This is a genomic window from Marinomonas profundimaris, assembly GCF_000508165.1.
Classification (GTDB): Bacteria; Pseudomonadota; Gammaproteobacteria; order Pseudomonadales; family Marinomonadaceae; genus Marinomonas; species Marinomonas profundimaris.
This window is the reverse complement of record NZ_AYOZ01000001.1, coordinates 1-57,671: the sequence shown is the minus strand read 5'-3', so window position 1 is coordinate 57,671 and position 57,671 is coordinate 1. Positions and strand designations below refer to the sequence as shown.

General features: G+C 44.2%; 50 protein-coding genes and 2 riboswitches (1 of these 52 running past the window's edge). Of the genes, 12 read left to right on the top strand and 38 right to left on the bottom strand.

Annotated features, from left to right (window positions below; all coding sequences use genetic code 11):
- Positions 1 to 560 carry the 3' portion of a LysR family transcriptional regulator gene (locus D104_RS19415; protein WP_024022274.1) on the top strand. The gene continues 322 nt to the left of window position 1, outside the view, so 560 of the gene's 882 nt are visible here — the last part of the coding sequence; its start codon lies beyond the left edge, outside the window; it ends in the stop codon at positions 558 to 560.
- 119 nt (positions 561 to 679) lie between these two features.
- Here D104_RS19415 and D104_RS19410 read toward each other — a convergent pair whose 3' ends face one another.
- Both D104_RS19410 and D104_RS19405 read right to left on the bottom strand, forming a co-directional pair.
- Positions 680 to 1,351 carry an energy-coupling factor ABC transporter permease gene (locus D104_RS19410; RefSeq protein WP_024022273.1) on the bottom strand — a complete coding sequence of 224 codons (672 nt, stop codon included), beginning with the start codon at positions 1,349 to 1,351 and terminating at the stop codon, positions 680 to 682.
- Between the two features lie 88 nt (positions 1,352 to 1,439).
- A riboswitch (cobalamin riboswitch) is annotated at positions 1,440 to 1,656 on the bottom strand.
- Between the two features lie 117 nt (positions 1,657 to 1,773).
- Positions 1,774 to 2,841 carry an FUSC family protein gene (locus D104_RS19405; RefSeq protein WP_024022272.1) on the bottom strand — a complete coding sequence of 356 codons (1,068 nt, stop codon included), beginning with the start codon at positions 2,839 to 2,841 and terminating at the stop codon, positions 1,774 to 1,776.
- 294 nt (positions 2,842 to 3,135) lie between these two features.
- Between D104_RS19405 and D104_RS19400 the strand changes: the two genes are divergently transcribed.
- Entirely contained in the window at positions 3,136 to 4,854 is a 1,719-nt protein-coding gene (locus D104_RS19400) for an OFA family MFS transporter (protein ID WP_024022271.1), read from the top strand.
- A gap of 252 nt (positions 4,855 to 5,106) precedes the next feature.
- Entirely contained in the window at positions 5,107 to 7,158 is a 2,052-nt protein-coding gene (locus D104_RS19395) for a methyl-accepting chemotaxis protein (RefSeq protein ID WP_024022270.1), read from the top strand.
- Positions 7,159 to 7,281: 123 nt separating this feature from the next.
- Here the strand turns inward: D104_RS19395 and yegD are convergent, their stop codons facing one another.
- Positions 7,282 to 8,646, bottom strand: coding sequence for a molecular chaperone (yegD, locus tag D104_RS19390; protein ID WP_024022269.1), 1,365 nt, complete (start codon positions 8,644 to 8,646; stop codon positions 7,282 to 7,284).
- A 192-nt stretch (positions 8,647 to 8,838) separates the two neighbouring features.
- Between yegD and D104_RS19385 the strand changes: the two genes are divergently transcribed.
- Positions 8,839 to 10,749 (top strand): methyl-accepting chemotaxis protein, encoded by a 1,911-nt coding sequence (locus D104_RS19385; RefSeq protein WP_024022268.1) that lies wholly within the window; start codon positions 8,839 to 8,841, stop codon positions 10,747 to 10,749.
- Positions 10,750 to 10,822: 73 nt separating this feature from the next.
- Here D104_RS19385 and D104_RS19380 read toward each other — a convergent pair whose 3' ends face one another.
- Complete coding sequence (locus D104_RS19380; RefSeq protein WP_024022267.1) at positions 10,823 to 11,410, bottom strand: NnrU family protein; 588 nt, start codon at positions 11,408 to 11,410, stop codon at positions 10,823 to 10,825.
- Positions 11,411 to 11,730: 320 nt separating this feature from the next.
- On the opposite strand from D104_RS19380, the gene nspC reads away from it, so the two are divergent.
- Positions 11,731 to 12,828 (top strand): carboxynorspermidine decarboxylase, encoded by a 1,098-nt coding sequence (gene nspC, locus D104_RS19375; protein ID WP_024022266.1) that lies wholly within the window; start codon positions 11,731 to 11,733, stop codon positions 12,826 to 12,828.
- Positions 12,829 to 12,868: 40 nt separating this feature from the next.
- Positions 12,869 to 14,107 carry a saccharopine dehydrogenase family protein gene (locus D104_RS19370; RefSeq protein WP_024022265.1) on the top strand — a complete coding sequence of 413 codons (1,239 nt, stop codon included), beginning with the start codon at positions 12,869 to 12,871 and terminating at the stop codon, positions 14,105 to 14,107.
- Positions 14,108 to 14,209: 102 nt separating this feature from the next.
- Here the strand turns inward: D104_RS19370 and D104_RS19365 are convergent, their stop codons facing one another.
- From D104_RS19365 to D104_RS36915, 7 genes are all read right to left on the bottom strand, one after another.
- Positions 14,210 to 16,252, bottom strand: coding sequence for an EAL domain-containing protein (locus tag D104_RS19365; protein ID WP_160168771.1), 2,043 nt, complete (start codon positions 16,250 to 16,252; stop codon positions 14,210 to 14,212).
- Positions 16,253 to 16,485: 233 nt separating this feature from the next.
- A complete protein-coding gene (locus tag D104_RS19360; protein WP_024022263.1) occupies positions 16,486 to 17,703 on the bottom strand; it encodes a sirohydrochlorin chelatase in 1,218 nt (405 codons plus the stop codon).
- Positions 17,704 to 17,803: 100 nt separating this feature from the next.
- Positions 17,804 to 21,727: a cobaltochelatase subunit CobN gene (gene cobN, locus D104_RS19355; protein WP_024022262.1), complete on the bottom strand. Its 3,924-nt coding sequence runs from the start codon at positions 21,725 to 21,727 to the stop codon at positions 17,804 to 17,806.
- 30 nt (positions 21,728 to 21,757) lie between these two features.
- Positions 21,758 to 22,837, bottom strand: coding sequence for a cobalamin biosynthesis protein CobW (cobW, locus tag D104_RS19350; RefSeq protein ID WP_024022261.1), 1,080 nt, complete (start codon positions 22,835 to 22,837; stop codon positions 21,758 to 21,760).
- Between the two features lie 2 nt (positions 22,838 to 22,839).
- Entirely contained in the window at positions 22,840 to 23,616 is a 777-nt protein-coding gene (gene cobM / locus D104_RS19345) for a precorrin-4 C(11)-methyltransferase (RefSeq protein WP_024022260.1), read from the bottom strand.
- 43 nt (positions 23,617 to 23,659) lie between these two features.
- Positions 23,660 to 24,436 (bottom strand): precorrin-3B C(17)-methyltransferase, encoded by a 777-nt coding sequence (gene cobJ, locus D104_RS19340; protein WP_024022259.1) that lies wholly within the window; start codon positions 24,434 to 24,436, stop codon positions 23,660 to 23,662.
- 120 nt (positions 24,437 to 24,556) lie between these two features.
- On the bottom strand, positions 24,557 to 24,922 hold the full coding sequence (locus tag D104_RS36915; RefSeq protein WP_024022258.1) for an MliC family protein: 366 nt from the start codon (positions 24,920 to 24,922) through the stop codon (positions 24,557 to 24,559).
- A gap of 283 nt (positions 24,923 to 25,205) precedes the next feature.
- A riboswitch (FMN riboswitch) is annotated at positions 25,206 to 25,357 on the top strand.
- A gap of 119 nt (positions 25,358 to 25,476) precedes the next feature.
- On the opposite strand from D104_RS36915, the gene D104_RS19335 reads away from it, so the two are divergent.
- Complete coding sequence (locus D104_RS19335; protein WP_024022257.1) at positions 25,477 to 25,968, top strand: 6,7-dimethyl-8-ribityllumazine synthase; 492 nt, start codon at positions 25,477 to 25,479, stop codon at positions 25,966 to 25,968.
- A gap of 89 nt (positions 25,969 to 26,057) precedes the next feature.
- Here D104_RS19335 and D104_RS19330 read toward each other — a convergent pair whose 3' ends face one another.
- From D104_RS19330 to D104_RS37090, 4 genes are all read right to left on the bottom strand, one after another.
- Positions 26,058 to 27,299: a leucine-rich repeat-containing protein kinase family protein gene (locus D104_RS19330; protein WP_024022256.1), complete on the bottom strand. Its 1,242-nt coding sequence runs from the start codon at positions 27,297 to 27,299 to the stop codon at positions 26,058 to 26,060.
- A gap of 34 nt (positions 27,300 to 27,333) precedes the next feature.
- Positions 27,334 to 27,876 carry a DinB family protein gene (locus D104_RS19325; protein WP_024022255.1) on the bottom strand — a complete coding sequence of 181 codons (543 nt, stop codon included), beginning with the start codon at positions 27,874 to 27,876 and terminating at the stop codon, positions 27,334 to 27,336.
- 25 nt (positions 27,877 to 27,901) lie between these two features.
- Complete coding sequence (locus D104_RS19320; RefSeq protein ID WP_024022254.1) at positions 27,902 to 28,261, bottom strand: DUF1304 domain-containing protein; 360 nt, start codon at positions 28,259 to 28,261, stop codon at positions 27,902 to 27,904.
- Between the two features lie 77 nt (positions 28,262 to 28,338).
- Positions 28,339 to 28,512, bottom strand: coding sequence for a YbaM family protein (locus tag D104_RS37090; protein WP_024022253.1), 174 nt, complete (start codon positions 28,510 to 28,512; stop codon positions 28,339 to 28,341).
- 168 nt (positions 28,513 to 28,680) lie between these two features.
- On the opposite strand from D104_RS37090, the gene D104_RS19315 reads away from it, so the two are divergent.
- Together D104_RS19315 and D104_RS19310 are read left to right on the top strand one after the other, a co-directional pair.
- Positions 28,681 to 29,319, top strand: coding sequence for a class I SAM-dependent methyltransferase (locus tag D104_RS19315; protein ID WP_024022252.1), 639 nt, complete (start codon positions 28,681 to 28,683; stop codon positions 29,317 to 29,319).
- Between the two features lie 147 nt (positions 29,320 to 29,466).
- Complete coding sequence (locus D104_RS19310; protein ID WP_024022251.1) at positions 29,467 to 31,728, top strand: YgiQ family radical SAM protein; 2,262 nt, start codon at positions 29,467 to 29,469, stop codon at positions 31,726 to 31,728.
- 83 nt (positions 31,729 to 31,811) lie between these two features.
- Here D104_RS19310 and D104_RS19305 read toward each other — a convergent pair whose 3' ends face one another.
- The 21 genes from D104_RS19305 to iscR all read right to left on the bottom strand — a co-directional run bounded on the left by D104_RS19305 (position 31,812) and on the right by iscR (position 51,945).
- Complete coding sequence (locus D104_RS19305; protein WP_024022250.1) at positions 31,812 to 32,423, bottom strand: hypothetical protein; 612 nt, start codon at positions 32,421 to 32,423, stop codon at positions 31,812 to 31,814.
- Between the two features lie 147 nt (positions 32,424 to 32,570).
- Positions 32,571 to 33,608, bottom strand: coding sequence for a succinylglutamate desuccinylase/aspartoacylase family protein (locus tag D104_RS19300; protein ID WP_024022249.1), 1,038 nt, complete (start codon positions 33,606 to 33,608; stop codon positions 32,571 to 32,573).
- Positions 33,608 to 34,519, bottom strand: a complete 912-nt coding sequence (gene rimK / locus D104_RS19295; protein WP_024022248.1) for a 30S ribosomal protein S6--L-glutamate ligase — start codon at positions 34,517 to 34,519, stop codon at positions 33,608 to 33,610. Before rimK ends, D104_RS19300 begins: the two co-directional genes overlap by 1 nt.
- A 240-nt stretch (positions 34,520 to 34,759) precedes the next feature.
- Complete coding sequence (der, locus tag D104_RS19290; RefSeq protein WP_024022247.1) at positions 34,760 to 36,097, bottom strand: ribosome biogenesis GTPase Der; 1,338 nt, start codon at positions 36,095 to 36,097, stop codon at positions 34,760 to 34,762.
- Between the two features lie 92 nt (positions 36,098 to 36,189).
- Entirely contained in the window at positions 36,190 to 37,323 is a 1,134-nt protein-coding gene (gene bamB / locus D104_RS19285; RefSeq protein ID WP_024022246.1) for an outer membrane protein assembly factor BamB, read from the bottom strand.
- A gap of 2 nt (positions 37,324 to 37,325) precedes the next feature.
- Positions 37,326 to 37,967: a YfgM family protein gene (locus D104_RS19280; RefSeq protein WP_024022245.1), complete on the bottom strand. Its 642-nt coding sequence runs from the start codon at positions 37,965 to 37,967 to the stop codon at positions 37,326 to 37,328.
- Between the two features lie 63 nt (positions 37,968 to 38,030).
- A complete protein-coding gene (gene hisS / locus D104_RS19275) occupies positions 38,031 to 39,305 on the bottom strand; it encodes a histidine--tRNA ligase (protein WP_024022244.1) in 1,275 nt (424 codons plus the stop codon).
- Between the two features lie 9 nt (positions 39,306 to 39,314).
- Complete coding sequence (gene ispG / locus D104_RS19270; protein ID WP_024022243.1) at positions 39,315 to 40,427, bottom strand: flavodoxin-dependent (E)-4-hydroxy-3-methylbut-2-enyl-diphosphate synthase; 1,113 nt, start codon at positions 40,425 to 40,427, stop codon at positions 39,315 to 39,317.
- Positions 40,428 to 40,435: 8 nt separating this feature from the next.
- Entirely contained in the window at positions 40,436 to 41,440 is a 1,005-nt protein-coding gene (locus D104_RS19265) for a RodZ domain-containing protein (RefSeq protein WP_024022242.1), read from the bottom strand.
- A 1-nt stretch (position 41,441) separates the two neighbouring features.
- Positions 41,442 to 42,167, bottom strand: coding sequence for a hypothetical protein (locus D104_RS19260; RefSeq protein ID WP_024022241.1), 726 nt, complete (start codon positions 42,165 to 42,167; stop codon positions 41,442 to 41,444).
- A 42-nt stretch (positions 42,168 to 42,209) separates the two neighbouring features.
- Positions 42,210 to 43,325 (bottom strand): 23S rRNA (adenine(2503)-C(2))-methyltransferase RlmN, encoded by a 1,116-nt coding sequence (rlmN, locus tag D104_RS19255; RefSeq protein ID WP_024022240.1) that lies wholly within the window; start codon positions 43,323 to 43,325, stop codon positions 42,210 to 42,212.
- 146 nt (positions 43,326 to 43,471) lie between these two features.
- Positions 43,472 to 43,879, bottom strand: coding sequence for a nucleoside-diphosphate kinase (gene ndk / locus D104_RS19250; RefSeq protein ID WP_024022239.1), 408 nt, complete (start codon positions 43,877 to 43,879; stop codon positions 43,472 to 43,474).
- Between the two features lie 154 nt (positions 43,880 to 44,033).
- Complete coding sequence (locus D104_RS19245) at positions 44,034 to 45,188, bottom strand: IscS subfamily cysteine desulfurase (RefSeq protein WP_024022238.1); 1,155 nt, start codon at positions 45,186 to 45,188, stop codon at positions 44,034 to 44,036.
- A 44-nt stretch (positions 45,189 to 45,232) separates the two neighbouring features.
- Positions 45,233 to 45,658 carry a SufE family protein gene (locus tag D104_RS19240; protein WP_024022237.1) on the bottom strand — a complete coding sequence of 142 codons (426 nt, stop codon included), beginning with the start codon at positions 45,656 to 45,658 and terminating at the stop codon, positions 45,233 to 45,235.
- Between the two features lie 102 nt (positions 45,659 to 45,760).
- The gene (gene sufT / locus D104_RS19235; RefSeq protein WP_024022236.1) at positions 45,761 to 46,291 is read right to left on the bottom strand and encodes a putative Fe-S cluster assembly protein SufT; all 531 of its coding nucleotides are present in this window, start codon (positions 46,289 to 46,291) and stop codon (positions 45,761 to 45,763) included.
- Between the two features lie 4 nt (positions 46,292 to 46,295).
- A complete protein-coding gene (locus tag D104_RS19230) occupies positions 46,296 to 46,646 on the bottom strand; it encodes a HesB/IscA family protein (protein WP_024022235.1) in 351 nt (116 codons plus the stop codon).
- Between the two features lie 9 nt (positions 46,647 to 46,655).
- Entirely contained in the window at positions 46,656 to 47,873 is a 1,218-nt protein-coding gene (locus D104_RS19225) for an aminotransferase class V-fold PLP-dependent enzyme (protein WP_024022234.1), read from the bottom strand.
- 11 nt (positions 47,874 to 47,884) lie between these two features.
- Positions 47,885 to 49,144, bottom strand: coding sequence for a Fe-S cluster assembly protein SufD (gene sufD / locus D104_RS19220; RefSeq protein ID WP_024022233.1), 1,260 nt, complete (start codon positions 49,142 to 49,144; stop codon positions 47,885 to 47,887).
- Between the two features lie 3 nt (positions 49,145 to 49,147).
- Complete coding sequence (sufC, locus tag D104_RS19215; protein WP_024022232.1) at positions 49,148 to 49,933, bottom strand: Fe-S cluster assembly ATPase SufC; 786 nt, start codon at positions 49,931 to 49,933, stop codon at positions 49,148 to 49,150.
- 13 nt (positions 49,934 to 49,946) lie between these two features.
- On the bottom strand, positions 49,947 to 51,383 hold the full coding sequence (gene sufB / locus D104_RS19210) for a Fe-S cluster assembly protein SufB (protein ID WP_024022231.1): 1,437 nt from the start codon (positions 51,381 to 51,383) through the stop codon (positions 49,947 to 49,949).
- A gap of 73 nt (positions 51,384 to 51,456) precedes the next feature.
- Positions 51,457 to 51,945 carry a Fe-S cluster assembly transcriptional regulator IscR gene (gene iscR / locus D104_RS19205; RefSeq protein ID WP_024022230.1) on the bottom strand — a complete coding sequence of 163 codons (489 nt, stop codon included), beginning with the start codon at positions 51,943 to 51,945 and terminating at the stop codon, positions 51,457 to 51,459.
- Between the two features lie 306 nt (positions 51,946 to 52,251).
- Between iscR and D104_RS19200 the strand changes: the two genes are divergently transcribed.
- A complete protein-coding gene (locus tag D104_RS19200) occupies positions 52,252 to 52,773 on the top strand; it encodes a hypothetical protein (protein ID WP_024022229.1) in 522 nt (173 codons plus the stop codon).
- Between the two features lie 44 nt (positions 52,774 to 52,817).
- Here D104_RS19200 and D104_RS19195 read toward each other — a convergent pair whose 3' ends face one another.
- Positions 52,818 to 54,839, bottom strand: coding sequence for an oxidoreductase (locus D104_RS19195; RefSeq protein WP_024022228.1), 2,022 nt, complete (start codon positions 54,837 to 54,839; stop codon positions 52,818 to 52,820).
- A 115-nt stretch (positions 54,840 to 54,954) separates the two neighbouring features.
- Between D104_RS19195 and D104_RS19190 the strand changes: the two genes are divergently transcribed.
- Positions 54,955 to 55,566 carry a TetR/AcrR family transcriptional regulator gene (locus tag D104_RS19190; protein ID WP_031214355.1) on the top strand — a complete coding sequence of 204 codons (612 nt, stop codon included), beginning with the start codon at positions 54,955 to 54,957 and terminating at the stop codon, positions 55,564 to 55,566.
- Here the strand turns inward: D104_RS19190 and D104_RS19185 are convergent.
- Entirely contained in the window at positions 55,552 to 56,460 is a 909-nt protein-coding gene (locus D104_RS19185; RefSeq protein ID WP_024022226.1) for a DMT family transporter, read from the bottom strand. The two genes, D104_RS19190 and D104_RS19185, sit on opposite strands and share 15 nt — an antisense overlap.
- 107 nt (positions 56,461 to 56,567) lie before the next feature.
- On the opposite strand from D104_RS19185, the gene D104_RS19180 reads away from it, so the two are divergent.
- On the top strand, positions 56,568 to 57,500 hold the full coding sequence (locus tag D104_RS19180) for a LysR substrate-binding domain-containing protein (RefSeq protein WP_024022225.1): 933 nt from the start codon (positions 56,568 to 56,570) through the stop codon (positions 57,498 to 57,500).
- Positions 57,501 to 57,671 lie beyond the last annotated feature (171 nt).

The following is a 57,671-nucleotide window of genomic DNA, read 5'->3' as shown; positions in this document are numbered from 1 at the left end:
CGATTCTCATGGCGTTCCGACATCGTTACCCCACCATTATGTTAAAAGTCATTGAAGGTGGCACTTGGCAGCTGCAAAAAATGCTGGAAAACGGCGAACTGGATTTAAGCGTTATCGTCGCGGAAACCTTACCAGACAGCTTGCAGACTCAAGCTCTAATTCGAGAAGAAATGCTGGTCACGGTGGCGGAAGATCATCCGTTTAGTCAACTAGAACGAGTCTCACCAGACGCGTTTTTTGATGAAGAACTGGCGATGTTTAAAGAAGGGTATTTCCATCGACGCATTGTCGATAAATTAGCAAAAGCCTGCAACAGAACGCCCAACATCGGCTTTGAGACCAACCTCATTCCCTTAATAAAATCCATTACTCAGCAGGGATTTGGTATTTCCACCCTACTCGCCATGGTGATAGAAGAAGACGACAAACTGATTACTCGTTCTTTTGATCCGCCGATCTGGCTAGACCTTGGCATTGCTTGGCGCAAAGACAGCTACCTATCCAAAGCCAACCGCGCTTTTCTCGACTTTGTTAGTGAACATGGGCGTGATAATGGATAACCAGCAAACGGTTCATAAGAGCCAATGGCTAAAAGACAAAAAAATGCCCACGCTTTTTCTCTATTTCTAGTAAAAAACGTGGGCATTGTCTTTAGTCGTTCTCGATCAACCCATTTTGCTTAACGGAATAAGCGCGCTTCAAGCAAGGTAGAATTTTTGAACCGATTAAGGCTTTTCGCTCCAGCCAGCACGGCAAGATCCAAAACAGGTTCAAGCAAGACAACGCTCATATAAGCCATGCCAAACGTCGCAACCGATGCTACATTCTCAGCACCAAACCCTTGACCGTAAAATGCCCAAAACGCCACCCAAGCAACAATGCCACCTTGGTAAGTGAGGGATAATTTCAATGCTTGTTTGTAAGTAATGTCTACATACGCTGTGTTGTCGGAAATAATGCGACGAGCCACAACCGACATAGCAAACAAAGGCAACAATAACGTGGTGACATTCATGCCATATTGGGGAAGGTCAATCGGGGCAAAAAACACACCCTGTACTAACAACCCTGACAATAAACCAATTGATGCCGCCGCAGGACCAAACATTAGAAACAGTGTTGACCCAAGAATAAAGTGGACTTCCGACACGCCAACCGCATGATGCGGCATTACTTGAAAGAAAATAAACACCAACATGGTGGTGAAAGCACTGCGCCCCATTAGAGACATTACGCCATTTTTTTTAATCATTTCGATGGACGTTTTGGCAGAAAATCCAAAAGCCGCCAATGCCGTTGCGTAACTTAAAACAATTTTTGCGCCATCAACGACGCCAGGTTCAATATGCACAATGTGCCTCCAAAATTAGCTTCATACTCACCCGTATGATTCAAATAAGCGGATGTTACATGAGCAATGCGTCAAGCACGCCTGTAAAACATCCTAATGAATGAAGGCCGGTCTCCGGACTCATAAGTGTTTGGCCAATCAATATTTCCCCAAAAACCTCGTCCCTTCCCATCCAAAATGAACAGTGGAAGCAAGTAGAAAAACACATCACTTATTTACCGTTGCGGGGGCAGTACAGGGTTTGCTAAAACGCACCTGTTTCCCGTTTCACTAGCTACACTAGCACCTTCACAAGAACTGGCTATAGGGTATTAATCCCCTATGGTCAGAAACCCGAAGCGTACGATTTAACGTCAATTTAAGCAACCAATGCGAAGAAAAAAGCACATGGAAAACAACGCGTGTTGACGCACAAAAAAAACCTAAAATGGCTTGCGTCCAGACAGTGAACTGCGCGCGTTCATTATGGATTCTATGCGTTTAAGCAATGAGGTTCTATGGAACACCGTTCCGCCCAAAATACCAATCGTACTGCCAATAAAGATGTCCACCAACCGATGCAGTAACAAGACATCCGTACTCATATTTGCGCTGGTAAATTCCGCCATAATAACGGTGAGCGGCGTAATAAAGATCACGGCGGCGCCGTAGTTTTTAACGATCAATAATTCGACTAAAAACTGGAAGAGAATCATGAATAACGCCAGATGCCAGTAATTTGGCTCTAATGAAAAAATCCACCATGCCACCCCCATACCAATCGTTGTGCCCACAATGCGATGAATATTGCGATGCCAAATCATTCGATACGTCGCGCCTTGCAATATAGCGGCGCAAGATATGGGAACCCAAAGTGCGTTGGGTAACGCCAGGAAAAGCGCTACCAAATAAGAGAATGAAATAAAGAACGCCATCAGTGCGCCTTCTAAAATAATCGCATTCACCTGAGTATCTGTTTCAATATTGGTGGCGGGTAAGTGATTAGCCCCGGTTATCAAACTGTAAAAAAAGGCCAATCCACACGCTAAAATGCCGCCAAGAGTGACCATGCCCACATTACTAACGAAAGTACTTAAATTAAAAGGCAAATAAATCGCCAATGCCGTCACCAAAATAAAGAAAAAACTGCCCGGTGGTGGCAAGCGATAATAACGAGTAATGACAATAGCCCCAAACGACAATAAGCCCAGCGCCAGCGCCGCAACATAAGGGTTGAAACTGGCGAGGGAGCCAATACTAAAACACACCATGAAACCAAACGAACACATGACCAAAGTCACCATTCGATGCGCCGTACGTGTTTTGGGTAAATACAAAATAACCATGGCCCCCAAACTGGACAAGGTCGCTACGGCAAATTGGTCTAGCGCCGCACCAATCAAAACCGGAATCCCCACACACACCGCCGCCAACACAGCAAGGTGCCAAGGACGTTTTACCTCACTCCAAGAAAAAAGACCTTTTAGCTGAATAAAGAGTGTTTGAATCAAGTGGATACTCCAAGAGTAATTGTTTAGTCGATAAACAGTTTACCATCAATTCGTAGAACCGATCACGGGGGAAATTAAATGGTTCAACGACTTGTTGTTGACATAGATACAACCTGCTGCTTTTCAACAACATCATTAAACGGAAGCGGTAACCACTTTAAGGACAATGAATTACGCACTGATTGTGAAAAAAATGTATAAAACACATAAAAAAACATTATAGTAACAATTGTAATTTTTTGTATTAATAATGTTACTAACGATAATTAATAATTCTCTGCAAGGACTCAGATTATGAACTTTATTCGCTCTCTCCTATCCTTCTTAATGAAGGATAAAATAGTTGCCTCCGCCGGCTTTAATCGCTGGCTAGTGCCTCCCGCTTCAATCGCTATTCATTTATGCATCGGATCCGTTTATGCATGGAGTATTTTTAACCCGGCATTAACCAAAGAATTTGGTGTCGTGACCAGCTCTGCACAAGACTGGAGCCTAAGTAGCGTGGTGTGGATTTTCTCCGTCGCCATCGTCTTTCTTGGCCTGTCTGCGGCCATTGCCGGTAAATGGCTTGAAGAAGTCGGTCCACGTTGCGTGGGGGTGACTGCCGCATTTCTTTGGGGTGGTGGCTTCATCATCGGTAGCATTGGTATTTCGACTCACCAATTATGGTTAGTGTATTTAGGTTACGGCGTGTTTGGCGGCTGCGGCTTAGGACTGGGTTATGTTTCACCTGTGTCTACACTGCTTCGCTGGTTCCCTGACAAGCGCGGCATGGCGACTGGTATGGCAATCATGGGATTTGGCGGTGGTGCTATGATCGGCGCACCACTTAAAACATTTTTATTGGAAAAATTCGCCGTTGCTCCAACCTATCTTGGCCCAGAATCCGCTGTACAACTCATCACGGAAGGTGGAAAGCGTTTTGCTGAATTAGCAACGGGAAAACTGGAAGTGGTTATAGCGACGGCGTCTGAAGCCGCTAAATTGCCTACTCCTGGTGATGCCGGTGTGTATGTTGTTGGAACGGGTAATACAGGCGCCTCCAGTGTGTTTCTAACGTTGGGTATTGTTTACTTTATTATCATGATCATAGCCTCGTTCGCATATCGCGTACCGGCGAAAGACTGGAAACCAGAAGGCTGGACGCCACCCGTAAAAGACGCTGAAAAAAGCATGATTACCAACAACAGCGTACACATTGATCAAGCGCTAAAAACACCGCAGTTTTGGCTGTTGTGGGTGGTTTTATGCTTTAACGTGACCGCTGGTATTGGTGTAATTGGCATTGCCAAAACCATGATGACGGAAATTTTCGGCACCACTTTACCTCTGATCGCCACCGCGAGTTTCGCGGGCACGTATGTATTAATGATTTCTGTCTTTAATATGTGTGGTCGATTCTTTTGGGCCTCTACGTCTGACTTTATTGGGCGCAAAAATACGTACCATTGTTTCTTCATCCTTGGCACGCTTTTGTACCTATCCATTCCTTTTGCGGCGTCAGCGGTAAGCGCCGATGCTTCAGTCACCTGGTTGATCATGTTCTACGCAGCTACCATGATTATTTTCACCATGTATGGTGGTGGTTTTGCAACTATCCCTGCGTATTTGGCGGATATTTTCGGTACATTACACGTTGGTGGTATTCATGGTCGTTTATTAACCGCGTGGGCAACCGCTGGCGTGCTTGGGCCGTTTGTTATCACCTACCTACGAAACCTATCGGTAGAAAATGCGATTAGTGACTTGGTCAGTAAAATTGACCCAGCGGTATTTGAAGCGAAATTCAATGCGTCTGTGTCACACCTAAGTGAACTCATTGCGGCCAAAACCGTTACGGTAGCAAAGCTGATGGAAATCGCACCTGTTGGCACAATCGATCCAACCTCAAGCCTTTACAATACAACAATGTATGTCATGGCAAGCTTATTGGTCGTTGGTTTCTTTGCCAATCTCATGGTACGCCCAGTGAACGAAAAACATCACGTTGAAAAAACGCACCCTGAGCTATAAAACGTAACGCTCAAAGTAGACAATAACGTAAGATCAGGTAACAGGACCGATAACGCCTTGTTACCTTTTCTATTCTATACGTTTGATAAAAACAATTAAGAGCCCTGCTCTTTTTCATGCCTTCACCGAAGGTGAATTTACCCATTTCAGTACATATTTAGCACGAAAAATAAGGACAACTATAAAAATAAAAGCTTTATCAACTGCTTAATTAGCCTGATTAAAAGCAACATCAATAGAAGGAATTTCTTGATGATTCAACGTTTAAAAGCCATACCCATTACCCAACAATTAGCATTTTCGGTCTTTATCGTTTCCATAATCTGTTTCAGTGCCCTTAGCTGGCTAGCCTCGAACAAATCCCATGATGGTTTTATGAAAAGCATCGAACATGAACTTCAAACCAGTGCGGGACAAGGCGATATGTTGCTTGATTTTTATAATGAAAATCTTGAAAGCAGCACCGACAGATTGGCCGATATTTTCTTCACGCTATTCCCTAATGGCATCACAGTCAGCGATTCAGACAGCGTAAAAATTGGCGAATACAACAGTCCACTGGCCAGTAACTCAGGCGAAACCATTAACTTGAACTTTAGTAAACCCGATCAGTTCACCAGCATGACAGGCGGTACTGCAACGGTTTTTATTCGTTACGGTGATGACTTCCTTCGCATTAGTACTTCGTTGAAAAAAGCCAATGGCGACCGCGCTTACGGCACCCTTTTAGGCAAAAGCCATCCGGGTTACCAGAAGCTCATTAAAGGCGAAATTTACGCAGGGCCAGCGTCTTTGTTTGGGCGTAATTACATGACCAAATACGTTCCTTTCAAAGACTCAAAAGGCAAAGTCATTGGTATTCTGTATGTCGGTTTTAACTACACCGAAGGTTTGAAAAACCTAGAAAAACAGATCAATGACCTCTCCTTTGGAAAAACGGGGAAGGCCATGGTCGTCAACCTTAATGAAGGGAAAGACTTCGGCAAAATCGTTATCGACTCAAACAACAAAGGCAAGCTATTTACAGAGCTTGGTTTTGATGACGCTGAGAAAAACTTACAATTAATGAAGAGCCAAAACAGCGGTACCTTTATTACTGAACAGACGATTAATGGCACATCTCAGAAAAAAATCATGGCATTTAGCCGTGCCGATCGCTGGAACTGGGCCATGGTCACTGGCGGGCCGATTGATGAATTCACCGTGGTGGCGGACTCTGTTCGCAATAGCTTAATCATCATTTCTATTATCTGCGCTATTATTCTTGTCTCCCTTATTGCCTTTATTACCAAAGGTATTTTGGCGCCTTTAAAACGTGCAGGACAAGACTTACAAGAGTTAGGAAACGGCAACCTTTCTACTAGCCTGTTTGAACACCCACAAAACAACCAAACGCAAAGCAGAAATGAAATCGACATTCTGTTTAGACATGGTCGCAACACCATTACACAATTAAGATCGATGCAAATGGAAGTTCGAACGTGCATGGAATCACTCACAAACTCCAGCCTGCAAGTACAAAAAAATGCGTCATTAGCTTCGGACGGCATGGCCAAACAACAGCTTGAAACAGATTTGGTGGCCACTGCAATGGGACAAATGGTCATTGCCGTCGAAAACGTTTCCCAAAATGTTACCGAAACCACCAGCGAAACGAAAAAAGCCGACGAAGAAACCAGAACCGGTACTCAAGTCGTTAATAACGTGGCGACTGACATGCAAAGTTTAGCCAGTGTCATTGGTAAAGCGTCTATTGTGATGCAGGAAGTGGAAACCGAAAGCGTCAATATTGGTTCGGTTCTGGATGTGATTCGAAGCATTGCCGAGCAAACTAATCTACTGGCGTTGAACGCGGCCATTGAAGCGGCGCGAGCAGGCGAACAAGGTCGAGGATTCGCGGTTGTTGCCGATGAAGTACGAACCTTAGCCACTCGTACACAAGACGCAACGGCAGAAATCGAAGGCATGATTGGCCAACTGCAAAAATTGTCTAAGAGCGCATCGATCGAAGTCATCAATGGACGTGATCAAGCCGCAGGCAACGCAGAAAAAGCCATGGAAGCGAGTAAAGGATTAATGAAAGTGACGGAGTCCGTGAGCTTAATCAATTCCATGTCGATCAATATTGCCAGCTCGATTACGGAGCAATCCGCTGTCGCGTCTAGCGTTAATGAAAACATCAGCAACATTCGTAACGTATCGAATGAAACCGCGAATGGTGTCAAAGAGATGATGGCGACAACCCAAACACTTTCGGAAGTTTTGATTAAACTCAAATCGTCGATTGATCGCTTTTCAATGTAATTACCTTTATATGAAAGGGGCTTTCGAGCACAAAAAAAGCGAGTTGACCTAGGTCGACTCGCTTTTTTATATTGCGGGCCTTCTTATGAAACGTGCTCAAATAGGCTTATCTAAAATACAGAATCATCTAAAAATACGTTCAGACCACACGGTCAACCCTGCCGCGACGCTGCCAAAGTGATCGCCATCCAACACAGGGACATCGCCGATGCGTCGTTGAATTGCATCGCGAATCACTGGCGATTTCGCTGAACCACCTGTCATATAGATTAAGTCTGGTTTTTCGCCTGCTTGCTTGATCGCGCTTTCCATTAGGTTCAACATTTTTTCTAATGGCGAAGCAATGGATTTAGTCAACTCATCACGCGTGATAGTGGCTCCTAACCCTGCTTCGATGTATTCCAATGACGCTGAATATTGCAAAGCATCAGACAAACCAATTTTGGCCTCTTCTGCGCTGCGCACTATATGATAATTGTGCTTTTCTTCTCGCATCCGCAAAAAACGCTCAATCAATTTCGGTTCGGCCGCATCCAAGCGCATTTGGTGGATGTGATTCTTAGTTTCTAAACTATTGAACGTGGCAATAGCCGACACATCGTTTGTGGTAATGGCATTCCAATACATTTGTGTTGGCATTGGCAGGCCTGTTTTCAACAGCGAGTCCATACCAAATAGTGGCATTAAATGTTTACCTGCGATTTGAATGTCTAAGTCGTTACCACCAATTCGTTCACCGGTATGCGCTAAAAAATCGTTACGACGATCGTCCTTTTTCACATAATCTGGCCCCATGCGAACCATGGCACAGTCTGTTGTACCACCACCAATATCGACAACCAACACCGTTTTATTTTCGGTCATTGCCACTTCAAAATCCAAACCCGCCGCGATCGGTTCATAAAGGAATTCGATTTCTTTAAAGCCCGCACGTTTACCGGCGGTGGTTAGAATATCTAAAGCTTGGCGGTTACTGACTTCTGCATCGATGCCTTGAAAGTTCACCGGGCGACCAATTACAGTGTGAGTAATCTCTGCGCCTAAGGTTTTTTCCGCTCGCTGCTTGATGTTTTGCATCATGACAGTAACGACGTCTTCAAAAAAATGGATATGCTCTGCGCGTAACCCTGCGCCGCCTAGAAAAGATTTAGGCGATTTTACGAAGTAGCCTTCTTCAGGCCATTGAAAATATTCCTCAAATGCCGCTCGACCAAAAAACAAGGTTTGGTCATCGTCTGCGATGTCTTCTTCATAACGCGCGCGTTTGGCGCGTGCTAATGCATTTTGACGAAGTTCAGCAAAGGCTTGGCGAGACTGAATGCTTTGAATGTTTCTGCCAACGGCTTCCGTAATCAAATCGCGATCTAAGGCGTATAAAGTGGAAGGTAAAAACGTATGGTTTCCTTCTAACGCGACCAAATTCACAGCCGAATCTTGCACGATGCCTAATGCACAATTGGATGTTCCGTAATCAAATCCACAAATCATCTATTTCTTACCTGTCATCGCTCGTAAAAGGGTCGCGGACGATAACAGAAAGCCTAAAAAGTATCAAAACTATCCGATGTCGAAAAACTAATAGAAAGTGAACGCTAAATAGTACAAAATCGCCGCGAAAATACAGACCAGTCAAACACACTCAGTAGAATTGCACTTTTCAGAATACGAAGGAGAAAACGGATGCACTTTTCGTTACAGACAAAGATCACCCTCCAATCCATTATCGTGGCCATTATTATTGCCATTGGGGTTGGTGGTGTGTCTTTTTATGCGTTTAAAACCGACAGCGATGCTCGCATAAAGTCAGAAGCACGCTCTCAAGCCAGCGCTATATCCACGTACATCAGCAGTTGGTCCGATGATCGCATTAGTACCATGCACGCCGTACGAGATAAAATTGAAGCGTCTTTAAAAGCCAATCCAGAAGCCAGTGAAAAAGACATCTTAAATATCCTGCAACAAGCGCAAGCCAGCTTGCAGTTTGGTATGACATTCTTAGGCCTAGAAAATGGCGCGATGTATCGTCACGATCCATCACTCAACAGCGCAGGTTATGACCCAAGAAAACGTGGTTGGTATATCGACGCCAAAGCCAAAAACAAAGCGTATGTCACTGCACCTTATATTTCGTCGTCCACCAAAAAGCTCTCTATGACCTTTGTTGAGCCTATTACCATCAATGGTCGATTCATTGGTGCAATTGGTGGCTTGGTGTTCTTAGACAGCATGATCGATACCATCATTGCCATGAATGTCGCAGGTGACGGTTACAGCACCTTGTTTGATGGCAACGGAAAAATCATTGCGCACCCAGATACCAAACGTATTTTGAAAGACGCGTCGGAGTTGTCCCCTGTCCTAAATGGACGTTTTTTCGCCGATATCCGCAACCAAGCACAATTTACCGAGCTTAAATTGCACGACAAAGACATCCTGATGTACGCCAGTAACATAAAAGGCAGCCCATGGGTTCTCGGTCTAATGATGGACAAGCAGGTATTAAACGCGCCGCTCGTTAACCTCAGTACCAACATTGTCATCGCCGTATTTGTACTGCTTTCCATTGCGATCTTAATCGTGGTTCAAGTCACGCGCTTCTTATTGAAAGATTTACGCCGCGTATCCGATAGCATGGCGCAAATAGCAAAAGGCGATGGCGATCTGACCCAACGCTTAACCGCGACGTCTAACGATGAAATCGCGCTTCTAGTTGGTAACTTCAACCAGTTTGTGGCCTTGCTACACGGTACCATTTCGCACCTTAAAGAGATCGGCCATGATTTATCAGGCCAAGCCAACGCCGCTCATGATTCATCACAAAACAGTGCGCTTAAATTAGAAGAGCAGCAGCACAATATCGCAATGGTGGCGACCGCGATCCATCAGATGGCGCAGGCAACACAAGAAATTGCTACCAACGCCACCAACACAGCGATCAATGCAGACGAAACCGTGGCCGCCAGCAACCTTGGTCAGTCTCAAGTCATTAAAAGCCAAGAAAGCATTCGCACCTTGGCCGCTGATATCCAAGGCGTTGCCGACGTAATAAACGATTTAAGTAAAAATGCCGATGGCATCAATACGATCTTGACGACCATTTCAGCCATCGCCGAGCAAACCAACTTACTTGCGTTGAACGCGGCGATAGAAGCAGCCCGCGCTGGTGAACAAGGTCGAGGCTTTGCCGTCGTCGCCGATGAAGTGCGAGTGCTGTCTCAGCGCACGTATAGCTCAATTGAAGAAATTCAAAAAATGATTGAGTCATTGCAGAAGATCACCAAAGACGCCGTTGTCAAAATCCAGCTTAGCCATACCAGAGCGAATGACAGCGTAGAAGACGTGAATCAGGCGAAGATCAGCTTAGATACGATTCAGCAATCTGTCACGACGATCAATGATCGTGCGGCGCAAATTGCGACCGCAACGGAAGAACAAACCAGCGTAACCGCCGAAGTGAATCAGAATACAGCAGACATTCAGCAAGGTTCTACTGAACTGGTTACACTTGCGGCTGAAAGTGCCTCTCGTGCGGAAGAACTTAAGTCATTAGCGGATGATTTAACGAAAAACATCAACAACTTTAGAACCTAATCACTCGGTTCATCCAAAAAAAACGCCCTGTCAGATTTCTAACAGGGCGTTTTTTTTATGTGCTTAACATCCATTAGACCAGTGGAGAAACACCGATAATCGCTTGATGCAAATAGAAAACAATCGTGAACCAAGACATCATGGCAAACACGAAAGCGATTAAATTAGCCGGCACGCTAGAATCTTCAGATTGCTCATACACCACACCTGCCAATCGATCACGACGACGGTACACAGCAAAGCTCACAATAGACCACACTAAAAAGCTGCCAAATATCATCACATCGGCCACGGTGCCATTACTGATTAAGTGAGCAAATGCCCAAATTTTCACCCCAATTAACATTGGGTAACCCATTTTATTTTTCATGGTGGAATTTTTGACTAACGCCGAACCAACAAAGAACAGCGCTACCAGCACAAGTAAACCCGCTAAATGACGCGTCCAAACCGGTGGAAACCACAACCAAATAGGTTCAACGCGCATTTGCATATAGCCCATAACAATGAATGCCGTCGACATCAACGTAAGCAAGCCAAAACGCATTTTCCAACGCATTTCTCCGTGCTCTTTCATACTGGATTCACGCCATTGCGGCGCAACCAAACGTACGGAATGCAAACAAAAGAAAATCACCAAACCTATTACTAAAATCAACATACTAAGATGTTCCTTATACTCTTCAAAAATCTATTAATGGCGAAAGTATGCACCTTAAAACGCCGAATAAAATCAATCGTAGCGGATTATAGAGCAGAATTAGCCAAGAGGTTACCCTATTCTCTCTTACGCAAATGTGAAATCACCAATGAATCCCCCATGAGGAGGACAAACCAAGCCGCTAAAAATCCTACGTTAATAAAAGGAAGCGTAAAAATTGTCGAAATGGTCAAGAAGGATATTTAAATACCTATTTTAAGCTAGAAAACACACCCGCCTTTGCACTAGAATACTCCGTTTTGACTAACGGGCAGGTTGCCATGATCAAGACTCCATATTACCTCATTGATAAAGCCGCTCTTCTGAAGAATTTAGAGAAGATCGCTTACGTGCGCCAACAGTCCGGAGCCAAGTCTTTATTGGCGCTTAAATGCTTTGCAACCTGGTCTGTATTCGACCTCATGCAAGAGTACATGGATGGCACCACGTCTTCTTCTTTATACGAAGTTAAACTGGGCAAAACCAAGTTTCAAGGCGAAACGCATGCCTACAGCGTGGCGTATTCAGACGATGAAATTGACGAAGTCTTGGCCCATTCCGACAAAATTATTTTTAATTCCATCGGTCAATTTAATCGCTTTAAAACGGCCAGTGAAAACAAAACTCGCGGTTTGCGGGTGAACCCTCAAGTCAGCACGTCTGAATTTTTGATTGCCGATCCAGCAAGGCCTTTTAGCCGTCTTGGCGAATGGGATCCTGAAAAAATCGAAACGGTCATTGGCGACATCTCAGGGTTCATGTTCCACAACAACTGCGAGAACGACGACTTCGAACGCTTTGATGAAATGTTAACGCTTATCGAAGCACGCTTCGGACATTTGATTCAGCAAGTAAGCTGGGTCAGCCTTGGTGGCGGGATTCATTTTACAGGTGACAACTACCCTATCGATCAATTTTGCCAACGCCTAAAAGCCTTTGCTGAAAAATACGACATTCAAGTCTATTTAGAACCTGGCGAAGCGTCGATTACCAAAAGCACCACACTTGAAGTCACCGTATTAGACACTTTGTTTAACGGCAAGAATTTAGCCGTGGTCGACAGTTCCATTGAAGCGCACATGCTAGACCTGCTGATCTATCGTGAAAATGCTAAAATGGCCCCTTGCGATGGAGAACACGAATACATGATTTGCGGAAAATCCTGCTTAGCGGGCGATATTTTCGGCGAATTTAAATTTGAAAAAACACTGCAAGTGGGTGATCGGTTGTCTTTCCAAGACGCCGCTGGTTACACCATGGTGAAAAAGAACTGGTTCAACGGTGTGAAAATGCCGTCCATTGCCATACGTCAATTAGATGGAAGCATCGAACTTGTCAGAGAATTTGATTACAACGATTTTGAGCAGAATCTTTCCTAACTGCCTAGACTTAGACTAAAACTTTGGAGACAGCGTTACTATGAAACAAAATGTGCTTATTATTGGCGGCGGAGGCGTGGCTCGTGTTGTAGCCCACAAATGTGCCCAACACAATGACACACTGGGCAATATCGCAATTGCTTCGCGCAGCGTTACGAAATGCGACGATATTGTATCCAGTGTACTCGACAAAGGTAGCATGAAGGTAGAGGGCCGCATTCAAGCATTCGCCCTTGACGCACTTGATGTTGCTGCAACGGTCAAATTGATTAACGATACTGAATCTCAGATCGTCATCAACGTAGGTTCTGCCTTCATCAACATGTCTGTATTAGAAGCCTGCATAGAAACTGGCGCGGCTTATCTCGACACGGCAATCCACGAAGACCCAGCAAAAATTTGTGAAACACCACCTTGGTATGCAAACTACGAATGGAAACGCCGCGAATTATGTAAAGACAAAGGCGTGACCGCTATTCTTGGCGTAGGTTTTGATCCAGGTGTCGTAAACGCGTACGCCGCACTTGCTTACAATGATTATTTCGACACTGTCAGCGACATCGACATTATCGACATCAATGCCGGTAGTCACGGTAAATACTTCGCAACCAACTTTGACCCAGAGATCAATTTCCGTGAATTTACCGGTCGCGTTTACTCTTGGCAAAATCGTGCGTGGCAAGAAAATAAAATGTTCGAAGTGAGCCGAACAGATGACTTACCAGTCGTTGGTAAACAAACCGCTTATATGACTGGCCACGATGAAGTTCATTCTATTTCTCAAAATCTAGACGTGCCAAACGTGCGTTTCTGGATGGGCTTTGGCGAACATTACATCAATGTTTTCACTGTGCTAAAAAGCCTAGGTTTGCTTTCTGAGCAGCCAGTAAAAACCGCGGAAGGCTTAGAAGTTATTCCTTTGAAAGTCGTTAAAGCGGTACTGCCTGACCCATCTTCCCTTGCACCAGATTACACTGGCAAGACGTGTATTGGCGATGTGGTGAAAGGCATCAAAGATGGCAAAGAGAAAGAAGTCTTTATCTACAACGTAGCGGATCACAAAGACGCGTACAACGAAGTGGGAAGCCAAGGTATTTCTTATACCGCTGGTGTGCCGCCTGTTGCTGCCGCGATTCTGGTTGCCAATGGCACTTGGGACGCAAAAGAAATGCGCAATGTTGAGCAGCTTGATCCAAAACCTTTCTTAGGTTTGCTAAACGACATGGGTCTGCCAACTCGTATTAAAGACGAAGACGGCGACCGCCCTTTCACGCTTTAACACGTTAAAGTCGATATAAAAACCACATCGAATGATCGATCGTGGTTTTTTTTTGTTTAACACAATGGGCCGCGACTCTCTCGATCAGATCGACAGTCTTCACTATAAAAGGTGAATGTCACCATCCGCTTTCGATTGATCTGTTATACTTTTTTCCGTCATTAAGTAGATATCAGACAACTTAATGGGTTTTGAAAAATAATACCCCTGAAAAAAGTCACACCCTTTGCTTACTAATAATTCATAGGTTTCAATGTCTTCAACACCTTCTGCAACCACTTTGTAGTTATAAGCATCAGCAATGGATATTAACGAATTCACGATGGCATCATAACCTTTATTGTTTTTCATCCCACCAATAAAGTCTCTGTCTATTTTTATTTCATCGACTGGAAAATTAACCAATTGCTGGAACGAGGTATAACCCGTTCCGAAATCATCGAGCGATACCTTACAACCCATTGCCCTAAAGTCATCGATGGTTTTAACGCAGACCGTGTCGATGTCTAATAGGAAGGTTTCGGTAATTTCTAAACACAGACGATTAAAGTCAAACTCCGCACGATTAACCATTCGTTTAAAGTGTGAAACAAACGACGTATCCAGCAATTCCTTTGAAGACAAATTGATCGATAACGTAAAGTCGCTAGGGAAGTTGAATTGAGAAAAGTCTCGGAGAGCCATATCAATCACCATAAGATCAATGTCTCGAACCAAGCCCGTTTCTTCTGCAATGGATATATAAACTTCAGGAGAGATGTCTTTTAGACCTTGTAAGCGGCATCGTAGTAACGCCTCAACCCCTATCATTTTATTCGCCGATGCACTGTAAATCGGCATATACAAAAGATAAAAATCTCTTCTTTTTAACGCCAGTTTAATTTGCTTCTCTAAAAATGTCTTTTGCTCAGCCTGCTGGCTTACTTCCCGACTGTAAAATTGCAATCGAGTTTTATTACGAAGAATGGACTGAATCGAGATGTCTGTACGGTCTAAAACAAACTGACTGTCTTTAGGCGACTTCTCTTCCAAACTCACGCCTACCTTTACATCCAGTCGCAGTTCGCCCAAGCCGGAAACATTGATTGGAGACAACATGGCGCCAATAAAAATTTCTTCTTGCTCAATGGATAAAGGGCCACCATAACGAACAAAGATCAGTTCATTGTTATTTAAACGAGCGGTTATGGAAAAATAATTTTTATTTAGTCCCGCGTTTTTTACGACAACTTGCTTTAGTAAATAATTGGCCATTAACAGGCCAAAATGGCGCACTAAGCTGTTCCAGTTTATGACTCGTACTCGATAAAAGGTCGCTTTTTTGTTGGCTACTTTTTTATATTTTTCTTCAAAACCAATCATATTTAATAGATTAGAATCAGGATCGTAGTAAGCCTGACCTCGCATTTTATTAAACGTTTCAAGCTTTAATAGAAAATAAAAAGCCATCGAAAAGACAGAAAATAACAACCAGGAATACAGCAGGACTTTGTACAAGACCGCATCTGAAACAACACGACCGACAAGCTCTAATTTAGACAAGGTGATCGTGTAACGGCCTTCATCTAAAATTGGCATGTCGTTGATGAAAAACTCTATGCTCGCGACCGAACTCATATCCACATAGGAAAGATTAAACGGTATGTTGTTCATATCTTCCCACCAGGTTTCTACTTTGAATCGGGACAATGGAACGACCATATCGCCGTTGCTTTTAATGCGTACGGCATGGAATTTGAAGGCTTTTATTTCTTCTAATTCATCGGTTTCTGTCCCTAAAATATTTTTGACAAAAACTCGAATCCGATGATTGTAAGCGTCATTGCTTGAGTGGCTTTCGATATTGAAGTTCAAAGAATCATAGCGATCGAGGGGAAAACCTTTACCTTGCTTTTGAGGTAAAACAAACACCAAACCACAAATGTCATTCTTGTAGTTTGTCACAATATTGCACTCAACCGATGCAAGATGTTCTTCATCAGAAAAGAATATATCTCTTCCTGACGCATGAAAGCCTTCCACCAACTCTCTTTTAACGTCCAGTAGATCTACTTTATCGACATTGTATTCCGATTTTAAAAATACAATCGCTAACGCACTGAAAAAAAACAACACTAGAAAAAGTGATTTGAATATCCTATTCAATGTAAGGATTTCCCTAAAAAAAGACATAAGAGTAAGACTACCAATTTAAAAAAATAAAGCGCTATACCGTATAGCAAATTCGTAACGGATACAAAAAAGCCAGCAAATTGGGCTGGCTATGTTGTATCGGTCAATATTCGCGTTCAGAGTTAGCCCTTGCATTAGAAGCTAAATAATCACCAGAATCCAGCCCGTCGAGCCAAGAGTTACGCATTCAACAAAAAACGCATTGTTTATTTTCGATGAGCAAAGGCGGTTTTTGTGCAATCCCCTTCGATCTTCGATTTTTCTTCTTCTAAAATCTCATCGGTAAACTGCCCCATGAAACAACAACAAATGCCTTCGCCAATCATGGTTCTTGGCCCCATTGGGTGACCAATATGCTTGTAAACACCATGACTATGCCCATGGGAATGGTCATGCGAGTGCCCATGTGCATGATTGTGGCTGTGAGAATGCCCATGATCATGTGCATGCGGTTTCAAAACGGAAGAGTGAGAAGCATCGCCTGTCGACACGACCGCGTGTTTGAGGTCAAAGTCAGACAATCCTTGCGTATCGTCTTGTGGATCAACAAATTCCGCATGATGATGATGTACATCCACTTCGCCCGCCGCCAGACGACGCTTGAACGAACTCATCAGGGTTTCTTCGCCCGTTTGCAATTCGCCCTGCATGATCTCTTCTACACGGTGCTGAAAGGCATCGATCACACGTGGGTGATCGCTCAAATACGGCGTTTGAATAAACTCAATCGTAGGATTCGCTTGTGCGACTTTATCGACATAACCTTGAATACGCTTAATCAATCGGCCCGTGAATAAGAAATACGGCGCAACAACAATGCGCTTGTACCCCAACTTCATGAGGTTTTCTAATCCCACGCCCACCGACGGATAAGTCACGCCAGAATACACGGTATCCGACCACCCAAAACCCATGTTTTCACTAACGATACGCGTCAATTTTGCGGCTTCGGCATTGGCCGATGTGTCCGACGTACCACGACCGACGACAACCAACAGCGTGTCATAGAGGTTTTCTGGTGGGTTAGCAGGATCAAGTCCAAGCGATTCGTAGATGCGCGCTTGAAAAGCATCGATCATGTCGTCCTGCAAACCTAACTCTCGGCCATACGTAATGTGTAAGCCTGAGTTTTTTTCTTCGTACGTGGTCAGCACAGAAGGAATGTCATTTTTAGCGTGGGTTGCCGCGAACAGCATACCAGGAACCGCGTAGATTTCTTCCACACCTTGGCTCAATAAACTGTTTAAGCCCATGTGTATATTAGGGGCCGAAAATTCTAGAAAACCATATTCAACAGGCAGTTCAGGAAAACGCTCTTTTAACCCTTTCGCCACTAAACCAAACTCACGCTCTGCGTCTTTGTCACGGCTTCCGTGACCACAAATCATAATGCCCTGTTTTTTGGCTGCTTTTGTATTGCTCATTGTTTCTCTCTTTTTGTCGACTCTGACTGTCGTCCGTCATTCACTAAATGATCAAAAAACTTCTGCCCAAGTTTTCTGTGTCTCAATCACTGATGGTAGATTACTGACCTTGTTCTTGTTGCTGATCTAAATCAAGCAACAAGGATTGAATTTGCGCTCGGTGCGTCTCGGCATTTTGCCACATTCCTCGTTGAATCGCCTCTAACAGGCGCTCGCCCATTTCTTCCAACGCGTGAGGGTTATTATCGCGCATAAAGGCCTGATTGTCTGGGTCAAGTAACAAACGATCTGTCACCTGTTCGTACTGATAATCGGCGACCAAGTCCGTCGTCGCATCATAAGCAAACAAATAATCAATCGTGGCGGTCATTTCAAACGCCCCTTTGTAACCATGCTCTTGCATAGCGTCGATCCATTTTGGATTCAAAACCCGTGAGCGAATTACGCGATTCAACTCTTCTTTCAGCGTGCGAATTTTCGGTGAACTCGGGTTCGAATGATCGCTATGATACACACTCGGCGCTTGCCCACTAAACTCAGTAACAGCATTGGTCATGCCGCCTTGGAACTGATAATAATCGTCCGAGTCTAAAATATCGTGCTCGCGATTGTCTTGGTTTTGCACCACTGCATCCAGTTTTGACAAACGCTCTATAAAAGCTGTTTTCGCTTCAACACCATCTTGCTCGCCGTTATACGTATTGCCATCGTAGGCGTAACCACCCCAATTAACATATGCTTCGGCCAAATCAGCCTTGGTGTCCCAACAACGTTCATCGATTAAACCTTGTAAGCCTGCTCCGTACGCACCGGGTTTGCTGCCAAACACGCGATAGGACGCTTGACGACTGGCCTGCTCTTCGTCCATTCCTTGCTCAAGCAAGGTGTGTTTTCTCGCTTGGACATTTGCACGAATCGTATTGCCATTTCCCGGTTCAGCGTAGTCCGCAATGGCTTGTACCGCCGCGTCATAAAGCCGCATTACATTGGCAAACGCATCCCGGAAAAACCCCGATACACGCAACGTCACATCAACCCGAGGACGACCCAACTGCATGCAAGACAGTATTTCAAAGTCCGTCACTCGGTTCGAGCCCGGTGCCCAAATAGGTCGAACGCCCATCAAGGCAAACGCTTGCGCAATGTCATCGCCACCGGTTCGCATGGTCGCGGTGCCCCACACAGACAGGCCCAAATCTTTTGGATAATCGCCGTGTTCTTGCAAGTGGCGCTGGATCAACGCGTCAGCAGATTGTTGTCCAATCGCCCACGCAGCAGGCGATGGAATCGCCCGATTATCCACCGAGAAGAAATTGCGACCAGTGGGCAAGGTATCCAAACGTCCACGAGTTGGCGCACCACTCGGTCCCGGTGGAATAAAGCCGCCCGCCAAACCGATTAGCAATGCTTGAATCTCATCTTCTGCACTTTTTTCCAACGCCAGCATCAAGGTCTTTTTAGCGTGAGACAAAAGCACCGCCGTTTGCGGAAACGCCTTAGCCAATTCAGCCGTAGAATGACTTTGAATCAAATACGTCTGCGCCATGCTTTTGGCGAATAATTCGAGCCGTTCTTTGGTGTCCGCATGGGTTCGCCAGTCCACCTCGCTCACCAAGGCTAACGGCTCAGGTTTGATTCCAAGCCAAGCTGTTCGAACACTTTGCATCGGGTCAAAGTCATCTTGCTTCAATCCAAAGTCTTTCACCAAGGCATGCAAAATACCTTGGCTTGATGTCTCGCTACCACGAGGTAAACGCAGCAAGGCCACCAGCGTATCGGCCAGTTTGTCGTCTTCTGGTAATTCCCCAAGACGATGTAAGCCGTGGCGAATTTGCGCTTCTTTGATTTCGCACAAATAGGTGTCTAATCCTTCTAGCACAGAATCATCATTACTGACTTCAACACCAGTGAGCTCTTCTAACAAATGGGATTCTTGGACTTTTTTGAGAATTTGCTCACGCAACCACGTTTCGCGACGCACATCCATGCCCATGGCTTGATAATATTCGTCGACTAGGTTTTCCAAATCGGCCATATCACCGTAAGTTTCGGCTCGCGTCATTGGCGGCATAAGATGATCAATAATGGTCGCCTGCGTTCGGCGCTTGGCTTGTGCGCCTTCACCCGGATCATTAACAATAAAAGGGTAAAAATTCGGCATTGGCCCAAGCGCAATGTCGGGCCAGCAAGACTCCGACAACGCCGTGCCTTTGCCCGGTAACCATTCAAGGTTGCCATGTTTGCCAACGTGTACAAAAGCATCAACTTGATAAACATGGCGCAGCCAAAAGTAGAACGCCAAATAACTGTGTGGCGGAATCAAATCAGGATCGTGATAGTTCGCCGCAAGGTCGAGATTAAACCCGCGTGCCGGCTGAATACCAATGAAGGTTTCGCCAAGACGAATGCCCGCCAGCATGATGCGTCGCTGACCGCCTTGTTCTCGGCATTTATGATCGTCTTCTGGCGGCCCCCAACGATCCCAAACCGCATTCTGGCATTCCAACGGTAACTGATAGAAATGTTCAAGATAGTCTTCTAAGGCGAGACTTTGCCAGCAGCCACGCTCATGTAAGGTATTTGGGTTGTTTGTCACCGCCCCCAATAACGCCTCAATTAATGCGTTGCCGTGCTCGGGAATATCGCTAATTGGGTAACCTGCATTTTTTAGCGCTTTGAGTAAATTCACCGTCGACGCGGGTGTGTCCAAGCCTACGCCGTTGCCAATTCGGCCGTCTTTGGTTGGGTAGTTGGCCAATACAAATGCGATGCGCTTTTCAGCATTCGGCTTACTCGCTAAATTGACATAACGCTTCGCCAATTGCGCCACAAATCGAGCCCGTTCTGGGTGAAGTTCGTAACGCACCAAATCCACTTGCGCGACTTCGTTGTAATGACTGAGGGCTTTAAAACTGACTGCGCGAGTAATGATTCGACCGTCCATTTCTGGCAAGACGATTTGCATCGCCACATCTCGGCTGCGTAATCCTTGTGTCTGTTCTTGCCAGTCGTCTTGCGTACTGCCCGATAAAATAAGCTGTAAAACAGGAATGGGGGAAGTAAAAGCCGACTGAAAATCGGTTGGCTCAGACGCGAGGTCTGGGCTGCCGACTCGGTTCGCAGCGAAGCCTGTGGTGTTCAATATCACACTGGCGTTCGTTTGCTCCGCAAGGGATTCGATCAAGCCCACTGACACATCGTCTTTTAAGGAACTTACAGCAACGGCCAAAGGAACAAGACCTTCTTGTTCGATGATGTCTAACAAGCCATCGAACATGGCGGTATTGCCACTTTGTAAATGCGAACGGTAAAACACCACCAGCACAACAGGTTGAGCCTTTGCATCCGCTGAATAAGACAGCGCCGTCTGATAATGCGCTTGCCATTCACTTAAACTAGAAGCCTGACGTTGATTTGATTTATTGCCTGGAAAGTAAATAAGCGCGCTGGGCAACGGGGCGGGTTCTTGCCATTCGATATTTTTTTGAAAAAATTGCGCGGCAAGAAATCGAAAAAATTGCTCACTGTTTCGCTGACCGCTTTCACGAAAATAGCGCCATACTCTGTGGGCATCTTCCATATCGCAATTAGACGCGCTCATCAAAGCCGGATCCGGTGTGTCATCGCCAGGCACGACGATTAACGTACGGCCTTTTTTGGCTTTCGACCAGGCTTGCAACTGCTGAAAACCGTACGACCAATAATGCTCGCCACCCAGTAAAGAAACGACCACCACCTTAGCGTGTTCTAGCACCTTATGTTCGTACAAATCATAAGCCGCTGGTTTTGCCAACTGCATCCAATTAGCAAGACGAACACTCGGTAATCGGTTGCTGTCACTAACTTCCAGAGAAGCATCATGGGAGCAATGGCGAGAAGAAAACAACTGATCAAGTGCGCTGCCTAACGCGCCTAATACAGAATCCGCCGCGGCCAAAATTACAATGTCTGCAGGGGTTTGTCCTAGATCGACAATGCCTTCATCGTCAACAAATCCCCCTGGTTTGGCCGCCAGCAAATGCACTTATTTCTCCTCTCTCAATTGGCTCAGAAATTAGGCGCTCAACGCATCGTTCAAAATGCCTTCGATTTGCGGCTGCGAAATACCTTTTCCGATAAAGACCAATTGGGTTTTACGAATTTCATCGGCGGCCCATAAACGATCGAAATAACGATCCAAACGAGTACCAACAACCTGAAAAACCTGACGCATCGGTTTACCGTGTACAGCGGCAAAGCCCTTCACACGAAAGATATTGTGCTCTTCAACCAACTGAGAAAGTGTTTCTTGCAAAAGATCCGATTGCACTTCACCGAGCGTCACAACGAACGAATCAAAGTGATCATGAGCATGATCGTGATGAGCGCCGTGAGCATGGTGATGATCGTGGTGATTATGCACGTCGTCAATACGACTTTCTGTTGCGGCATCGATGCCAAGAAGAACATCCAGAGCGGCTTCACCATTTTCTATGTAGACTGTTTTCACGGTGCTAGGTACTTCATGGGCAATGATGGCTTGCACTCGAGCGCGCGCGGCTTCGTCTAATAAATCATTTTTCGTTACAACCACTAAGTCAGCAGCACTCAACTGATCGTCGAGTAATTCTTGCAAACTTGGGTCGTGATCAAGGCTTTCATCCGCTTCACGCTGCGCTTGAACTTTCTCTTCGTCGTGCGCAAAACGCCCTGCGGCAACGGCCTCGCCATCCACCACGGTAATCACAGCGTCTACCGTGCAATATTCTTTTATTCCCGGCCAGTTGAAGGCTTGTACTAACGGTTTAGGCAACGCCAAACCACTGGTTTCAATCAAAATATGATCGATATCGCCACGACGAGCCACGAGCTGTTCCATCACGGGTAAAAACTCTTCTTCTACTGTGCAGCAAATACAACCATTGGCCAATTCGTAAAAACCATCGTCACTGCGTTGGCTACTTTCTTCGCCTTCTGGACAATCCAATGGGCAAGAGCGCAATAGATCAGAGTCGATATCTAGCTCGCCAAATTCGTTCACAATGACGGCGATGCGCTTTCCTGCGGCTTGCTTTAATACATTAGAAAGTAAGGTGGTTTTACCGCTTCCTAAAAAGCCCGTCACGATCGTTGTTGGTATCTTATTAAGTTGCATGATTAATCCTGCTTTTTAGGTTTGTGTATCGGACGAAAGATGTGCGCTTGGCTTTTATCGTATAAATAGGAATCCGCAAAGTCATCTGTGTCTAAGACTTTACCGACCAAAATCAAACTGGTGCGAGTGAACTTTTTCTCTCTGACTTTAGCGACGATGTCCGCCAAGGTGCCGACCACATAATCTTGATCTGGCCAACTGGTGCGATAGCACACTGCCACGGGGCAATTTTCACCGTAATGGGGAATCAGTTCTTCGACAATTTTATGAATGCGAGTAACGCCAAGATGAATCGCCAACGTCGCACCACTTTCCGCTAATGCCGGTAAACGCTCTCGCTCAGGGAACGGGGTTTTCCCTTCATAACGCGTCATGATCACGGTTTGGGAAACACCAGACAACGTCAGTTCTTTCTTCAGCATCGCCGCCGAGGCCGCAACCGCACTGACACCAGGAATCACTTCGTAATCGATGCCTAACGCTTCGATTCGACGTATTTGTTCGCCAATCGCACCGTATAACGCAGGGTCACCACACTGTAAACGCGCGACGTCTTTGCCTTCTTTAGCGGCCTTTTCGATCACTGCGGTGGTTTCATCTAGATTCATTTCAGCGGTGTCGTAAATCGCTTCGGCAGAATCACGCACGCTGTCGATCACTTGAGTCGGGATCAAAGAACCGGCATACAAAACAACGGGGCAACGCGCCATCGTTTTGACCGCTTTGATCGTCATCAAATCTGGATCACCTGGCCCTGCGCCAATAAAATAAACAGTCATATCGTTCTCTTAATCATGTTTTTGAAGACTTGCCCATGAAGGCTTATAGCTTTTTAGAGTAACCGCGAGGTGTGTAAATCCACTCTTTTTCACCATTTACAATGTGTTTGGTGTCGGAGTTCCCAACGCTCACCATGGTAAACATATCGACGTCTTTTGCGTTTAATTCACCCAACGTCGTAAAGGTAATGTCTTCTTCTGGTCGCGTTAGTTGACGGCCAATCATGACCGGTGTGCTAGCAGGACGATATTGCAATAGGACATCACGGGCGTGGTTAAGTTGCCAGTCACGTTTTTTCGATACGGGATTATAAAAGGACACGACAAAATCGCCCGCGCCACAAGCATGAAGACGCTTATCGATGGTTTCCCACGGGGTGAGTAAGTCAGAAAGGGAAATAGTACAGAAATCGTGGCCAAGCATCGCGCCGACACGGCTCGCGCCAGCTTGCATCGCCGAAATACCGGGAATGACTTCAATGTCGACATCGAGCCATTCCGGATGATTTTCTTTGCCCTGTAATTGCAAATCAAGCAATTCAAAGACCAAGGTCGCCATGGCATAAATACCGATATCGCCACTGGAGATTAACGCAGTTTCTTTGCCTTGTGCCGCTAAAGTTAACGCTAGGCGTGCGCGACCAATTTCTTCACCGAGAGGAAGGTTATGAAAGGTTTTTCCTTCACTTAATTCGCCCAGTAAATCCAGATAGTAACCGTAAGCCACCCAGTCGCTGCATACCGCCAGTGCTTTGGTCGCGTTGGGTGCCACCAAACCTAAATCGCCAGGCCCCATGCCCATTACAAATAACTTGCTCATGTCATCTCTACAATCAAATCAAGCGCCACAATGCGCGAATGACGCCATTGTACACGGATTGCAAATTTGACGGGATGAAAACACCACTATTTAAAATGAGTGGTGTTCAGGTAGAAAAGGCTAAGACTCAACACGCAGTAGGTGGCAGTGACTTTTTTCCATGCCATTGAACTCTAATTCCGCATCGTCACCATGAATCCAAAAAGACAGCTCTTCACCTAAATAGAATACACCAGATGCACTGACGGCATGAGTAAGCACATACGTTTTGTCGTGCCAAGACAATTGAGCTTGCTCAGCATGAAAGTAGATATTTACTGGGGTGTTATCACAACGATAAACAGCGGAATTGGTTTGCTCGACATTGTCTACTTCATAAACTTTATCGTCCAAAGCCGCGTCTTGATTCACTGAACTACAGGCAACCAGGCTCAGCACAGCAAAACCTGAAAATACATTCCGTAAAAAACACTTTTGAATACGCACTATCTGAGACTCCATTCCATTTCAAACCACTTTCCAATCTGTTTACGTTTCAAAAAAATACGATAAACAACACAATTTTGACGCTATATCTTATATCAAGCCAGTGAAACAGCTCCACTCAGTAAGCACAGTTATTGTTACTTTTTGTTACCAGAAACAACACAATATCTCTAACTTGCTTAGATTAAGGAAAGCTTGCACAAAGATCCCTCATTTCAAGACAAAGCTCGCTTTGACAGGCGATTACAAAAGCAAGTATATTCCCCCTGTCGGATTTATCCGACTTCGTTCTCGGGGCGGGGTGAAATTCCCCACCGGCGGTAAGGAATCTATTTCTAAGCCCGCGAGCGCCTAATGGAAGTCTTTCTTTTAGGGTCAGCAGATCTGGTGTGACTCCAGAGCCGACGGTTACAGTCCGGATGATAGAGAGCGCGTCAGACAAGACCTCTAATGGTGTCGTATTTTTACGACGTCTTATTTAAGGTATGCCATATTTTATGGTGTATTTGCCTGCCCGTTCGCCCTGATTCACCTTATATTTATAGGATTTTACAATGAATCAGAGCTCAACGAATCACATTGATTTCACACCATCCACAAAACGTATTGCGATACTTCATGCTTCTTGGCACGAAGACATCGTTCTAAATTGTGTGGAAAGCTTTAAAAAAGAATTAATTTCTCGTGGCTACGATGCCGCATTAATTGACGTTATTCCTGTACCCGGTGGTTATGAAATTCCACTGCAAGCAAAGCTGCTTGCAAAAAGTGGGCTTTATTCTGCTATCGCTGGCACCGCGTTGGTTGTTGATGGCGGAATTTACCGTCACGACTTCGTCGCGCAAGCGGTTTGTAACGCATTAATGCAGGTTCAGCTAGAAACAGAAGTTCCTGTTTTAACCGCGGTTTTGACACCTCATAATTTCCATGAACATGATGAGCACAAAGAATACTTTAGCCGTCATTTCATTAAGAAAGGCGTTGAGCTTGCGAACGCGTGCGACCAATCCATTCGATTGACAGAAAGCGCCAAAGCACTCGCGTAAACCATCCATTCAGAATTGAAAATGCCCGCTTTTCGCTAGGAAAAACGGGCATTTTTTTGTTTACTCTAGAAACAAACAGAGTACGAAAATCAGCTAAAACGACGAGAATTAAGCGTTTTATAAGTCAAATTATCTTTATCCTGTTGCAGACAAAGGCCAAGCATGTCATCTATAAAGAAACCAAGAGCACGCTGCTCTATTCGCTCAATTCCCTGCTGCTGTTGACTCGATAAGTTGCCATACTTTGATGCCGCGCCAAAGTCACCAAACAGCACATGCCCTGCTTCACTGATCAAGGTATTGTGTGCATAAAGGTCACCATGACTGACTTTTTGCTCACAAAAATGCGCAACCAAACAATCAACTTGATCGATAATTCGCGCTATTTTTTCAACAGAAAACGAAAGATCTTCAGAAAACGTATCTCGCGTACAAGACACCAAACTCGGTGGCAGACCTAGGTTTGTGTAATGCGGTGGAATCAACCCCATCACCAAAGCGGAACAATCTGACTCTGTTATTTTTGCGAGTGGCTTAACCAGGTTTTCATGGTTCCCCACCGCTAAGCAAGCATCAAGCTCATCTTCTGGATAACCATCGCTGGTCACCTCGCCTTTAAATACTTTTATGGCCACCGTCTCTGGAAAGTCGAATTCATTATGATGCCAAATGGCTCGAGAAATCACACCCGACGCTCCTTGCCCCAATACGTGCTGCAATTCCAAATCACGAAACTGAACCGTTTTAAATTCATGATGAGAATCACGCTCAGCACAAAATGGATTACCAGAGAACGCTAACCAAGCCAAACGCGGCAAACACAACAAAACATCTGGAAAAACATCAAGCTGGTTGGCCGACAAGCGGATCAATTCTAGTTTTTGACAATTCTCGATGGAATCAGGCAATGACGTTAAACGATTTCCAGCTAACGCCAGCTTTTGTAAGCGAACTAATCGACCGAAATCATCCGGAAGTCTTTCAATGTGATTGTCAGTAAGGATCAGCCAACGCGTCAAGGTTGGTAATGACTCAGAGGAAACACTCGAAATCTGATTGCTTTTAAAACCAATCATTTCTAATTTCGGACATTGACTCAATGCCTCGGGCAATTTAATAAAGCGGTTATTAGAGCAAAAAAGAATACGAAGCTTTTTCAGACGAAACAAATCAGCAGGCAATTCGCTTAAATGGTTATTAGACAAATCTAAAATTTCTAGGCTGTCAGCGAGATCAAAAATGGCCTCTGGAAAAGTAGTTAAATTTTCGGATAACTGTAGGCGAACAACGCCCTTCAACTCTCCACGGTTAAGTTGGTCAAGTGTGTGCAAAATAGGAACTCTTTCTAGATAAAATATATGCGCACTATAACAATTCCATGCGTGGAATGCTGGTTATCAAATCGGTCGCACCAACATCAATCCCCATTTGGAAAAGTAAGGTGGTTATCTGACCTCTATGATGTGTCTGATGATTAAAAAAGTGCTGCAAAGTGAAACCAAACCTTTGCGAGTACTCGATCCCCTTCATGTTTTTATACATTAAGGCCGATGACAACATCTCATCTGTTACCTCATTCATCATAGCTATAATCAACTGATCTAGCTTAAATCGCTGACTTTGTAGTAAGGGTAGATCATCAAACAACTGAGTATTAAGCATTGCTGGTCGTTCTAGCGTTCGAACAAAATCTAGGCTAGAAAGCTCTGTAAAATGATCTGCAAAGCGTTTCAACCATATAACATCTGCAGCAAGGTTATGGTTAAGTGTACCGAGTACAGAGCCAAAAAATGCGCCTTTATCTTCAACCAGATCGTCATGGCTCAACTCAGCAACGGCCTTGTAAATCGCTTGATTCATCCACTGATTATACGATGCCATCAGCTGCATATTTTCTTTTACCGACATCCTCTTCGCCCTCTTGATGTATTTGTTAAGCCGCCAATATAAACGCAATCAGAGCAATCAACCCTGGAACCGCTTGCACAAAAAGGATTCTTTTATTCGCCGTAATGGCACCGTAAATGCCAGCCACAATAACGCACAGCAAAAAGAATATCGTGATATGAATCCCGTCGACACCAAGCCACAACCCCCACAACAAACCCGCCGCCAGAAAGCCATTGTATAAACCTTGGTTAGCCGCCAACACTTTGGTTTCTTTTGCAAAGTCAGGCTTCAATCCAAACGTTTTCATTCCCTTTGGTTTGTCCCAAAGAAACATTTCAATGTACATAATATAAAGGTGGAGCAAAGCGACAAGTAACGGAGCAACAACAGCAATCAATTGCATAGGAAGAACCTCTTATTTTTATTTCATTCCATTGGACGAGCCATTAAACACAGTGATTTTGAATCACGCTCGGGAAACTATTTCCGTATTTCTGAGTCTATTTCTTTGCACTTATTTTGCTTCTCTTGGAAATCACGCAACACAATGGTGAGTGCGTCCACTGCGACATTGGGGTCAATGTCGTGGCTTTCGAGCAACTCTATTAAGTCGACGGCCAGTTTAATGTGATCTGGAGCAAGATCTAAAGACATAATATTTCCATACAAAAAAATGAAACACTGCAATTTGTAAAATAGACCAAAGTGGCAGTGAAAAATACGAGTAGACAGCTATACTGGCTTTTGCCCTCTACCGATTATTCCACTTAGAATAAGACATTACACATCGAAATTAAACAAACCTATTTTAACGAGGTGCTCGTGATTACAAATGAATTTTGGTTGGATCGCTGGAAGAACGGACGCATTGGTTTCCATCAAGAAGGCGTTAACCCAAAGCTCATTGAGTTTTGGCCAATATTGCCAAAAGGCAGCCATATACTTGTGCCTTTATGTGGTAAATCTAACGACATGATTTGGTTAGCGGAACAAGGATACCGTGTAACTGGCGTCGAGATTTCCTCTTTGGCGGTCATTCAGTTTCTTGGCGATAACGATTTAGCCTATGACACGCACCAAGAAGGCGAATTAAAAATCCACACCGTTCATGGTTTACCTTTGCGCATTGTCGAAGGCGACTATTTTCAGTTCAGCGAAACCGAGTTTGATGCTTGTTATGATCGAGCCGCTATGGTCGCCATGCCAGAATCAAGGCGCGCCGATTACGTGACTCACACACTCAATCGACTGACGGCTACGGCGTGCATTCTCTTAATTTCATTGCATTACGATGGCGACAAACAATGCCCGCCTTTCTCTATTGAAGAACAAAGCATTCCATTATTATGGGGCGTTGATATTCAGAAAATTGCCTCTGAAAATTTAGCGCTGACCAATCCGCAATACAAAGAGCAAGGTCATAGCATTTTTGAAGAAAGTGTCTGGCGGCTTCAACCTTAGATAATAAAGGCACAGGGCATTCGAATAGACTGTCTACCCTAGTCTTTTTCTGGGATAATACGGCACAATTTTTCACCGATAATCCATGTATCCCCATAATAGCGGCCAATTCAACGCCGCCATTATTCTCGATACCAAGAGTAGACAATGATCAAACGACATAAAACCGCCAAACAACTCTTTTCGTACCCATTGTATTGGGCTGAGTGTTACGGCATATCCCCTTTTCTTCCGACAACGAGAGAAGAGATGGACGCGCTTGGCTGGGACAGTTGTGATGTCATCATTGTATCGGGTGATGCGTATGTAGATCACCCAAGTTTTGGTATGGCGGTATTGGGTCGGTTATTAGAATCGAAAGGGTATCGTGTCGGTATCATTGACCAACCAGATTGGCGAAACACAGAAGATTTCATGCGACTTGGTCGTCCTAACCTGTACTTCGGTATTACCGCAGGAAACATGGACTCCTTAATCAACCGCTACACCGCGGATTTAAAGGTGCGTAATGACGACGCCTACACGCCTTATGGTGTGGGTGGAAAACGCCCAGATCGTGCTGTGATTGTGTATTCCCAACGCTGTAAAGAAGCATTTCATGATGTCCCTGTGATGATTGGCGGCATCGAAGCCAGCCTTCGACGTATTGCACAGTATGACTATTGGAGCGACGAAGTTCGCCGTTCCGTGTTGATAGACTCAACGGCAGACATTTTACTTTATGGCAATGCTGAGCGCGCCATGATTGAAGTGACGCATCAAATGGCCATGGGTAAAACCCTAGACGAACTCACCGACATTCGTGGTACGACCATCGTTCGTAATTCTCCGCCAGGCGGCTTCACTGAAATCGATTCAACACGGGTCGATTGGCCAGGCAAAGTAGATCAAATTTACAGCCCTTATGAATACATTCCGGAAGGAAAGTGCCAAACCAAAGACGGAGAAGAATCTGACGTCATGCCTATTCGCGTGATTCCAGCCCCACTTCGTCGTGGGGAAAAGCTTGATCCTGAAAAAACCTATATTCGCCTTCCTTCTTTCGAAAAAGTATCAAAAGACCCCGTGTTGTATGCGCACACATCACGTATTTTGCACCTTGAATCCAACCCTCATAACGCACGCGCACTGATTCAAAAACACGGTAAAAAAGAGATTTGGGTTAACCCACCACCAATTCCATTGGAAACACCTGAGATGGATGGCGTGTTCGATTTACCCTATGCTCGCGTGCCGCATCCGAAATACAAAAAAGCACGCATCCCTGCGTATGACATGATCAAGACGTCGATCAACATCATGCGTGGTTGTTTTGGTGGATGTACTTTCTGTTCAATCACCGAACACGAAGGCCGTGTTATCCAATCTCGCTCACATGAGTCTATTTTAAAAGAAATTGAAGACATAAAAGACAAGGTTCCCGGCTTCACCGGACACATATCAGACCTTGGTGGACCAACGTCAAACATGTACACCTTGAATTGTAACGACGATGAGGTTCAAGCTTCTTGCCGTAAACTGTCGTGTGTTTATCCAACCATTTGTTCCAACTTAAACACAGACCACAGCCCGACCACTCAGCTGTATCGTAAAACACGCGCCGTAGAAGGCATTCATACGGTTTCCATCGCTTCCGGCTTACGTTACGACCTTGCGGTAGAAGACCCTGAATATGTGCGCGAACTGGTGACGCATCACGTTGGCGGCTTACTGAAAATTGCGCCTGAACACTCGGAGAAAGACACTTTATCGAAAATGATGAAACCAGGCATGGGTACTTATGACCGTTTCAAACGCATGTTCGATAAATACTCTAAAGAAGCCGGTAAAAAACAGCATTTGATTCCTTACTTTATCGCCGCCCATCCAGGCAGCTCTGATGAAGACATGCTGAATCTTGCTGTGTGGTTGAAAACCAACGACTTTAAACCTGATCAAGTACAGACGTTTTATCCTTCCCCTATGTCCTTGGCAACCGCCATGTATCATTCAGGCAAGAACCCGTTAAAGCCTGTCACGTACAAGAGTGAAGACGTATACACACCAAAAGACGCTAAGCAGCGCACAGTACAAAAAGGCTTCTTGCGTTATCACGATCCAAGTAATTGGCAAGACTTACGTAACATCTTGGTGAAAATGGGTCGTACTGACCTTATTGGTCACGGCGATCATAAGCTGGTACCCGCTGAGGACAAAGACAAACAAACCCATCGTCGTCCTCAAAAAGCCAAACCGGGACAAGCTACTGGCGCATCGCATACGTCGAACAGGCCAACCATGGAAAAAAATGCAGCGGCTGAAAAAGCACGTCGTAAAAATTCTCATGGCGCCAAACCAGCAAGCAGTCGTAACACTGGCGAAACGGCCAATCCAGCGAAACGACGTAAAACAAAAATTAAAGCTCGCTAAGTACAGCATTAAATTTAAGATAAAAAAACGGGTTATGTTGAAAAACATAACCCGTTTTTTTTATCTCTTTAAACCGCTACATATTAAGCATGCTTTTTTACTTTATTGTATCGGCGACAAGCAAGAGCAAGTTCTATTGCCGAGATGAGTATCAAAGTATAACCAAGCGTTTCAATACCCTCTTCTACAATATTCTTTACAACACGCATATAAGAATCCCCCATAACCGCCTGCCAAAAAGAGCCTCTTCCCATTAATCGAGAAAACGCCAATATCGTAATAAAACCAGCCAAAAAAGTACCAAAACTTGGTTGCTCAGAGTAGGCTTTCAGAGACACATAAATGGCAGAAAACCGCCCCCATAAGAACAACAGGACACTCATAAAAATAACGCCTACCACGGTTTGCCAAGCCCCATCAAAGACATAGGTGTCCAATAATGAATCAGACTCACGTACAAACATCATCGCCATCAGAGCCGCCAACAAAGTAGAGGCAATGTTTAACTTTTCATTGGATCGTGCCGCATAGAGAAACAGCATACAGCTCAAGAATGACATTAAATCTTGCAGATGCTCAGTGAGAGAGTGCTCGTTGTAGTCAGCCGCTACAAGCTGTTGGTATCCTTCCAACGAAATTAATTGAGCAACACCAGCAACCAGAAAAAGGTAAAAAAAAGCGCGAAGAATAAACATGGAAAGCCCCTACATTTGAGGAGGGGATTTTAGTGAAAAAAAAGTGAAAAAACGACACGCAACAAGTAAATGACACTATCATTACTCATTTTGAACTTATTGCATGTCATTTATAACCAATTATACATTCGTTAAACCGAACCTAAATTAGTCAATCAAGACTGATGAGTCCTCACTGTCCATGAGTTCTCCGTGCCTTATCTCAACATCTTCAGCCACTTCATCAGGCGATAAAAAGTGTGCTATGTGGTACATAGCATCACCCTCTTGAACTAAGGGTATATTCTGTTTTCCGATGATGATGCCGCCATTCTTACAAAGAACCTTATCCAAAATATCGCCATATGGATCCTTGATTTCGGCCAAGACATCGCCACTTTCAACCAAATCGCCCAATTCCTTAATGTGCGTCGTAAAGCCGCTGTCTGTTGCTCGAACCCAGCTGCTGCTTCTTGCAATTCGTGGGTCTTTAACCGGCTTTTTACTTCTTGATTTAGGGATCATTCCCAAGTGCCTCATGACACCCACAACCCCTTGGACGCCAGCCCGTATAGACAGCTCGTCAAAGCGCAACGCTTCACCTGCTTCATACAGAATAACCTTAGCACCAGCGTCATCTGCACACTCGCGCAAAGAGCCGTCACGAAGGTTTGAGTTTAGAACAACAGGGACACCAAACGCTTTCGCGATCGCTAAAATCTCTGGGTCATCAAGATTCGCCCTAACCTGAGGTAGGTTCGTACGATGCAAGCTCCCAGTATGAAGGTCTATACCGTAATTCGCCTTAGAGACAATTTCACTCAAGAAGCGATCGGCAACACGCCCTGCCAACGAGCCACGCTTTGACCCCGGGAAAGAGCGATTCAAATCACGACGGTCAGGTAAATAACGGCTCTGACTCAAAACACCATAACCATTTACAATGGGCACAGCGATCAATGTTCCTTTGATGTTTTCAAGGTATTTACTTTGAATAATACGACTGATTATTTCAATACCATTGAGCTCATCACCATGAATCGCTGCACTAATAAATAGCGTTGGCCCTGATCGCTTACCACGCTTAACGAAAACGGGCATCGACATGTTTGTATCTGTATACAACTTCACCATTGGCAGTTCAATACGTGCTGTGCCGCCCAAAGGAATATCGATCCCTCCAATCGTTAATGTATCTTTTGCCATTAACCCTTTCCTTTTGTCTTCGTATTAGCACCCGCTGAAAGCGCTGATTTTTCAATGTGCTCAATAATCATTGCAGCAACATCTTTACCAGTAGCCGTTTCAATACCTTCCAGACCCGGAGAAGAGTTCACTTCCATAATCAATGGACCGTTATTGGATCTTAAAATATCCACGCCACACATGTTTAAGCCCATCGCTTTCGCGGCTTCCACAGCAGTGCGTCGCTCTTCAGGAGACAACTTAACCAAAGACGCTGTACCACCACGGTGAAGGTTCGAACGGAATTCACCTTCGGCACCTTGTCGCTTCATGGCAGCAATGACTTTTCCACCAACAACCAAACAACGAATATCCGCGCCGCCAGCTTCTTTTATGTATTCTTGAACCAAAATATTAGCCTTCAAGCCCATGAAAGCTTCAATGATAGATTCAGCGGTTTTATTAGACTCAGCCAATACCACACCAATACCTTGAGTGCCCTCAAGAAGTTTAATAACCACTGGCGCACCGCCAACATTTTTAAGTAAATCACTGATTTTATCAGGGTGGTTTGCGAAACCCGTTTTTGGCAAACCTAATCCTTTGCGAGACATTAGCTGTAACGATCTTAGCTTATCTCGCGAACGGCTGATCGCAACAGATTCGTTAATGCTGTATGTGCCCATCATTTCAAACTGACGAACAACAGCGGTTCCATAAAAAGTCACTGACGCGCCAATACGTGGAATAACGGCGTCATATTTAGGAAGCGGCTTACCGTCGTAACGAACTACTGGATTGCTACTTGTGATGTCCATATAGCAATGCATAGTGTCAATTACATCGATTTGGTGACCCAGTTTTTCACCAGCCTCAACCAATCGACGGGTAGAGTAAAGTCGTGGATTACGAGAAAGAATTGCAATTTTCATATCATGTCCTTTTAGCAATAAAGAGAAAGCACTCTGGGTAAGAGTACTTAAAAAAAGCCAAGAAAAAGTGTGTATAGGCCTAAGCTTATGCGGTTTTTTCCTTAATGCCATGGACGCGACATTAACCACTATCTGCGTAATAAGATAGTAATTTAATGTGTATTTTTAACAAAAAAAATCCAAGGGTCTTTATATAATAAAGACGCTTGGATTCTGTGAAAAAACGCTAAAAATTAGGGGTTATTTCTTCGGTGCGTAAGGGTTATCAGAGGACTTAAATTCGAAAATTATCGGCGTGCCAGTAATGTTGAGCACGGTTCTAAATTTATTCTCAAGGTAGCGTTTATAACTTCCTGGAATAGAATCCGTCTGATTACCATGAACCACAATACGTGGCGGATTTGATCCACCTTGGTGCGCATATCGCAATTTAATACGACGGCTGTTCACCATTGGCGGCTGATGCTCTGCCACAGAATCTTCCAAAATACGCGTCAAACGGTTTGTTGACCATTTCGCATAACAAGACTCATATGTGCTTTCGATCGTATCGTATAAATCGCCTACACCCGTGCCATGTAAAGCAGAAATATAGTGCACTTTCGCATAAGGCACAAAACCCAAACGGCGCTCGACTTCACTTTTAATGTGCTCGCGCTCATCTTTTTGAAGTCCATCCCATTTGTTAATCGCCAATACAACACCACGACCAGCATCGAGAACATAACCAATCATATGCAGATCTTGCTCTACCAAGTCCTCATGGGAGTCGATAACTACAATTACGACGTTTGCATCTTGAATCGCCTGCAAGGTTTTAACGATAGAGAATTTTTCAACCGCTTCCTTCACATGCTTACGGCGACGAACACCCGCCGTATCAATTAAGGTGTATTCTTTGTCATGACGAATATAAGGAATATAAACACTGTCACGAGTAGTGCCAGGCATGTCATAAACCACAACACGATCTTCCCCTAGCATTCGGTTAACCAAGGTTGACTTGCCTACATTCGGACGACCCACCACACCAATACGAATACCGCGGGATTCCAAACTAATTTGACTTTTAGCTTCTTCCACTCGTTCAGCAAACGGCAACATCACTTTATCAATTAAGATGTGTACGCCCTTACCGTGAGAGGCCGCAATTGGATGCAACTCACCAAAACCTAACGAATAAAAGTCTGCCAAGGCAATATCTTCATTAATACCGTCGGTTTTATTGACCACAAGAGACACTTGCTTATTGGAACGACGCAAATGATTCGCAATCATTTCATCGGCAGGGTTTAAGCCATGACGACCATCAACAAGAAACAATACAGCGTCTGCTTCTTCTATCGCCAACAAAGACTGGCGCGCCATTTTTTCATCAATACCCTGCTCATCACCACTAATACCACCAGTATCAATAACAATGAATTCATGCTCACCAAGCTTACCATCGCCGTATTTACGGTCACGAGTTAGGCCTGGGTAATCGGCAACCAAAGCATCACGAGATCTCGTCAATTGATTGAAGAGAGTGGACTTGCCAACATTGGGTCTACCTACCAATGCAATAACTGGAATCATTTTTTTACCTATAAAAATACAAAGTGGCCACCATCCCTATTTAAGGAATGGCAGCCTCTTTAAAAATCGCTAAAATGAAATCAAGATTGATTTCAATAGCTCAATGCCGTCACATTAGAGTTCGGCGTAAGAATAAACAATTTCTTGTCGATCGCCACCATGCGACTACCCGGTGGGACATCATTGTCAGCTATTATATGTCCTGCAACTTCGCCTGTTATTACATCAAGCAAATGAACATAACCACCGCGATCCATCACAGCGACATAATCTCGGAAAAATTCAGGAGAAATCAAATCTCGCTCAACAAGATCTGTATTTTCCCAAACTTCAGCGCCGTTTTTGGCATTCAGAGCAATCACCTTACTCTTCATATCAACAGCTACTAATAACTCACCTTTGATGGCGACCCCAACAGAGCTAGAAATACTGCGTTGCCATAGTGGTCGGCCATTTTCGATAGAAAGTGCGACAAGCGTACCATTGTAAGCAACCGCATAAACCACACCGTTATCAACCACTAAACGGCCGTCGATATCGCTTAATCGCTCAATTTCGTAACGACCTTCTGGTTTACCAACATCGTAAGACCAAAGTAAGTTACCACTCTGTAGAGAGAATGCTTTCAGTTTGCCGTCTGCAAATCCTGCAACGACTTTACCATCTGCAATAATGGGAGCGCTTGTACCACGTACAGTTAGCGATGGCAAATCTTCTTTGGCTCGCCACAATGTATCACCGGTTTCTGAATCGAGAATACTCAACCAGCCATCTGCCGTCTGAATCGCTAACTTGCCTGCAGCATAAGAGGCTTCAGCCAAGACTTCAGAACTCAACGTTTTTTCCCACAATACCGATTGCGTCGCTAGTGAAACAGCAACGAACTGAGCATCGTATGTTCCAAAGTACAAAACATCGCCATGACGAGTGACGCCCGCACTTGGCTTATAATCAGTGGTGAAAGACGCTTTTTTCTTGCCCTTTTCCTGACCAAGCTCGTAAGCCGTGCCTTTATCCGTTACAAAGAACAAAGATCCATCTTCTGCAACAAGATTAAAACGCTCACTAGACTCACCAAAGTTTCCATCTACACTCGATCGCCACGCAGTCTTAAGCTTGACCTTACTTTCTATCGACGGAAGCCCTGGTAAATCAGGACGCGCATTAGAACAACCCTGAACCACTAAAGAGGCAAACAATACAACGAGAAAAAGAAACTTACTCATAGTTACCCTTTCACCAAATCCTTAAGTTTAATATCAAGCAAAGGATGGTTCACACCAACACCCAACGCTTCACTGGCCTTCTGGTAAGCAACACGAGCATCGTCACGCTTACCTTGTGATAATAAAATATCACCTATTAGTTCCTGCTGCTGCGCAGCAAATTCCTCTTCAGACACTTTTTCTGCACGCGCCATTGCAGCAGTATAATCTTGTTTTTGAAGCAATAAACGAGCCACTCGCAAATTGGCGATTGCAACAAAAGAAGCATCTTGAGTTTTAGAAATAGCGATGTCTAATGCGTTAATTGCCTCATCATACTGACCATTTTCAGCATCCACTCGAGCCAAAAATAATTGACCGAATACCGCATAACCGGTATCTCCATAATCATCAACCAGTTGCTTAGAAATAAACGTCACTGTTTTTTGATTATTTTCATCACTTAAATCGGCTGCAGCTTGAACTAGGTTTTGATAAAGTGCCGATGCCTCACTTGTGTAGTTCGCTTGGCTGTTTTTCCAAGCTTGCCAGCCAAAATAACCACCGACAGCGACCGCTATGGCAACCACTAACATTGTGCCATTCTTTTTCCACCACGCTTTAAACGCTTCGATTTGTTCTTCTTCAGTCTTCAATTCAGACACGGTTACTTCCTCGTTCAAGATAGCGCTTAATCGTTTAATAAAGCGGCTCTATATTAAATACAATTATAGTTTTTCATTAATGTATGTCGGGGCATCTGCCAGTAAACAAGTATGCTGTTCACCTGTTGACATATCTTTGATTTGACACACGCCGCTGTCAATTTCATCCTGTCCTAAAATCATCGTGAAACGAGCCTCTGATTTATCTGCTTTTTTCATTTGATTTTTAAAGTTACCGCCACCACAGTGACGCAAAACCACGCGACCTAAGTCAATTTCACGGATACTTTCTGCCAAAACAAATGACGCAATTTCAGCGTCGTCGCCCATGCTAATAATAAACACATCGGTCGAGAACTTTGCGGTATCGGGAATTAAGCTCAGGGTCTCAAGGAGTAGAACCAAACGTTCAATTCCCATCGCAAAACCAACGGCAGGCGTTGCTTTACCACCTAACTGCTCAACCAAACCATCATATCGCCCACCCGCACAGATAGTGGCCTGTGAACCAAGATGCGATGTTACCCATTCGAAAACTGTTTTTCCGTAATAATCCAAGCCACGAACTAAGCGATGGTTAATCACATAAGGCACATTATTGGCTTTCAATATAGCTTGTAGGCGCTCAAAGTGCGCTTGTGACTCTTCACCAATAAAGTCTTCAAGATTAGGGGCATTTTTTAGAACAGATTGTGTAGATTCATCTTTTGAATCCAATATCCGTAATGGATTAGACACCAAGCGGCGCTGGCTATCTTCATCAAGTTGGTCTTTAAACCCTGTCAAATATTCAACCAAAGCGGCTTTAAACGCTTCGCGCTCGGAAGCCAAACCTATGGTATTCAACTGCAACTCGACATGCTCTAAAAGACCAAGCTTTTTCCATAGTCGAGCCGATAATGTAATCAATTCCGCATCAATATCAGCAGAACCCATACCAAATGCTTCAACACCGATTTGATGAAATTGACGATAACGGCCTTTTTGCGGGCGCTCATAACGAAACATGGGGCCCGTGTACCACAGGCGCTGCGTTTGGTTAAACAACAACCCAGCTTGATCGGCTGCACGAACACAGCTTGCCGTCCCTTCAGGGCGCAACGTCAACGATTCACCATTACGATCATCAAAGGTATACATTTCTTTTTCAACGATATCGGTTGTTTCGCCCACACCGCGTTTAAACAAATCCGTATTTTCAACAATAGGAAAACGGATTTGTTGATATCCATAAGACTTAACAACGTCTGCTACTGTTTTTTCAAGGTATAACCAAACAGAAGACTGATCAGGCAAGATGTCATTCATCCCCCTAATCGCTTGAATTTTACGAGCCACAATGGATCCTTAATTTTTTGCGATGATATTGGCCAATTCCCGTTCTTTGACGGACGCTTTATCACGAATCATTTTTTCTAAATCATCAACGAGTGTTTCATTTTTCGTCTTGCTGTTCGGCTTACCGTCTTGGTAAATCAAGTTATTTGGCGAACCACCAGCAAGTCCAATGTCAGCTTCTTTTGCTTCACCCGGGCCGTTTACAATACAACCGATAACAGCAACATCCATTGGAACCACAATGTCTTCAAGACGCTCTTCTAGCTCATTCATGGTTTTAATAACGTCAAAATTCTGTCGAGAACAACTTGGGCAGGCAATAAAGTTAATGCCTCGATTTCGCAGTTTCAAACTGCGCAACATATCCCAACCGACTTTAATTTCTTGGACTGGGTCTGCAGCTAATGACACGCGAAGTGTATCGCCAATACCATCCATCAATAACAAACCAAGGCCAATTGACGATTTGACGGTGCCTGAGCGTAAACCGCCGGCTTCTGTAATTCCAAGATGCAATGGATTATCAATTTGGCTGGCAATTTTTCGATATGCCTCAACGGTCATGAAAATATCAGATGCTTTCAAACTCAGCTTATACTCATGAAAGTCCAACTCATCAAAATATTGAATTTGACGAAAAGCAGACTCAACCAGTGCATCTGGTGTTGGCTCACCGTATTTTTTCTGCAGATCTTTTTCCAAAGAGCCCGCATTTACACCAATTCGTATCGGAATATTTTTATCACGCGCACAATCGACGACAGCACGAACACGATCTTTATTACCGATATTACCTGGGTTAATTCGTAAGCAATCAACGCCATATTCCGCCACTTTTAACGCAATCTTGTAATCGAAATGGATATCAGCAACCAGTGGCGTATCTATTTGCTGACGAATTTTTTTAAAGGCTTCGGCCGCATCCATAGAAGGAATAGAAACACGAACAATATCCGCACCAGCATCGGCGATAGCACGAATTTGAGCGACTGTCGCATCCACATCACAAGTTTCAGTGTTCGTCATACTTTGAACACTGATCGGCGCACCACCGCCAACCGGCACATTCCCAACCATAATTTGACGAGAGTGACGGCGTTTAATAGGTGATTCAAAATGCATAAGATTCTCTACTTGAGCTCAAAACGAGCCAAATCTTTACGTGTAAAAGAAGAAAAGTCGAAGTCTTCACCTTTGTATTTCAAAGATGACACACCTTTGGCATAGCCCAACACAACACGATATGGCGCATTGCCGGTTAGCGCTAATGTACTACCTGAAGGTTTCACCCCTGAAAATAAAATCTTACCGGATCCATCACGAACTTCAGTCCAGCAATCTTGATCAAAAGCAATTTCAACATCATTAGAATACGAAGGTGCCTGAGGGATAACAACAGGCTCTGCTGGAACCTCTGCCGTTGCTCTTACCACTTCTTCAGGACTAACACCTGCCTCTTCTAAAATGGCCATCGTTTCCGCAGAAAGCCCTGTCACAACGCCACCATTCGTAAGCGTTTTTTCGCTTTTCGTGACCTTACTTGTTACCGCTTTTTCCGAGACTACTTTTTTAGCAATCGTTTTCTCTGAACTCGACACAGGAGCAGATTCATTTAAGACGTCATTGACAACAGGTTCAACTGGTGCCGCTTTCGGTGTCTCTATCTCTACCTGCGCCGTAACTTCATTATTTATATCGCTGCCTTCGTCAACCTTATTTGGCTGAGATGGCCACCAGAAAACGAGAAAAATCAGAACCGCAACAATAACAATGGAGGTAAAGATGACAATGGGATCACCAAGATGTGTCTGTTTGTTGACTTTATCTACTGGCTTAATCGTTGACTCAGCCCCTTCCCGCTCACTATCAAATGCATGAAGCATTTCAGAATGGTCTATTTCTAGAAGTCGGCAATAGCTCTTAAGAAAACCGCGGGCAAATGTTACAGAACGGAAATATTGAAACTCGTTGGCCTCAAGCGCACGCACTTGATCAATTGGAATTTTTAGCGCTGTAGCAACATGTCTTTCATCAAACTCTAGCTCTAGTCTTTTCGCTTTTAATCTCTTACCAATGTTAATTGTATCTGTACTCGTTTTACTTACAGAAGCATCCGTTTGAATTTCAGTTGTCATGTCAATACCTTGAGCCATTCAGGCATGTAAAATTACTCGCAGATGAATACAGTGTAGGGTCAGTCTCGCGTGCAGTTAAATGCCACGACAGACAATTGTATTCATCAAAATGCACCGATCCTCGGGCAATTTTTTTATCAGCCTGGATATTATTAAAAATTAAGCGAGCTTTGTCATTACTACCCTGTATTAAAACAAGATTGAGCTCTGTCATCAAACCAATCAGAGGCAATTCCGCAATTTCTTTTGCCTGTTTTAGATAGATTCCCGCCAAATTTACGTGATTCTGACGTATTGCACATCGAGAAAGATTAATTTGTACCGATTGACGCTTAGTGAAGCCATTTTCATCCGCTGTTTGAAAAGCCTCACACGCGTCTTTCCAACGATCTTTCAGCCCCAACAAAACACCATAGTTGTTCCAAATAAAATCGTCTTCCGGGTATTTTTCCAATGCCATTTCGTGCACCAACAATGCGTCTTTATATCGCTCAACACTCAGCCAATACAAACTTAATAACCGCCAATAATCTCGTTCTTGAAGAGGTTCCGCTATTCGATCCAATTGATTCTTCGCGAGCGCCCACTGCCCCAACAATAGGTGGGCTTGTGCGAGCGATAATCTTTTGGATTCAGAAAGAGGTGGCGAGGAAGGAGGTACAACCTGATAAGCGCAAGAGCTACAAAACGAACAACACAATAAAAAAGCAATTAACCGTAATCGCATACTGACATCCTTGTCATATACTGAATAAATTAATTGAACAGCCTAGCTATTCACTTCTCGCAATTCAATGTATTTCTGGCTACGGCGAGTCTTATCATGGAAGTCACCAACCAGCTGACCACAAGCCGCATCAATGTCATCACCGCGAGTCGTTCGAACGGTCACGGTATAACGAGCGTCTGCCAAGATTTTCTGAAAACGACGAACGCGATTGTTTGACGGTTTTTCATAACCCGAATGAGGGAACGGGTTAAACGGAATTAGATTAATCTTACATTCCAAATCTTTAAGCAGCTCTGCCAGCTGATGTGCCTGTTCTTCGTTATCATTCACACCAGACATCATCGTGTATTCGATAGTAATGTGTCGTTTATCTGGCAAGTTAGCTAAATAGTGCTGACAAGACTCAAGCAACTCAGCAATTGGGTATTTCTTGTTGATCGGCACCAATACGTTACGTAATGCATCATCCGGTGCATGCAGCGAAATTGCTAAAGACACATCAGTGCGTTTTACTAATTCGTATATTTTAGGCACAACACCGGACGTACTCAATGTCACACGACGCTTAGATAAACCATACGCATGGTCATGCATCATCAGAATCATTGAATCAACAACCGGCTCAAAATTCATCAGAGGTTCACCCATGCCCATCATAACGACATTTGTCACGCGACGAGGGCCATTTGGATCCATCGGGCCAAAGGATTTAATAGCAATCCATACTTGACCAATAATCTCTGCCGGCGTTAGGTTACGGTTGAAGCCCTGCTTGCCAGTTGAACAAAAACTGCAATCCAAAGAGCAACCCACTTGTGAAGAAACACAAAGAGTTGCACGGTCACCATCCGGAATTAAGACCGTCTCTACACAATCATTCTTTCCGCCATCCGTACGAATAATCCATTTCCGAGTGCCATCTTTGGATATATTCTGAGAAACAACTTCTGGCGCACGAATTTCACAAATTTTTTCCAACTTTGCACGCAGAGACTTACTGACATCGGTCATTTCATCAAAGCTTTCCGCGCCTTTTTGATGAATCCATTTCAGCACTTGAGTCGCACGAAATTTTTTCTCGTCGATTGATTCGAAAAATTCGATCAGTTTTTCAGGTGATAGCCCTAATAGGTTTACTTTTTTGATGTCAGTCATAATTCAAGATCGCTTGCTGTGTATAGCATTAAGTGTAAACGAAAAAAGCCTCTGAAAAGAAAGGTCTTTTCAGAAGCCTCTGTAAAAAAGCGGGCTAACGCCCGCTTTTACAAATCAGTTCGGACAAAAAAAGTCCTCGCTGTCAATTACTTACCGAAGAAGTAAGCAATTTCACGTGTAGCAGATTCAACAGAATCAGAACCGTGAACTGCATTCGCATCGATAGATGTTGCGTAATCTGCGCGTAAAGTACCAGCAGTCGCTTCTTTAGGGTTAGTCGCACCCATTAGTTCACGGTGACGAAGAACTGCGCCTTCACCTTCAAGAACAGAAACAACAACAGGACCTGACGTCATGAAAGCAACCAAATCTTTGTAGAAAGGACGCTCTTTGTGTTCAGCGTAGAAACCACCAGCCAATTCGTCGTCTAGTTGAATCATTTTAGCTTCAACGATTTTGAAACCAGCACGCTCAAAACGAGTGTAAATTTCGCCGATTACGTTTTTCGCAACAGCATCAGGCTTGATGATAGATAGAGTGCGTTCTAACGCCATGGTATAACTCCAAATTAAATTTTAAGGGTGATGCCTTTGCATGACCCAGGACATAAAAGTTCAGCGCGCGTATTATACGCATCAACTCATTAAAATTGTACGATAAAACAAACATTATTTATTCAAATAGAAAGAAAAGCTCTAATTATCACACTTAAGCCACAGATCTAAGACGGATCACTGCATTTTTAATGGTTTCAGCAACAAAATCCACTTCCTCCTGAGAGGTGAAGCGACCAATAGAAAGACGCAATGAACTGTGCGCCAATGACTCAGCCAATCCAATTGCTCGCAATACATAAGAAGGTTCTAGACTTGCAGAAGTGCATGCGGAGCCAGAAGAAACCGCAATATCGCTCAAAGACATAAGCAGTACTTCGCCATCAACATCGTCAAAACCAATATTAATCACACCCGCAACACGCTGATCAGAATCACCATTTAGGTGAACACCTGATAACTCATTCAACGAAGACCACAATCGTTCTCGTAACACTTTTATGCGCTCACAATCCACCGCCATCTCAGCGCCCGCTAGATGGAACGCTTCCCCCATGCCGACAATTTGATGCGTCGCCAATGTACCAGAGCGCATACCTCGCTCATGGCCACCGCCGTGAATCTGAGCTTCCAACTTAATTTTCGGAGAGCGACGAACAAACAAAGCGCCAATTCCCTTCGGCCCATAGGTTTTGTGTGCTGTAAGCGACATTAAATCTACCTTCATCGCATTAACATCGATAGCCACCTTACCCGTGGTTTGGGCAGCATCAACATGAAAAAAAACACCATGAGAACGTGTTAACTCGCCTATCGCCGCAATATCGGTCAACACACCTAGCTCATTATTACCATGCATCAAGGAAACCAAAATAGTGTCTTCACGAAGCGCGTCTTCAACTTGACTCGGTGAAATCACGCCATGAGAATCAGGCTGAAGGTAAGTCACTTCAAAGCCTTCTTTTTCAAGTTGTTTACATGGATCGAGCACCGCTTTGTGTTCAATCATTGACGTAATAATATGACGACCTTTTTGGCGGTAGGCATGCGCAATACCTTTCAATGCTAAATTATTTGCTTCCGTTGCCCCCGAGGTCCAAACAATTTCACGAGAATCTGCGTTGATTAGCGTGGCCACTTGTAACCTAGCTTCTTCTACCGCCTCCTCTGCTCGCCAACCAAAAAGGTGTGAACGAGAGGCTGGATTGCCAAAATTACCATCCTGAGTCAAACACGCCATCATTTTTTCAGCCACTCTTGGGTCGACTGGCGTGGTAGCAGAATTATCTAGGTAAACCGGGGTGTTCATTTAAAACTCTCCAACAAAAACAGTCTCTACAAAATACTCTAAAACTAAACTGCAGCCTGTGCGATACCTTTGATACGGTTCACAATAGAGCGCAAGCCATTACCACGCGTCGGACTAAGATGCCTCTCAAGATCCAACTCTTCGAAATACGCCGTGATATCAAACGCTACTATTTCTTGTGGTGTTTTATAATTTAAAGCCGCCAATACCAACCCCAGTAAACCACGAACAATAATAGCGTCGCTGTCTACCGAAAAGGTAAGCACTTCACCTTTTTTTTCATCTTGCTCACTACCAGGTTGAATCCAAACGCTACTCTGACAACCCTTAACCAAACGCTCCGGCGTGCGCCACACATCATCAAAGGCCGGCAAAGACTTACCAAGATCAATGATGTATTTGTACTTATCTTCCCAATCGTCAAAAAACGACAGGTCGTCAACAATGTCTTCCGTACTAGGTAAGGACATGACTCCCCTCTTAAATATAAAACGTCAGTAAAACAAAAACGGCGCTTAGCAAAACCAAGGCCGTTTCATAGTGTATTCGATATAACGAAAGCAACGAAGAACTTAGAAGAACAAACCCGCTTCTAATTGCGCCTCTTCACTCATCATTTCCCGTGACCAAGGCGGATCAAACACCAACTCAACATTCACCTGTTCAACATTCGGAACCTTTGCAACACGATATTTCACATCACCAACCAACACAGGCCCCATTCCACAACCTGGCGCAGTCAGTGTCATATCAATCTGTACTGTTTTGGTTTCTTGATCTAATACCACTTTATACACCAAACCAAGAGAAACCAAACTGATCGGAATTTCAGGATCGAAAACTGTATCTATCGCCTTCCAGACCTGATCTTCGCTAATTTGACCTGTACCAAGATTTTCAAATTCAAGAATCTCAGGCTGTTGGCCAATTGCCTCGGCATCAGTTCCATCAATTCGCAACATATTACCTTGCCACGTCACCGTGTAATTACCACCGAGACTTTGGTTAATGGTAATAAACTGTCCTTCAGGAATGCTAACCGGCTCACCGCTCGGCACTCGTCGTGCTGGACAAGCACGATTTGTCACTACCATTTTTTGCATGAAGTTAACTCACACTAAAGCTTTCGCCACAGCCACATTCAGCCACGACGTTTGGGTTATGAAACTTCACCACTTCATTGACGCCTTCGCGTACCAAGTCAATCTCAGTGCCGTTTAGCATAGCTGTCGACTGCGAATCGACGGCGAAAGTTACATCACCAAAAGACAAAACGGTATCTTCTGCCTGTGCCGCGTCAACAATATCAAGCACATAAGAAAAGCCCGTACAGCCACTTTCTTTTGTACTCAATCGAATCAACTTACCAGGCTGTTTAACCAACTTGGATGTAAAGTATTTCTGCGCGGAAGCGGTTAACGACACGCTAGAGACAGGATCAAATGTTGTTGCTGTCATTGAAACCTCCTAAGCCAACATGGTTCGCACTTTTTTCAGCGCGACAAATAAGGCATCAACCTCATCCAATGTATTATAAATAGAGAAAGAAGCACGCGCCGTACCGGGTACATTAAATCGCGCCATTAAGGGTTGTGCACAATGATCACCCGTACGAACAGCTATCCCCTGTCGATCCAACAAGAAACCAATATCAGCAGGGTGGCCATGATCCATCACAAAGCTCAGAACACCAATTTTTTCTTTGGCATTTCCTATGATAGTCAAACCTTCAAACGCTTCTGCCAATTTGGTTGCATGATCCAACAAGGCTTTTTCATGAGCAGCAACCGCCACTTGATCCAACGCACTAAACCAGCGAATAGCTTCACCCATCGCAATGGCATCACCCACATTCGGAGTGCCTGCTTCAAAGCGATACGGCAACACATTCCAAGTGGCATCTTGAAGAGTAACCGTGGAAATCATTTCGCCACCGGTACGCCATACTGGCCAATTTTCCAGCACAGACTCTTTGCCCCAAAGGGCACCAATACCCATCGGGCCATAAATTTTATGCCCAGAAAAAGCATAAAAATCACAACCGATATCTTGAACATCTGCCCAACCATGAGCAGCGCCCTGCGCACCATCCACTAAAACCCACGCACCAAACCGTTTCGCTTTGGCCGTCATTGCCTTCACCGGATTAATGGTACCTAGCGCATTCGACACATGAGGAAAGGCGACAAATTTGGTGTTTTTATTGAGCATGGCATCATAAGCGTCTTGATCCAGCTCACCAGCGTCTGTCACAGGAATCGTTCTTAGTGTTGCACCAGACGCCTTACACGCCTGCTGCCAAGTGACTAAGTTCGCATGGTGATCCATTTCTGTGGCAATCACTTCATCACCTGGCGACAACAAAGAACTCAAACCATTTGCAATGATATTGATGCCTTCTGTCGTGCCTGTTGTCCAAATAACTTCTTCACGCTTTGGCGCATTAATAAAGTCTTTAACGATGTCTCGTGCTGCCTCAAAACGGCGAGTTGCTTCATCCGCAAGGCGATGAGCACCACGATGCACATTGGAATTGCACGTCGTATAGTAGTCAACTAATGCATCAATAACGCACTGTGGTTTCTGAGTCGTCGCCGCATTGTCTAGATAAATCAATGGATTGCCATCAATTTCACGTTTTAAAATCGGAAATTGCTCACGGATAGCCGCTACATCAAAACTCATTCGATTCTCGCTTACTTCACTTCCATTTGCGAAAAGCGTTCACGAATAATAGGACGAATCCACTCCGCTAACGCCGCATTTGGCATTAAATCAATCAACTCGTTAATAAAGCCAAAGTTGAGCATAACTTGCGCTTTTGAACGACTCACACCACGCGTCTGCAAATAGTACAATGCTTGCTTATCAATCTGTGCAACAGTGGCACCATGAGCACATTTCACATCATCTGCGTAAATTTCTAGCTCAGGCTTGGTATTAATTTCTGCTGTGTTTGACATTAACAGGTTACGGTTGTTTAGCTCCGCCAACGTTTTCTGAGCATCACGATGAATATGAATACGACCATTGAAAACAGCACGCGCACGGTCCGCAACGATGCAACGAACATTTTCTTCTGTGGTGCCATTTGGCATCGCATGTTCAACCGTTGCATGAAGGTCGAACAATTCTTTCCCATCCAGCAAATACATGGCGTTTAACTTAGCATCCGCAAATTGACCCGCGTGTATAATATCTGTATCCAAGCGAGACAAGTCACTACCAAAACCCACGATCGTACTGTGCATTTTTGCATGGTCATGCAAGTTAAAATGACTGCCACCGATAGCGACATTTGTACCGGTTTGAAGCGCAAAACGGTAATGCTCTAAATAGGCATTACTCGCCACATCGTATTCTACAAACGCAGTATTCAAACTGTCGCCCGATGCTTGCACATCTTCAATTACCGCCAATCGAGAACCTGCGGCTAAGCTCACCTGCACCCGAGTATGAGATTCCGCGCCATGACTCAATAGAGAGCTAATTCGAATTGGCTGAGCAATTTCAACACCCTCTGCAACAGAAACAACGACAACATCTTGCGCCAGTGCATCATTCACCAAACCAAACAAATGACGCTCAGGTTTAATCGTTGAAAAAGCGTTCAATGCTTGTGCTTGCTGTGCATTTTCTAAGGTTTGGCCAAGCGAAATAGACAAGCCTTCAGGCAATATTTTCGTCAGCTGCGAAGCATCAAATTTACCGTTCACAAAAACCAATTCGATGGCCGATAAACCTGCAATATCCACTGGAGATAACGCCACCACATCCTTGATTACTTTTGCCGTCGAACGTTCAACAGAACGAAGTGGTGTATAACGCCATGCTTCTGTTTTTCGTGTCGGCCACTTGGTTGTTGATAACAACTCAAGAGCATGGGCACGTTTAGGTGCAAGCCAATCATTAATACCGCGCGCTCGAGTAATGGCGCTTTCTAACCATTCACTCATGCATTACCCCTCAAGTTCGTCTTCAGCTGGCTCTTTTTGCAACCAAGCGTAACCTTGAGCTTCTAACTCAAGCGCAAGGGAAGCATCACCGCTTTTAACGATTTTACCGTCAGATAACACATGTACAAAATCCGGTTTAATGTAATCTAAAAGGCGCTGATAATGCGTCACCACAATAAAACTACGGTCAGCAGAGCGTTGACTATTTACGCCTTCGGCAACCACTTGCAACGCATCAATATCCAGACCCGAATCGGTTTCATCAAGTATGCAAAGCTTTGGTTTAAGCAACAGCATTTGCATTAACTCGTTGCGTTTTTTCTCGCCGCCAGAAAAACCTTCATTCACGCCACGCTTCAAAAACGCCACAGGCAAGTTAACTTGTTTACAAGCCGCTTTGGCTTCTTTCAAGAAATCAGCGGAGCTAATTGCATCTTCACCACGCGCTTCGCGTTGCGCATCAACAGAGGCTTTCAGAAACTCTAAATTACTGACACCTGGAATTTCAACGGGATACTGAAACGCAAGAAATAGCCCTGCACGCGCACGATCTTCTGTTTCCATTTCCAGTAGATCTTCACCGTTAAGTGTCACACTACCGCTTTCTACGCTGTATCCGTCGCGACCCGACAAAACATAGCCTAAAGTACTTTTACCAGCACCGTTAGGGCCCATAATTGCATGTACTTCACCAGGCTTGATGTCTAAATCTAAACCTTTAATGATCTGTTTTTCTTCTACGCTTGCGTGTAAATCTTTGATCGTCAACAAACTTTTGGTGTTCGACATGTTCAATAATTCCTTAACCTACAGAGCCTTCAAGGCTTATTTCTAGTAACTTGCCCGCTTCAACGGCAAATTCCATTGGCAATTCTTTAAATACTTCCTTACAGAAGCCATTCACAATCATGGACACGGCTTTTTCAGGATCCAGCCCTCGCTGACGACACAAGAACATCTGTTCGTCACTGACTTTAGATGTCGTTGCTTCGTGCTCAATAATCGCGGACGGGTTACGGCTTTCAACATAAGGGAAGGTATGTGCGCCACATTGATCGCCGATTAAGAGCGAATCACATTGTGTAAAATTACGCGCGCCATCAGCACCTGGGTTCATACGAACAAGACCACGATAGCTGCCATTACTTTTACCCGCTGAAATACCTTTAGCAATAATGGTCGACTTGGTGTTTTTACCAATATGAATCATCTTAGTGCCAGTATCAGCCTGTTGACGCCCACGAGTAAGTGCAACAGAATAAAACTCACCAACACTATTATCACCTTTCAAAATACAACTTGGGTATTTCCAAGTGACAGCAGACCCTGTTTCAACTTGAGTCCAAGAAATTTTTGCGCTGGTATGACAAATGCCTCGTTTCGTCACAAAGTTATAAATACCACCTTTTCCGTTCTCATCACCTGGGTACCAGTTCTGTACGGTCGAGTATTTAATTTCAGCATTGTCCATCGCAACCAATTCAACAACCGCTGCGTGCAGCTGATTTTCATCACGCTGTGGCGCAGTACAGCCTTCCAAATAACTTACGTGACTGCCTTCATCAGCAATAATCAACGTACGCTCAAACTGGCCTGTGTTCTGCTCATTAATACGGAAATAGGTCGACAACTCCATTGGGCAACGCGTGCCTTTCGGAATATAGACAAAAGAACCATCGGTAAATACAGCGCAGTTTAAAGCGGCGTAGTAGTTGTCTTTTTTAGCGACAACACTTCCAAGATACTTTTTCACAAGCTCTGGGTGTTTTTTGATGGCTTCGGAAATCGGACAAAAAATAACGCCCGCCTCTTCTAGCTTATCGCGAAAAGTCGTTACAACAGAAACAGAGTCAAAGACCGCATCAACGGCAATGCCTGCTAGCATTTGTTGCTCTATAAGGGGAATACCAAGCTTTTCATAGGTACGCAATAACTCAGGATCAACTTCGTCCAGTGACTTCGGTTTGTCCTTCATGCTTTTCGGTGCTGAATAGTAAGAAATCGCCTGAAAATCTATTTTCGGGTAATCGACCAATGCCCAATCTGGCTCTTCCATTTCAAGCCATTCACGAAATGCACTTAGGCGCCACTCGAGCATCCATTCAGGTTCACCTTTCATTTCAGAAATACGTTGAATGACACTCTCATCCAAACCAGGCTCAAACGTCTCTGATTCTACATCAGAGACAAAACCGGCTTCGTATTCCCTTGCCAGCGCCTTATCTATCTGCTCAGTCATATAAAAACTCACTCATTATAGGAACAAACACACTGAACATCAGTGCATCAGGTTCTACTAATTTATTCTTTACTTAATCAACAATCGCCGCGCGTATTTTGTCACTGTCAAAGCAACTTTGTCGGCTTTCAAAATTTTGTCGCTCAGCCACTTGTCGAACATCATTTCGGTGCACAAGTTGCTCCAAACTAATCTGGCTCAGAAAATCGTGTATTTGATCACTTAAATCACACCACAAATGATGAGTGAGGCAGGTGTTACCACTTTGGCAATCACTGCGCCCTTTGCATCCTGTAGCATCAACGGATTCATTTACGGCATCGACTATTTGTGCAACAAAAATATCATCATTTGAACGACTCAGACGATAACCACCACCTGGGCCTCTTACGCTGGTTACCAATAACCTCTTCCGAAGTTTAGAAAACAACTGTTCAAGATAAGACAGAGAGATTCCTTGTCGATTCGAAATATCCGATAAAGACACTGGCCCTTGATCCGAATGCAACGCCAAATCAAGCATGGCGGTTACCGCATAACGACCTTTTGTTGTCAGGCGCATAAGCTATCCAATTTAGATTATTCTGTGAGGGTAAATAGTACACAAAACCTACTGTTTTGATCAAGTATTTACCCGACTATTTTAGTAGGTTATTACCTTAACCAAAATAATCAGGGCGTATTTTACGTGCACCAAAGGAAAAACTAAACCGCAGAATGCGATTTCAAATACATAATAAAAATAGAATAATGGCGACAATCGCTAGGAAATTCAGAATATTTGTAAAATTCCGTCAAAATACTTGTCCTTTCACGACAAACCAGCAAACTGATAAAGAGAGACATGTTAAAAATATGAGGGAATACAATGTCACCAAAAGATATCGATGAAAAAGCGCCAAACGAAGAAGCGCCAAAAAAAAGCGCCAAAGGATTGCTGGTTGCCTGCCTAGTATGCTTCATCCTTAGCATTACGACCTCATCAGGCATTGCTTACTTCCTTATACAATCTAGCAAGGCAGACCCAGAAACCACGTCAAAACTCAACGATCAAGACGACCTGATCGCCAACTTACAACAATCACTCTCACAACAAGAAACAAAAATACAAGCCATTGAAAATCAAAACGATGTACTAAAACTGTACCTCAAGCACAGCAGCGCCACCGCATTAAAAAATATACTAATAAACCAAGAACAGAATATTCAGGCGTATTTGAAAGTAATGAAATCTGCCATAGATGACCTATCTCTGATCGTCCCTAGAACCATGGATTGGAATAACGAATACCAATATCAACTAGATCTCGCTCAAAAAGGCAGTATAGAAAGAGAAGATTTACTGAAGTTACTAAAAACAGGCGAGCCAAACGAAAAAGCCCCACAGTGAATACTGCAGGGCTATGATTCAATACTCGAAACCTGATTTGAGAACTAAATAGTGGAAGCTAATACCGTTCCTTGCTTAATCGCTCGCTTCGCATCCAGCTCAGATGCGACATCCGCACCACCAATCAAATGTACGCTGCTGCCGGAATCTTCTTCCAGCAGCCTATTTGGTTCTTGTCCTGCACAAATCACAATTGTGTCCACGTTTAAACACTGATATTCGCCATCAACGGAAATATGCAGCCCTTCGTCGTCAATGCGTTGATAGTCGCAGCCAGACAAAAATGTAACGCCTTTTTTGAGCAGTTCAGTACGATGAATCCACCCAGTCGTTTTACCCAAGCCCGCGCCCACTTTACTTTTCTTGCGCTGCAGTAGAAAAACCTCTCGTTCAGCTTTCACAAAAGCCGACTTCATTCCCTCTACACCACCCCGAGCCGCTAACGTCATATCGACGCCCCACTGAGACATAAACTCTTCAATTTTTTGCGACTTATGCGAAGCAGGGTCTATTAAGTATTCACTAATATCAAAACCAATTCCGCCAGCTCCTATAACGGCAACACGCGGGCCAACAGGATGACCATTCATCACATCCAAATAGCTCAATACTTTCTTATGTGTAACCCCTTCAATTCCTGGCGTTCTAGGGAGAATCCCCGTCGCTAACACGACATCGTCAAACGCACCATTTTTTAATAATTCGCCATCAACCCGCGTATTCAGATGAAGATCCACACCCGTTAGCTCTATTTGTCGCTTGAAGTAACGTAACGTTTCGAAAAACTCCCCTTTACCAGGAATACGTTTAGCGATATTGAATTGACCACCAATTTCACTCCCTGCATCGTACAGGGTCACTTTATGGCCACGCTTTGCCGCCGTAGTCGAAAATGCCAACCCGGCAGGACCTGCACCGACAACGGCAATACGCTTAGGCTTTTCTGTTGGACAAATGACCAGCTCCGTTTCATGACAGGCTCTAGGATTAACAAGACAAGACGTCAATTTATTGGCAAAAACATGATCCAAACAGGCTTGGTTACAAGCAATACAGGTGTTTATCTCATCAGAACGGTTTTGCTCCGCTTTTACGACAAATTCAGGGTCAGCTAGAAAAGGCCTCGCCATAGAGATAATATCCGCATCGCCACGAGCCAGAACTTGCTCCGCAACTTCAGGCGTATTAATCCGGTTAGACGTCACCAAGGGAACGGTTAATCGCTTACGTAACGCTGCAGTCACCCAGGTAAATGCCGCGCGAGGCACCTTTGTGGCGATGGTCGGCACTCTGGCTTCATGCCAGCCAATTCCAGTACTAATGATCGTGGCACCCGCTTTTTCTATCTCTAATCCAAGCGTCACTACTTCTTCTAAATCACTACCACCTTCAACCAAATCCAACATAGAAAGACGATAGATAATAATAAAATCACCACCGACTGCTGCCCGTATTCGTCTCACAATCTCGGTAGGAAACTTGATTCGATTTTCGTACTTTCCGCCCCAATCATCGTCACGGTGATTGGTCCGTGCCGCGATAAATTGATTCAGAAAATAGCCCTCAGACCCCATCACCTCAACACCATCGTACCCAGCTTTTTTTGCCAATACGGCGGCATTTATAAAGTCTAAAATTTGCTTCTCAATACCTTCTGACGTAAGTCCTTCTGGCTCAAAGGGGTTAATAGGCGCCTTCACTGCAGAAGGCGCGACCAATTTTGGATTGTACGCGTAACGGCCTGTATGCAATATTTGCATGCAAATTTTTCCGCCCGCATCGTGTACCGCGTCCGTAATGGCTCGATGCGTTAACGCGTCTTTCTCTGACGCCATTATAGCGGCACCAGCATAGACAGCGCCTTCAGAATTTGGCGCAATACCTCCAGTAACAATGAGCCCTACGCCTCCTCTTGCTCGTTCAGCGTAAAAGGCGGCCATACGCTCCACTCCGCCTTTCATCTCCTCTAAACCTAAATGCATAGATCCCATAAGCACGCGATTTTTTAATTGAGTAAACCCCAGATCCAAGGGTTCAAATAAATTTGGGTACGTTGTATGGCTCATATTACGACTCGCTTTGATTATTATTTTTATGCAACCGCTGCCCGCGTGCAATTTTGACACTGTCAAGATAGTTTTTCATTTTGACATTGTCAAGATGAAAGGCTCTAATTGCCCTATGACAACATTAAAAAAACACTACCACCACGGTGATCTCACGACATCTCTACTTGAATCCGCCTCTTTAATCATCAAAGAGCAAGGCGTAGAAAATCTAAGTATGCGCAAACTAGCAGATATCGTTGGCGTATCCCGAACCGCGCCATATCACCACTTCAAAGACAAAAACACCCTACTTTGCTCTCTAGCAGAACAAGGTTTTAAAGAACAAGAAAAAGATCTTAAACGCCTAACTCATCAAAAAAATGCATCAAGAGAAAGTTTCGAACGTTATGTTTTGATGTACTTAGAATACGCAAGATCACACAGCGAAATATACGATCTAATGTTTGGCCGTACTATTTGGAAGGCAGGCACGCCAACAGACTCATTAAAAGAAGCGTCTAAACAAACCTTTAAAGCATGGGTTAATTGGGTAGAGCAACTGCAACAAGGTGGTGTATTACCAAATAGCAATACACCGCTTCGTATAGGACAAACAACATGGGCAAGTCTGCATGGACTAGCAAGACTACTGATTGATGGGATATACCTAGATCAGACAGATCAATCAGAAATGACAGATCAAATGATCAAAAACCTTTGTCTGAATGATTTAGCCAGCCCCTAAGCTAGAACGAGTACTCGACAATAACTGCTCCTTACGAAGCCTTTTGATGTCTCGATGACTCAAATAGAGCAAAGGAGTAATAACAAAAAGAGAACCAATAAACAGACCTAAATCTGGCGTCTCTCCGAACACCCACCATCCGAGCAAAAAAGCAAAGATCAGCCCAGAATATTCCGCACTAGTGACTTTGCTTGATGCCACATATCGATAACCAATCAAACACGACACACTGTATAAAATAGAACACATGGAAGAGAATACAGAATATACGAGTATTTCAACTTGAAACACCTCCCCTTCCCACAACGTCAACCCCATCGCCAATGGCAACGCACAGAGCTGAGTAATCAATAATCCATAAAGCATATCTTGCTCTTGGGGTAGCTTCTTTATCAACAGACTATTTGCCGCCAATACCACGGCAAATAAAATAGCACTCACCATTCCAAAGGTAATTTCCGTCGGCCTTAAAATAACCAAAATACCAATAAACCCAAAAAAAGTTGCCAGAACAACATCGACGGTTAAGCGCTCTTTGTAGAAAAAAGCACCAAACAACATGATAAAAATAGGGGCGGTATAAAACACAGAATTTGCCGTCGCCAACGACAATTCAGATAAAGAAAGGACAAGTAAAATCGCCGCCAAAACCCATATATTCCCGCGAATAAAGTGAAGTTTCAAACCTAAAAAAACAGCTGAGCTAGGTCGACGAAAATGCCTAAAAGCCACAATAGGTATCAATATCATGCACATAAACACAGCACGAAATAAAGTAAATTGAAAAATAGGTACCTCAACACCAGCAAGTTTGATGAACACATCGCATAAGGTCGCAAAAAAACTACCTAGCACCAAAATTAAAATAGCACTACTTACTGTACGGCCAGACATATCACCTCCCTTTACAAACATTCAATTTTTGTAAAGTGTAATCCGACTAAAACATTAGATAAAATGATATATTTAAATATATTATTAGTTATTTGGATAACAAAACAATGCTCCCTCCACTAAAATCACTACCTGTGTTTGAAACGGTCGCAAGACTGAATAGTTTTTCGTTAGCCGCCAATGAACTAAATGTAAGCCAAAGCGCAATATCCCACCAAATCAAAATTCTTGAAAACCACCTTGGAGAGAGTCTATTTTATAGGCAAGGCCGACACTTAGAACTAACCAAGGAGGGCCGTCACTATTTAGATGTGATCAGCCATTCACTGTTACAAATAGCTCAAGCAACCAACAAAATTAAAGGTGAGCAAACAACGCATATTAGGTTAGCGGTTTACAGCTCGTTTGCCGTTTACTGGCTAATCCCTAGACTGCCTGAATTAAAGCGCCAACACCCTAACTTAGAGCTCAGCATTGAAATGAGTGACGGCTCACCAGATCTATCCGATCGAACCGCAGACTTTTTTATCACGGTAGAAAAAGAAAAAAGAGGGTTTTTATTTGAATCTCTCTACGAAGAAGAACTATTTCCAGTATGCAGTCATACCTATCTTGAGATCATTAAAAGTAGGTTAAACGCGACAACGGATAAAGAGCTCGCCAATAAGCTAAACACAATACCCAGCCCGTTAGCTCAGTTCTCCCTCATCACCTCATACAGCATCTATGATCGTCACTTAGAAGATTGGAAGCACTGGTTCAAAAATTTAAAACAACCTTTCCCTGTCTCGACACAATTTCATCGATTTAGCCACTTGATGCTTGCGTATGAAGCCGCAAAACATTCACTTGGTATCGCGCTTGTAAACGACTATATGATGAATGAAATAACCGATGAAGCAGCACTCTTAAAACTTCCGTGCAGCGCATTTAAAACGGGTGATAATTTTTATCTAGCTTACAAAGAAAGTCGAAAAAATGAAGAAGGGATTCAATATTTGAAAAAATGGCTATGCGAAGAAGCGAAAGCACTTCCTTAATAAAGCTCTAACTAAAGAAGGCTTTTTTACGATAAAAACACAATACGAGCCTATTTTTTAAGGGCTTGGCTCAAAATGACACTTTCCCCGAGCCGTTTTCTCAGCCCCCTTCTTATAGACGTAAAAAAGCCCTGACAGCATAGCTATCAGGGCTCTCTTAATTATAAGCTT

What these genes read in the sequence shown, in the direction of transcription:
- D104_RS19335 (WP_024022257.1), top strand. Translation starts at nt 25,477, where the DNA reads ATGAATCAGAGCTCAACGAATCACATTGATTTCACACCATCCACAAAA.
- D104_RS19245 (WP_024022238.1), bottom strand. Translation starts at nt 45,188, where the DNA reads ATGAACACCCCGGTTTACCTAGATAATTCTGCTACCACGCCAGTCGAC.
- ispG (WP_024022243.1), bottom strand. Translation starts at nt 40,427, where the DNA reads ATGCATTTTGAATCACCTATTAAACGCCGTCACTCTCGTCAAATTATG.
- sufB (WP_024022231.1), bottom strand. Translation starts at nt 51,383, where the DNA reads ATGACTGAGCAGATAGATAAGGCGCTGGCAAGGGAATACGAAGCCGGT.
- D104_RS19320 (WP_024022254.1), bottom strand. Translation starts at nt 28,261, where the DNA reads ATGCAATTGATTGCTGTTGTTGCTCCGTTACTTGTCGCTTTGCTCCAC.
- D104_RS19380 (WP_024022267.1), bottom strand. Translation starts at nt 11,410, where the DNA reads ATGTTGATTTTAGTAATAGGTTTGGTGATTTTCTTTTGTTTGCATTCC.
- D104_RS19300 (WP_024022249.1), bottom strand. Translation starts at nt 33,608, where the DNA reads ATGGCAAAAGATACATTAACGATTGGAGGGATCGATATTCCTTTGGGC.
- sufC (WP_024022232.1), bottom strand. Translation starts at nt 49,933, where the DNA reads ATGTCGAACACCAAAAGTTTGTTGACGATCAAAGATTTACACGCAAGC.
- D104_RS19395 (WP_024022270.1), top strand. Translation starts at nt 5,107, where the DNA reads ATGATTCAACGTTTAAAAGCCATACCCATTACCCAACAATTAGCATTT.
- D104_RS19310 (WP_024022251.1), top strand. Translation starts at nt 29,467, where the DNA reads ATGATCAAACGACATAAAACCGCCAAACAACTCTTTTCGTACCCATTG.
- D104_RS19305 (WP_024022250.1), bottom strand. Translation starts at nt 32,423, where the DNA reads ATGTTTATTCTTCGCGCTTTTTTTTACCTTTTTCTGGTTGCTGGTGTT.
- D104_RS19260 (WP_024022241.1), bottom strand. Translation starts at nt 42,167, where the DNA reads ATGCGATTACGGTTAATTGCTTTTTTATTGTGTTGTTCGTTTTGTAGC.
- D104_RS19195 (WP_024022228.1), bottom strand. Translation starts at nt 54,839, where the DNA reads ATGAGCCATACAACGTACCCAAATTTATTTGAACCCTTGGATCTGGGG.
- rimK (WP_024022248.1), bottom strand. Translation starts at nt 34,519, where the DNA reads ATGAAAATTGCAATTCTTTCTCGTAATCCACGACTTTACTCTACCCGT.
- bamB (WP_024022246.1), bottom strand. Translation starts at nt 37,323, where the DNA reads ATGAGTAAGTTTCTTTTTCTCGTTGTATTGTTTGCCTCTTTAGTGGTT.
- cobM (WP_024022260.1), bottom strand. Translation starts at nt 23,616, where the DNA reads ATGACTGTTTATTTTATTGGCGCAGGGCCAGGTGATCCAGATTTGATG.
- D104_RS19400 (WP_024022271.1), top strand. Translation starts at nt 3,136, where the DNA reads ATGAACTTTATTCGCTCTCTCCTATCCTTCTTAATGAAGGATAAAATA.
- D104_RS19180 (WP_024022225.1), top strand. Translation starts at nt 56,568, where the DNA reads ATGCTCCCTCCACTAAAATCACTACCTGTGTTTGAAACGGTCGCAAGA.
- D104_RS19370 (WP_024022265.1), top strand. Translation starts at nt 12,869, where the DNA reads ATGAAACAAAATGTGCTTATTATTGGCGGCGGAGGCGTGGCTCGTGTT.
- D104_RS19325 (WP_024022255.1), bottom strand. Translation starts at nt 27,876, where the DNA reads ATGTCGGTAAAAGAAAATATGCAGCTGATGGCATCGTATAATCAGTGG.
- D104_RS19360 (WP_024022263.1), bottom strand. Translation starts at nt 17,703, where the DNA reads ATGAGCAATACAAAAGCAGCCAAAAAACAGGGCATTATGATTTGTGGT.
- D104_RS19200 (WP_024022229.1), top strand. Translation starts at nt 52,252, where the DNA reads ATGTCACCAAAAGATATCGATGAAAAAGCGCCAAACGAAGAAGCGCCA.
- D104_RS19230 (WP_024022235.1), bottom strand. Translation starts at nt 46,646, where the DNA reads ATGACAGCAACAACATTTGATCCTGTCTCTAGCGTGTCGTTAACCGCT.
- ndk (WP_024022239.1), bottom strand. Translation starts at nt 43,879, where the DNA reads ATGGCGTTAGAACGCACTCTATCTATCATCAAGCCTGATGCTGTTGCG.
- yegD (WP_024022269.1), bottom strand. Translation starts at nt 8,646, where the DNA reads ATGATTTGTGGATTTGATTACGGAACATCCAATTGTGCATTAGGCATC.
- D104_RS19225 (WP_024022234.1), bottom strand. Translation starts at nt 47,873, where the DNA reads ATGAGTTTTGATGTAGCGGCTATCCGTGAGCAATTTCCGATTTTAAAA.
- D104_RS19265 (WP_024022242.1), bottom strand. Translation starts at nt 41,440, where the DNA reads ATGACAACTGAAATTCAAACGGATGCTTCTGTAAGTAAAACGAGTACA.
- nspC (WP_024022266.1), top strand. Translation starts at nt 11,731, where the DNA reads ATGATCAAGACTCCATATTACCTCATTGATAAAGCCGCTCTTCTGAAG.
- D104_RS19240 (WP_024022237.1), bottom strand. Translation starts at nt 45,658, where the DNA reads ATGTCCTTACCTAGTACGGAAGACATTGTTGACGACCTGTCGTTTTTT.
- D104_RS37090 (WP_024022253.1), bottom strand. Translation starts at nt 28,512, where the DNA reads ATGTCTTTAGATCTTGCTCCAGATCACATTAAACTGGCCGTCGACTTA.
- D104_RS19185 (WP_024022226.1), bottom strand. Translation starts at nt 56,460, where the DNA reads ATGTCTGGCCGTACAGTAAGTAGTGCTATTTTAATTTTGGTGCTAGGT.
- cobJ (WP_024022259.1), bottom strand. Translation starts at nt 24,436, where the DNA reads ATGAGCAAGTTATTTGTAATGGGCATGGGGCCTGGCGATTTAGGTTTG.
- rlmN (WP_024022240.1), bottom strand. Translation starts at nt 43,325, where the DNA reads ATGACTGACATCAAAAAAGTAAACCTATTAGGGCTATCACCTGAAAAA.
- iscR (WP_024022230.1), bottom strand. Translation starts at nt 51,945, where the DNA reads ATGCGCCTGACAACAAAAGGTCGTTATGCGGTAACCGCCATGCTTGAT.
- D104_RS19190 (WP_031214355.1), top strand. Translation starts at nt 54,955, where the DNA reads ATGACAACATTAAAAAAACACTACCACCACGGTGATCTCACGACATCT.
- sufD (WP_024022233.1), bottom strand. Translation starts at nt 49,144, where the DNA reads ATGAGTGAATGGTTAGAAAGCGCCATTACTCGAGCGCGCGGTATTAAT.
- sufT (WP_024022236.1), bottom strand. Translation starts at nt 46,291, where the DNA reads ATGCAAAAAATGGTAGTGACAAATCGTGCTTGTCCAGCACGACGAGTG.
- cobW (WP_024022261.1), bottom strand. Translation starts at nt 22,837, where the DNA reads ATGCAACTTAATAAGATACCAACAACGATCGTGACGGGCTTTTTAGGA.
- D104_RS19385 (WP_024022268.1), top strand. Translation starts at nt 8,839, where the DNA reads ATGCACTTTTCGTTACAGACAAAGATCACCCTCCAATCCATTATCGTG.
- der (WP_024022247.1), bottom strand. Translation starts at nt 36,097, where the DNA reads ATGATTCCAGTTATTGCATTGGTAGGTAGACCCAATGTTGGCAAGTCC.